The sequence below is a fragment of the Rhodococcus sp. ZPP genome (assembly GCF_017656075.1).
In the GTDB taxonomy this organism is placed as follows: domain Bacteria; phylum Actinomycetota; class Actinomycetes; order Mycobacteriales; family Mycobacteriaceae; genus Rhodococcus_F; species Rhodococcus_F oxybenzonivorans.
In genome coordinates this window covers 4,121,465-4,179,135 of record NZ_CP058638.1, presented here as the reverse complement: position 1 = coordinate 4,179,135, position 57,671 = coordinate 4,121,465, and the positions used below count along the sequence as shown (strand labels likewise).

Annotated in this window: 52 protein-coding genes (2 of these 52 running past the window's edge); 18 read left to right on the top strand and 34 right to left on the bottom strand. The window is 66.3% G+C overall.

Translation table 11 applies throughout. The features are described from left to right. The 4 genes in view from HYG77_RS19800 to HYG77_RS19785 are tightly spaced (at most 41 nt apart) and all read right to left on the bottom strand, a layout consistent with a single transcriptional unit that may run on beyond the window. Positions 1-232 carry the beginning of a CoA transferase gene (locus HYG77_RS19800; protein ID WP_208960322.1) on the bottom strand. The gene continues 1,004 nt to the left of window position 1, outside the view, so the window shows 232 of its 1,236 coding nt (coding positions 1-232); the start codon lies at positions 230-232; its stop codon lies off the left edge, out of view. Then, the gene (locus HYG77_RS19795) at positions 229-903 is read right to left on the bottom strand and encodes a PaaI family thioesterase (protein ID WP_244461372.1); all 675 of its coding nucleotides are present in this window, start codon (positions 901-903) and stop codon (positions 229-231) included. The genes HYG77_RS19800 and HYG77_RS19795 overlap by 4 nt, the downstream gene beginning before the upstream one ends. A gap of 41 nt (positions 904-944) precedes the next feature. Further along, positions 945-1,706, bottom strand: coding sequence for an enoyl-CoA hydratase/isomerase family protein (locus HYG77_RS19790; RefSeq protein ID WP_208960320.1), 762 nt, complete (start codon positions 1,704-1,706; stop codon positions 945-947). Continuing rightward, positions 1,703-2,884 (bottom strand): Rieske 2Fe-2S domain-containing protein, encoded by a 1,182-nt coding sequence (locus tag HYG77_RS19785; protein ID WP_208960319.1) that lies wholly within the window; start codon positions 2,882-2,884, stop codon positions 1,703-1,705. Before HYG77_RS19785 ends, HYG77_RS19790 begins: the two co-directional genes overlap by 4 nt. A gap of 71 nt (positions 2,885-2,955) precedes the next feature. Here HYG77_RS19785 and HYG77_RS19780 point away from each other — a divergent pair, with 71 nt between their 5' ends. Further along, the gene (locus HYG77_RS19780) at positions 2,956-3,558 is read left to right on the top strand and encodes a TetR/AcrR family transcriptional regulator (protein WP_109333647.1); all 603 of its coding nucleotides are present in this window, start codon (positions 2,956-2,958) and stop codon (positions 3,556-3,558) included. A 44-nt stretch (positions 3,559-3,602) separates the two neighbouring features. On the opposite strand, the gene HYG77_RS19775 is transcribed toward HYG77_RS19780, so the two are convergent. From HYG77_RS19775 to HYG77_RS19755, 5 genes are all read right to left on the bottom strand, one after another. Beyond that, a complete protein-coding gene (locus tag HYG77_RS19775; RefSeq protein WP_348273561.1) occupies positions 3,603-3,854 on the bottom strand; it encodes a hypothetical protein in 252 nt (83 codons plus the stop codon). A gap of 605 nt (positions 3,855-4,459) precedes the next feature. Further along, positions 4,460-5,062, bottom strand: a complete 603-nt coding sequence (locus HYG77_RS19770; RefSeq protein WP_109333665.1) for a TetR/AcrR family transcriptional regulator — start codon at positions 5,060-5,062, stop codon at positions 4,460-4,462. 171 nt (positions 5,063-5,233) lie between these two features. Further along, complete coding sequence (locus HYG77_RS19765) at positions 5,234-6,463, bottom strand: cytochrome P450 (RefSeq protein ID WP_109333667.1); 1,230 nt, start codon at positions 6,461-6,463, stop codon at positions 5,234-5,236. Between the two features lie 6 nt (positions 6,464-6,469). Further along, a complete protein-coding gene (locus tag HYG77_RS19760) occupies positions 6,470-6,703 on the bottom strand; it encodes a ferredoxin (protein WP_109335387.1) in 234 nt (77 codons plus the stop codon). A gap of 14 nt (positions 6,704-6,717) precedes the next feature. Continuing rightward, positions 6,718-7,590 carry an SDR family oxidoreductase gene (locus tag HYG77_RS19755; protein WP_208960318.1) on the bottom strand — a complete coding sequence of 291 codons (873 nt, stop codon included), beginning with the start codon at positions 7,588-7,590 and terminating at the stop codon, positions 6,718-6,720. Between the two features lie 624 nt (positions 7,591-8,214). On the opposite strand from HYG77_RS19755, the gene HYG77_RS19750 reads away from it, so the two are divergent. The 6 genes from HYG77_RS19750 to HYG77_RS19725 are packed head-to-tail and all read left to right on the top strand — an operon-like array spanning position 8,215 to position 14,179. Continuing rightward, positions 8,215-9,783, top strand: coding sequence for a long-chain-fatty-acid--CoA ligase (locus tag HYG77_RS19750; RefSeq protein ID WP_208960317.1), 1,569 nt, complete (start codon positions 8,215-8,217; stop codon positions 9,781-9,783). Continuing rightward, a complete protein-coding gene (locus HYG77_RS19745) occupies positions 9,780-10,835 on the top strand; it encodes an MBL fold metallo-hydrolase (protein ID WP_109333673.1) in 1,056 nt (351 codons plus the stop codon). The genes HYG77_RS19750 and HYG77_RS19745 overlap by 4 nt, the downstream gene beginning before the upstream one ends. A gap of 10 nt (positions 10,836-10,845) precedes the next feature. Then, positions 10,846-11,607, top strand: coding sequence for a crotonase/enoyl-CoA hydratase family protein (locus tag HYG77_RS19740; protein ID WP_208960316.1), 762 nt, complete (start codon positions 10,846-10,848; stop codon positions 11,605-11,607). Continuing rightward, on the top strand, positions 11,604-12,407 hold the full coding sequence (locus tag HYG77_RS19735) for an enoyl-CoA hydratase-related protein (RefSeq protein WP_208960315.1): 804 nt from the start codon (positions 11,604-11,606) through the stop codon (positions 12,405-12,407). Before HYG77_RS19740 ends, HYG77_RS19735 begins: the two co-directional genes overlap by 4 nt. A gap of 4 nt (positions 12,408-12,411) precedes the next feature. Continuing rightward, positions 12,412-13,287 carry a LysR family transcriptional regulator gene (locus tag HYG77_RS19730; RefSeq protein ID WP_109333677.1) on the top strand — a complete coding sequence of 292 codons (876 nt, stop codon included), beginning with the start codon at positions 12,412-12,414 and terminating at the stop codon, positions 13,285-13,287. Positions 13,288-13,291: 4 nt separating this feature from the next. After that, positions 13,292-14,179 (top strand): LysR family transcriptional regulator, encoded by an 888-nt coding sequence (locus tag HYG77_RS19725; protein ID WP_109333679.1) that lies wholly within the window; start codon positions 13,292-13,294, stop codon positions 14,177-14,179. A 3-nt stretch (positions 14,180-14,182) separates the two neighbouring features. Here the strand turns inward: HYG77_RS19725 and HYG77_RS19720 are convergent, their stop codons facing one another. Together HYG77_RS19720 and fabG are read right to left on the bottom strand one after the other, a co-directional pair. After that, the gene (locus HYG77_RS19720) at positions 14,183-15,394 is read right to left on the bottom strand and encodes an acetyl-CoA C-acetyltransferase (RefSeq protein WP_109333681.1); all 1,212 of its coding nucleotides are present in this window, start codon (positions 15,392-15,394) and stop codon (positions 14,183-14,185) included. A gap of 39 nt (positions 15,395-15,433) precedes the next feature. Continuing rightward, entirely contained in the window at positions 15,434-16,174 is a 741-nt protein-coding gene (gene fabG / locus HYG77_RS19715; protein ID WP_208960314.1) for a 3-oxoacyl-ACP reductase FabG, read from the bottom strand. 198 nt (positions 16,175-16,372) lie between these two features. Between fabG and HYG77_RS19710 the strand changes: the two genes are divergently transcribed. Next, positions 16,373-17,536, top strand: coding sequence for an acyl-CoA dehydrogenase family protein (locus HYG77_RS19710; RefSeq protein WP_109335389.1), 1,164 nt, complete (start codon positions 16,373-16,375; stop codon positions 17,534-17,536). Between the two features lie 60 nt (positions 17,537-17,596). Here HYG77_RS19710 and HYG77_RS19705 read toward each other — a convergent pair whose 3' ends face one another. Genes HYG77_RS19705 through HYG77_RS19690 form a run of 4 tightly spaced genes read right to left on the bottom strand, consistent with a single transcriptional unit; the run spans position 17,597 to position 22,507 of the window. Continuing rightward, positions 17,597-19,204 (bottom strand): AMP-binding protein, encoded by a 1,608-nt coding sequence (locus HYG77_RS19705; RefSeq protein ID WP_208963450.1) that lies wholly within the window; start codon positions 19,202-19,204, stop codon positions 17,597-17,599. A gap of 51 nt (positions 19,205-19,255) precedes the next feature. Further along, complete coding sequence (locus HYG77_RS19700; RefSeq protein ID WP_208960313.1) at positions 19,256-20,020, bottom strand: SDR family NAD(P)-dependent oxidoreductase; 765 nt, start codon at positions 20,018-20,020, stop codon at positions 19,256-19,258. Between the two features lie 31 nt (positions 20,021-20,051). Then, positions 20,052-21,185, bottom strand: coding sequence for a thiolase family protein (locus tag HYG77_RS19695; protein ID WP_109333687.1), 1,134 nt, complete (start codon positions 21,183-21,185; stop codon positions 20,052-20,054). Continuing rightward, a complete protein-coding gene (locus tag HYG77_RS19690) occupies positions 21,182-22,507 on the bottom strand; it encodes an MFS transporter (protein WP_208960312.1) in 1,326 nt (441 codons plus the stop codon). The genes HYG77_RS19695 and HYG77_RS19690 overlap by 4 nt, the downstream gene beginning before the upstream one ends. A 310-nt stretch (positions 22,508-22,817) precedes the next feature. Between HYG77_RS19690 and HYG77_RS19685 the strand changes: the two genes are divergently transcribed. Both HYG77_RS19685 and HYG77_RS19680 read left to right on the top strand, forming a co-directional pair. Next, positions 22,818-24,011 (top strand): acyl-CoA dehydrogenase family protein, encoded by a 1,194-nt coding sequence (locus HYG77_RS19685; RefSeq protein ID WP_208960311.1) that lies wholly within the window; start codon positions 22,818-22,820, stop codon positions 24,009-24,011. 16 nt (positions 24,012-24,027) lie between these two features. Continuing rightward, positions 24,028-25,185, top strand: coding sequence for an acyl-CoA dehydrogenase family protein (locus tag HYG77_RS19680; RefSeq protein ID WP_109333693.1), 1,158 nt, complete (start codon positions 24,028-24,030; stop codon positions 25,183-25,185). Between the two features lie 19 nt (positions 25,186-25,204). Here the strand turns inward: HYG77_RS19680 and HYG77_RS19675 are convergent, their stop codons facing one another. From HYG77_RS19675 to HYG77_RS19650, 6 genes are all read right to left on the bottom strand, one after another. Continuing rightward, positions 25,205-26,191: a TAXI family TRAP transporter solute-binding subunit gene (locus HYG77_RS19675; protein WP_208960310.1), complete on the bottom strand. Its 987-nt coding sequence runs from the start codon at positions 26,189-26,191 to the stop codon at positions 25,205-25,207. Further along, complete coding sequence (locus HYG77_RS19670; protein ID WP_208960309.1) at positions 26,188-27,606, bottom strand: HAMP domain-containing sensor histidine kinase; 1,419 nt, start codon at positions 27,604-27,606, stop codon at positions 26,188-26,190. The genes HYG77_RS19675 and HYG77_RS19670 overlap by 4 nt, the downstream gene beginning before the upstream one ends. A 1-nt stretch (position 27,607) precedes the next feature. Further along, entirely contained in the window at positions 27,608-28,267 is a 660-nt protein-coding gene (locus tag HYG77_RS19665; protein WP_208960308.1) for a response regulator transcription factor, read from the bottom strand. Between the two features lie 16 nt (positions 28,268-28,283). Beyond that, entirely contained in the window at positions 28,284-29,651 is a 1,368-nt protein-coding gene (locus tag HYG77_RS19660) for an MFS transporter (protein WP_109333700.1), read from the bottom strand. A gap of 137 nt (positions 29,652-29,788) precedes the next feature. Beyond that, the gene (locus tag HYG77_RS19655; protein ID WP_208960307.1) at positions 29,789-30,943 is read right to left on the bottom strand and encodes a CoA transferase; all 1,155 of its coding nucleotides are present in this window, start codon (positions 30,941-30,943) and stop codon (positions 29,789-29,791) included. Further along, positions 30,940-32,112 carry an acyl-CoA dehydrogenase family protein gene (locus HYG77_RS19650; protein ID WP_208960306.1) on the bottom strand — a complete coding sequence of 391 codons (1,173 nt, stop codon included), beginning with the start codon at positions 32,110-32,112 and terminating at the stop codon, positions 30,940-30,942. The genes HYG77_RS19655 and HYG77_RS19650 overlap by 4 nt, the downstream gene beginning before the upstream one ends. Before the next feature lie 150 nt (positions 32,113-32,262). On the opposite strand from HYG77_RS19650, the gene HYG77_RS19645 reads away from it, so the two are divergent. Beyond that, positions 32,263-33,297 carry a LacI family DNA-binding transcriptional regulator gene (locus HYG77_RS19645; protein ID WP_109333706.1) on the top strand — a complete coding sequence of 345 codons (1,035 nt, stop codon included), beginning with the start codon at positions 32,263-32,265 and terminating at the stop codon, positions 33,295-33,297. Here the strand turns inward: HYG77_RS19645 and HYG77_RS19640 are convergent, their stop codons facing one another. From HYG77_RS19640 to HYG77_RS19590, 11 genes are all read right to left on the bottom strand, one after another. Then, positions 33,298-34,821, bottom strand: coding sequence for an acyl-CoA synthetase (locus HYG77_RS19640; protein WP_109333708.1), 1,524 nt, complete (start codon positions 34,819-34,821; stop codon positions 33,298-33,300). It abuts the gene before it with no gap. Positions 34,822-34,877: 56 nt separating this feature from the next. Next, the gene (locus HYG77_RS19635) at positions 34,878-35,660 is read right to left on the bottom strand and encodes an enoyl-CoA hydratase (RefSeq protein WP_208960305.1); all 783 of its coding nucleotides are present in this window, start codon (positions 35,658-35,660) and stop codon (positions 34,878-34,880) included. 43 nt (positions 35,661-35,703) lie between these two features. Further along, positions 35,704-36,894, bottom strand: coding sequence for a fumarylacetoacetase (gene fahA, locus HYG77_RS19630; protein ID WP_208960304.1), 1,191 nt, complete (start codon positions 36,892-36,894; stop codon positions 35,704-35,706). Beyond that, positions 36,891-37,781, bottom strand: coding sequence for a hypothetical protein (locus HYG77_RS19625; RefSeq protein WP_208963449.1), 891 nt, complete (start codon positions 37,779-37,781; stop codon positions 36,891-36,893). The genes fahA and HYG77_RS19625 overlap by 4 nt, the downstream gene beginning before the upstream one ends. Next, complete coding sequence (locus tag HYG77_RS19620) at positions 37,748-38,947, bottom strand: homogentisate 1,2-dioxygenase domain-containing protein (RefSeq protein WP_208960303.1); 1,200 nt, start codon at positions 38,945-38,947, stop codon at positions 37,748-37,750. Before HYG77_RS19620 ends, HYG77_RS19625 begins: the two co-directional genes overlap by 34 nt. A gap of 95 nt (positions 38,948-39,042) precedes the next feature. Continuing rightward, positions 39,043-39,597, bottom strand: a complete 555-nt coding sequence (locus HYG77_RS19615; RefSeq protein ID WP_109333715.1) for a MarR family transcriptional regulator — start codon at positions 39,595-39,597, stop codon at positions 39,043-39,045. Between the two features lie 142 nt (positions 39,598-39,739). Beyond that, complete coding sequence (locus HYG77_RS19610) at positions 39,740-41,305, bottom strand: polyamine aminopropyltransferase (protein WP_208960302.1); 1,566 nt, start codon at positions 41,303-41,305, stop codon at positions 39,740-39,742. 4 nt (positions 41,306-41,309) lie between these two features. After that, entirely contained in the window at positions 41,310-41,780 is a 471-nt protein-coding gene (locus HYG77_RS19605; RefSeq protein ID WP_109333719.1) for a DUF350 domain-containing protein, read from the bottom strand. 28 nt (positions 41,781-41,808) lie between these two features. Then, a complete protein-coding gene (locus tag HYG77_RS19600) occupies positions 41,809-42,231 on the bottom strand; it encodes a DUF4247 domain-containing protein (protein ID WP_208960301.1) in 423 nt (140 codons plus the stop codon). Next, entirely contained in the window at positions 42,219-42,725 is a 507-nt protein-coding gene (locus HYG77_RS19595) for a DUF2617 family protein (protein ID WP_208960300.1), read from the bottom strand. The genes HYG77_RS19600 and HYG77_RS19595 overlap by 13 nt, the downstream gene beginning before the upstream one ends. Next, entirely contained in the window at positions 42,722-43,318 is a 597-nt protein-coding gene (locus HYG77_RS19590) for a DUF4178 domain-containing protein (RefSeq protein ID WP_208960299.1), read from the bottom strand. The genes HYG77_RS19595 and HYG77_RS19590 overlap by 4 nt, the downstream gene beginning before the upstream one ends. 197 nt (positions 43,319-43,515) lie before the next feature. Between HYG77_RS19590 and HYG77_RS19585 the strand changes: the two genes are divergently transcribed. Genes HYG77_RS19585 through HYG77_RS19575 form a run of 3 tightly spaced genes read left to right on the top strand, consistent with a single transcriptional unit; the run spans position 43,516 to position 52,341 of the window. Continuing rightward, positions 43,516-44,163, top strand: coding sequence for an isochorismatase family protein (locus HYG77_RS19585; protein WP_109333727.1), 648 nt, complete (start codon positions 43,516-43,518; stop codon positions 44,161-44,163). A gap of 58 nt (positions 44,164-44,221) precedes the next feature. After that, complete coding sequence (locus HYG77_RS19580; RefSeq protein WP_208960298.1) at positions 44,222-51,280, top strand: non-ribosomal peptide synthetase; 7,059 nt, start codon at positions 44,222-44,224, stop codon at positions 51,278-51,280. Then, positions 51,277-52,341, top strand: a complete 1,065-nt coding sequence (locus HYG77_RS19575) for an iron-siderophore ABC transporter substrate-binding protein (protein WP_208960297.1) — start codon at positions 51,277-51,279, stop codon at positions 52,339-52,341. Before HYG77_RS19580 ends, HYG77_RS19575 begins: the two co-directional genes overlap by 4 nt. Before the next feature lie 13 nt (positions 52,342-52,354). Here HYG77_RS19575 and entS read toward each other — a convergent pair whose 3' ends face one another. Then, positions 52,355-53,614, bottom strand: a complete 1,260-nt coding sequence (gene entS / locus HYG77_RS19570) for an enterobactin transporter EntS (protein ID WP_208963448.1) — start codon at positions 53,612-53,614, stop codon at positions 52,355-52,357. A 152-nt stretch (positions 53,615-53,766) separates the two neighbouring features. On the opposite strand from entS, the gene HYG77_RS19565 reads away from it, so the two are divergent. The 3 genes from HYG77_RS19565 (at position 53,767) to HYG77_RS19555 (ending at position 56,247) form a co-directional block, all read left to right on the top strand. Continuing rightward, a complete protein-coding gene (locus HYG77_RS19565) occupies positions 53,767-54,009 on the top strand; it encodes a phosphopantetheine-binding protein (RefSeq protein ID WP_109333732.1) in 243 nt (80 codons plus the stop codon). Then, positions 54,006-54,842 carry a siderophore-interacting protein gene (locus HYG77_RS19560; protein WP_109333734.1) on the top strand — a complete coding sequence of 279 codons (837 nt, stop codon included), beginning with the start codon at positions 54,006-54,008 and terminating at the stop codon, positions 54,840-54,842. Before HYG77_RS19565 ends, HYG77_RS19560 begins: the two co-directional genes overlap by 4 nt. A gap of 61 nt (positions 54,843-54,903) precedes the next feature. After that, entirely contained in the window at positions 54,904-56,247 is a 1,344-nt protein-coding gene (locus tag HYG77_RS19555; RefSeq protein WP_208960296.1) for a DUF3533 domain-containing protein, read from the top strand. A 1-nt stretch (position 56,248) separates the two neighbouring features. Here the strand turns inward: HYG77_RS19555 and HYG77_RS19550 are convergent, their stop codons facing one another. Then, positions 56,249-56,458: a hypothetical protein gene (locus HYG77_RS19550; RefSeq protein ID WP_109333738.1), complete on the bottom strand. Its 210-nt coding sequence runs from the start codon at positions 56,456-56,458 to the stop codon at positions 56,249-56,251. Between the two features lie 118 nt (positions 56,459-56,576). Between HYG77_RS19550 and HYG77_RS19545 the strand changes: the two genes are divergently transcribed. Next, on the top strand, positions 56,577-57,671 hold the 5' portion of the coding sequence (locus HYG77_RS19545) for a bifunctional 3'-5' exonuclease/DNA polymerase (RefSeq protein ID WP_244372952.1). 450 nt of this gene lie beyond the right edge of the window; only the first 1,095 of its 1,545 coding nucleotides appear in the window; it begins with the start codon at positions 56,577-56,579; its stop codon lies off the right edge, out of view.

The following is a 57,671-nucleotide window of genomic DNA, read 5'->3' as shown; positions in this document are numbered from 1 at the left end:
GATCGAGCGCGACGCTTCGCTTTCCGCGATTCCAGCGCAGGTGCATGAACGCCGGACCGTCCTCGCCTCCGACGGCACGGCTGCCACCGACGCGCACAGGGTCCCCGAGTGGGCCGGATTCGATCTTGATCACGTCGGCACCCAGATCGGCGAGATGCCCGCCGAGCGATGCCGGCGCCAGCTGCGCGACCTCGAGAATCCGAACGCCGTCCAACAGCGAGTAACCACTCATGAACTCTCCTCCGCTCCCCGACCGGCGGTCAGCGAGACATTGTGTGTCTGATCAGGTTTCAGCTCGATCCAGAGTCCGTCGACTTCGGCTACGAGGACGTCTCCGTGATACATCGCACCGCGCATGAAGCGCTTGCGGCCATCCTGGCCGGCGAACTCGGCCTCCACTCGCAATTCGACGCCGAGCGGGGCGGGAGCGCGGTAGTCGACGCGCAGGTACGCCGTGCGCGCCCACGGTCTGCCGGAACTATTGGCGAGGCGCGCGAGAATCTCGTCGAAGATCAGCGGCGTCACGCCACCGTTCATCGCATATCGCCCGGAATGGAATCTACCGACGGTGACGTGTCCACGCGCTCGCGTCTCGGTCACGTCGTCAATGTGGAGGGGTGGCGAGAGCGTGTGACCTCGCCCGGGAAGATCCCAGCGTCGGCCGGAGATCTGCTCGTCTTCATCGACCTCGAACTCCGCGAGCCGCGCCGCGAGGTCACGCAGCGTCCGCGCAGCGCGACCCGCGGCATCAGGGTTCGGCCGGCTGCGGGTGACAGCCTCCTGCACGGCTCGCAGGGCCTCGGTCAACTCCGCGAATTCGTCGTCGCTGTCGGTGGTCGGTTCGAACGGGTCGTCCCAGCTGGGATTCCCGATGTCGTCGCGCGCCGCGACGGTGGCGTCCATCCGGACCTCGCTTCCCGTGGAGAGGAATGGCGACCTGCGGGTCATCGGGCCCGACTTTCGAAGTACGAGCTGAACATCTCCTCGACCGGACGCGGTCGCAGCGTCGTGCGCGACACCGTGTTCTCCCGTTCGTACCGGCTCCGCAGACCCTGCCCCGGCCCCTCGAGCAGCAGCGACTTGATCTCGCGCATCGATTCCGGGGGCTGCGCCGCAATCTGTTCGGCCGCCTCGAGCGCGGCACCGAGGACGTCGCCGTCGGCCGCGTACCGGGAGACGAGCCCCATTCGGAAGGCCTCCTGGCCGGACACTGCTCGTGAGGTCATCAGCAGATCGCGGGTTTGTCCCGCGCCGATCAGCGTGTCGAGTACCCAGGTCAGATTGGCGCCGCCGTACTTCGCTGCGGTGACGGTGATGCGGGTGTCGGGGCCACCCACCCGCAGATCCGAACACACCGCCAGCAGGGTCCCCGCGCCGTAGGCCATTCCGTGGACAGCGGCGATGGTGGGTTTGGGGAACGTGAAGTACCTCCACAACAGCTCGTCCCGTTCGAGCATGCTCAGGGTGCCGGCGTCGGGAGTCATCGCCCGGAGTTCCTTCAGGTCGTATCCGGCGGAGAACGCCGCCGGACCCTCTCCCGCCAGCACCACGACCCGAACCGCCGGGTCGCCCGACGCCTCGGCGAGCGCGGCATCGAGTTCGCGTTGCAGCCCGAGCGAGATCGCGTTGTGCACGTCCGGGCGAGCGAGGTCGAGCTGCAGCACGCCGGGAGCCGGCGACGAACGACGCAGGTCGCCCGACGTCACCTCACACCGCCGACCGCCGCTTCCTCGCGAGCGACCTCCTCGGCATCCCGGGTGATCATCTTGTGGAAAACCTGACCGGGCAGCTCGTTCCGTCCGTAGATCAGCTCGTCGACCTGGCCGTGCGCCGCATTGGCCGTGATCGTCTTCGTGACGAACCAATCCTCGGCGTGCAGTGTCTCCATGAGGAGCTCCCAGTTCTTGTCGAGGATCCGCTTCTCGCGCGGGGTCTCGGGCTCCTTCGGCGAGAGGAGCCGAATGGTGCAGTACGACACGTTGGGATCTTCGGTGTCGGGCACGATCGTCCAGATCTCGAAGTGGTTGGGCTCCGTCACGAGCATCGTGCCGGGGTAGATCGTGTAGTTCGCCAATGAGTAGTCGCGGACGTCGAAGGAGTCCGGATCTGCACCCCGAACCTCGGTGATCGACTTGCGGGCCACGACGATTCGCCACGAGCGGTCGACAAGGTCGTATGCCGTGATGTTGCCCTCGAGGTAATTGCACACGGTCTTGGTGTGCAACTGGCAGAGGTGGTACGAGTCCTGGACCCCGTCGACGGCGATCTTCCAGTTCATGTCGAGTTTCCAGGTCTCCTTCCGCACCTGGAACGACTCGGCCATTCCGGTCGCCGTCACCTCCGCGTCGTGCTTGCCGCCGAGGATTCCGGCGATGTCGAGATCGGCGCCGACTGTCGGAACCACCCAGACCAGGCCGTGCCGCACCTCGCAGGGGAACTCGACGAGCCCGTACTGCGAGCGGTCCATGCCGTCGAAGCCTTCGGCGTGCGGCATTCCCCGCAGATCTCCGCCGCGGCCGTACGCCCAGTTGTGATACGGGCAGCTGAAGATGCGCTTACAACCCGATTCGTCGAACTCCACCTTCGAACCACGATGCCGGCAGACGTTGGAGAAGGCCTTGACGCTGCCGTCCGTCTGCTTCACCACCAGTAACGGTGTGCCGATCAGCTCGGTGGTGACGAAGTCGCCCGCCTTCTTCAGCTCGTCGACGTGGGCGACGATGTGCGGCAGGCGCCGGACCACCTTGCGTTCACGTTCGGCGAGCTCCGGGTCGGTGAACACCGAGAACGGCACTCGAAGCAGGTCGTCCGCGTAGTCGGTGCTGTTGTTGTCGACATGCGCGATCAGCCGCTCGGTGAGTGTGATCTTGTCTTCTCGCTCCATACACCGAGGGTGGCACATGAGACGTTCGTTGTCTAGCGTCTCACCCAGAATTGTGGCGGTACTGTTCCCTGGTGGCTGCAAGGACTGGAAACGACCCCGCGACCGACGTCCGCACGACAATCCTCACCGCGGCGGAGTCGTGCTTCGAACGCTTCGGAATAACGAAGACGACCATGGAGGACGTCGCGCGCGCGGCGGACATGTCCCGCGCGACCGTCTACCGGTATTTTTCGGACCGAGAAAGCCTGATCATCGAGTCGGTCGCGCGGCGTGCGCGCATGAATATGACGCCTGCTCGCGCCTTCATCGCCAAGTGGCCCACGATCGAGGAGCGACTCGTCGAGGGCATCTGTCAGAACGTGGAGAGCGGTCTGCGCGACCCCATGGTTCACCTTCTCGTCTCCCCGTCCGAAATGACCCTGGCGAACTCACTGCTGACCACGTCGGGCAAGGCCGTCGAACTGACGAGTGAACTGTGGGAGCCGATACTGCGTGAAGCGCAGGAGGCAGGCGACATCCGCGCCGACATCGACCTGACACTGCTCTGCGAATGGATCTCGGAACTCGAAATCATGTGTATCAGCCAACTCAACGGCGGTACCGGCTCATTGGAACGATTCCGCGAGAAGATCCGCACCTTCCTGATCCCCTCGCTTCTGCCTGCCGGCGACTGAGTACGCGATCTACGCCGCCGCCGGCAGTGGGCCCCGATGTCGGCCTACCGTGGCGCCTCGTCACCGTCGAGAGCCGTGCCGATTCCACTGATTTCGGTGATCTTCCACTCGTTTTCCCTGTCGATGGTCATCTTGTAGGTTGCCGTCGACTGGATCCCGTCGGGCGCCTGGCTGTTCTTCGTCAGGACGCTGACGAAGCAATCCACCGAATAGGTTCCGTCCGGTCTCGGTTCGGCCTTCGCCGAGATAGGTTGTGCGCTCGACGTCCATTGGAGCGGAGCAATGATCTGCTCCATCGAGGTCGCCGCCTGGGAAAGGCGATTCGACAGTTCCGGGGCGGTACCTGCCGTCAGCCGTGTTCGCCATGCTGGCAGGTCGCGGAAATCCATTTCGGCGGCCCCGGGATCAGTCCCTCGACGGCTACCTCAACACCCACCATTACCTCCGTGTATTCAGGCCTCAACGCCGGATCGGATATTGCAGAGCACATGCTGCTTCCGGCCAGACCATGCAGCCTGCCTCGCACACGCCAGAATCGCACGGCGTATCGGCAGATATATGATCAAATAAATTCGCGGACAGCCTTTTTCATCGCACAGCGGTCGGTCGCGCCGGGTTCACAACTTCACGTTGTGATACAAATTACGTTCCGCGTCATACGTTATACGCTCGCTGGCCGTCGAGGCAAGAGCGCGAACGAGAATAGTGAAATACGTTCCTGAGCAGGCGATATCACTCACTCGAGCTGCCTCCTGTCAGCATCTCATCGCAGAGCGAGGCTATGAACATTAGATTTACGAGGTAGAACGGTCTCCGCACGAACAGCGAAGCCGTGCCCCCTTCGGGGACACGGCTTCAACTTCGGCACGGACGGGCGTAAGCCAGGTTCGCGAACCGGGGATTACGGCAGGAAGGCGGGAAGGACGAATCTCCGCATCATCTGCCGGTGGGACGGATCGCTCGGGTCCGAATTGTCGAGCCTCGGCGCCAGCATCAGCTGCACGAGAGTGATCCATGAGCATGCCTCATCCGTGTCGATCTCCGCTCTCATCTCGCCGCTCTCTTTGGCCTGGTCGAAGATCGGACCCCACAGTTCCGTGGTCAGACTTGTGGCGAGCGGGATGGTCTCGAGCCAAGAGTCACCGCCGACGTGCTCCGGGCTGACGAGAATGCGCACAATCGGATCATTGATGCCGTCGTAGACCAGGTAGATGAGGCCTTCGATCAGCCGATCCTCGAACGTCGCACACTCCATCAGGAATTTCCGGCCACGCTCGAGTGTCTGACGCGAACGCCACCTGATCAACTCGGTGGTGAGTGTCTCGCGGTCCTGGAAATACCGGTAGACGGTCGGGCGGGATACCCCCGCCTCCTTGGCGATGTCTTCCATCGTGGTCTTCGAGATCCCGAAACGAAGAATCATCGTCTGGGCGGCTACGAGTATCTGAGATCGTGCGACATCGGCGTCCTGACTCAGCACCCCGGCGCTCTTCCTTCTTGCCATCCTCGCTCCAGACACCGTCATTTCCGACCGGCCACCCCGATCAGCCGCGATACAAATGACAATACACGTCAGATGTTCCATTGCCGGTGCCGACTGCGCCTGTTCATTACACCAAAGGAGTGGGCAGTTGTCCGTAGGCCCTCGTGACCACGGACAACTGCCTCTGTCGCCTCAGGACGAAGGGGTGAAGGTGATCGGAAGCCGGATGCAACCGCGAACCTGGGTCGCATGCAGGATCGGCGGGTCCTCCGGAACAAGGCGGTAGTCGGGCAGCCTCCTATGGATCTCCTCCATGGCCAGCTCGAGCTCGATTCGTGCCAGGTGCGAGCCGATGCACCGGTGCGGCCCGGCACCGAAGGACAGGTGCCGATTCGGTGAGCGGTCGATCCTCAGCTCGTCCGGATCCTCGAACTCGCCGCCGTCACGGTTCGCCGAGCAGAGCAGCACGATGAGCTGGTCCCCCTCCGCGATCGTGACTCCGCCGATCTCGACGTCGCGAGTTGCCCGCCTGCCGGCGATGACCGCGGCTTCGATTCTCAGGATCTCTTCGACCGCGCCCGGGATCGTGTCGGGATCGTCCACGATTTCCTGACGCTGGCCCGGATTGTTCGCCAGGTGGATGATGCCCCAGGCGAGTGACCCCTGGACAGTGTGCAGACCCGCGATGAGTAGGAGGAAGAACATGCGGTACAGCTCTTCGTCGGTGAGCAGCCGTACCCCGTCCTCCATCTCGATCGGGGTGTTGATGATCTGTGCGGTCAGGCTGTCCGAGGTGATCTCACCCGAACGCACGCCGGCCACGATGGCACCGAAGTATCCGAAAATCTGGTTGGCCGCATCCTCGCGGGCCTTCGCGGATTCAGCTTCCGTTCCACCGGGAATGCCCTGCAGAGCAACGTCTGTCGTCTTGGTGAACATCTCGGCGTCTTCGAGCGGCCAGCCCATGAGGGCGAGGAACACCCGAGTCGGTAATTCATGGGCGAACTCCGAGATGAACTCGGCCTCCCCGCGTGCCGCGAAGTCGTCGATGAGCTCATTGATGACGTCTCGGATCCGTGGCTCGAGTTCTTTCATCCGCTTGGGACTGAACAGCGGTTGCAGTGCCTGCCGGTAGTACGTGTGCTCCGGCGGGTCGAGCTCGATCGGAATGAACTTTCCCTGGCCCGCGTTCACCAGGTTGTTCGGGTAGCTCGAGAAGGTTTCGGGATCACGCAGGATCTGGTGGATTTCCTCATAGCGTGTCACGATCCAGTGCCCACCGTGCGCATTCGAGTACACGACCGGGCCGAGTGCCCTCAGCGCGGCGGCGCGTTCCTGGAACACATCCTCGGGCATGGCCAAGGACTGGTCGTAGACATCGAAGTCCACGATGAGCTGTTCGGGTAAATGGGTTGTGGTCACTGCTTCTCAGCCTTTCGAAGTCGGAAATTCGACGCTCAGCGCGCGTTCGGGGCACATCTCGACGAGGGCACCCAGTTGGTCTCGTAGCTCCTGTGGAACCGGTTCGGCAACGACGACGGGATAACCCTGGTCGTCACTGTCGACTAAGTCGGGCGCCGCTCCGTAGCAGAGGCCGTGGCCCGCACAGGCGGATCGGTCGACTTTCAACGACGGCGCACTCTTCTGCGCATGAATGGTCATGGTCTGACGCTCCATCAGGCGTCGGAGAGAGTCGGATTCGGGGCGTCCTCTTCGAACATCATTGCCACCCGGGACAGGGTTCCGCCGTCAGTCGCGGGCAGCGTCAGACCCGAAATGTAGGCGGAGTCGTCCGAGACGAGGAAGAGTGCGACCTTCGCGTTGTCGACGAGTGAGGGCGGACGCTGGAGCTTGAGAGGAATCGGCGAGACGCCGGAATCCCATGGCCCTGCGGTCTCTTCGTAGGACTGACCGATCACCGGAGCCCCCGGGCCCATGAGGAAGTTCGGAGACATCCCGTGTGTGGGGGCGAGGGCATTGACACGAATCCCGTAGCGTCCGAGATCAAGACTGAGCCCGCGAACCAAGCCGTTCACAACGGCTTTCGTCGCCGAATACATGGCGATACTGTGATAGGCGGCGAACGAAGCGGCCGACGACGTTGCCAGGATCGCGCCTCCGCCATTGGCTCGCATGGCCGGCACCGCGGCCTTGCAGGAGTACACGACGCCACTGAGGTTCACTCCGAGAACATGCTGCCAGTCGGCATCCGTGAGGTCCTGAAACTCGACGTGCTCACCCCCCGCCACCGACGGGACACCCCCACGGGAGATCACTCCGGCGTTGGCCCACATGATGTCGAGCTTGCCGAAGCGATCGACGGTCGTCTCGACACTGCGATAGACTGCGGCCTCGTCGCTCACGTCCGCGGTGATGGCGATCGCGGTTCCGCCCTGCTGCTCAACCAATTTCGCCGTCTGCTCAGCCCGGTCGCCGTCGATGTCGACGACCGCCACCTTCGCCCCTTCCGAGGCGAACAGCTGCGCTCCCTGGCGTCCGAGGCCGGATCCTCCTCCGGTGATGACGGCGACTTTGTCCTGAAGCTTCATGTGAACTCCTCTGTGATGGTTCGTCAGGATGCCGGAGACTCGCAGTGTGGGACATCGTCCGGCGACATCGGGAGACGAGACTGTCCCGACCCTCGACGGCGGGGCTGTCGCCGGTCGAGAGGATCGAGTGCGGCTGCATCTCCGATCCGCGTAAACCTTATACCGTTAGGCTGTGAGACGTCAATCACTTTTCTTCGGCGGTTGAAGGTCTGGACGGTGCCCCAACGCAGTGAAAACTGTTGTTTCCAAGGCATTTACACAGGCGAGCACTCCGGGTCAGGGCCGACTGCCTCGAGCCGGTTCCGCCCCAGCACGCCGATCGGACACGCGCCGAGACGCGACTCACATCGTTGCCGAATTGCGTTACTCAGGTGACCAACGTGAGCCCCTATCGCCTGAAGACCGGATCAGAGGAACGCGCACTGCGTTTAACAGTGATACAAATTACGTTAGATGTCAGCGTCGCTATGTGTCAAGCCTCACACCGGCTCGGACTTTCCGCATCCATAGGCGATCGCTAAGTGTCCGTACGGTCACGCGTCTTTGTCACCGGCTCGGCGGGATGGTCGACTGGCGGGACGTGGTACCGGGCGTCGGGTCCCCCCGTCTTCGAGGAGAGCATTTGTGAGTGGGCTGCATCTTCCCCAACGCATTCGGCACCATGCCGCCGAACGCCCCGACGCGCCGGCGGTGACGTGGGGAAACACCACCCTCACGTTCGCGGAGTTCGACCGGCGGACGACTCGTATCGCGTCAGCGCTGTCGTCGTTGGCATCCGGTTCCGGTGCACGTGTCGGGGCGTTGCTGCGGATGCGCCTCGAGGGTGCGGAGTGCTTCGTCGCCGCCGCCAAGTCCGGGCTCGTGTTCGTGCCGCTGAATTGGCGCCTGCCCGCCGCCGAGGCTGCGGCGATCGCCGTCGACGCGGCGCTCGAGGTGCTGATCGTCGAGGCCGAGTTCGCGAAGACGGCCGAAGCAGTACGCGAAGCGCTTGCCGGTCTGGTCGTCGTACTCGTCGACGACGTGTCGGAGGGAATCCTTCCGGGGGTGTGGACGTGGGATCGGCTCGCCGCTTCGGGCAGCGACACCGACCCGGGGCTGGGCGACGATCCGGACGCGGAGTTGCTTCAGCTGTATACGTCGGGCACCACCGGCGCACCCAAAGGTGTGGTCGCGACGCACCGCAATCTCCACAACGAGCCCGAGGCGCTGCGGATCTACCGGTGGCGCACCGACTCGGTGGCCCTCGACGCCCTGCCGTTGTTCCACATCGCCGGGGCAGGGTGGCTGAGCACCAGCCTGTCCGCGGGAGTGCACGTGGTTCTCCTCGACGCCTTCGACGCGGGCCACGTCGCCGAACTCGTCGAACGGCACCGCATCACCCATGCGTTCCTGGTTCCCTCGGCGATCCAGATGCTGCTGGACCTACCGGGGCTCGGCGAGCGCGACCTGTCCAGTCTCCAACTGATCGCCTATGGTTCGGCGCCGATCACTCCCACCCTGTTGCGCCGCGCCCTCGACCGGTTCGGCTGCGCCTTCGTGCAGCGGTACGGGATGACGGAGACGACGGGATCGGTCACGGCACTCACCGCCGAGGACCACGATCCGGCCGGTGACCGTGCCTACCTGCTGCGCTCCGCCGGCACGCCGATGCCGGGCGTAGAGCTGGCGATCCGGGACATCGCCACCGGCGCCGATCTCCCTGCCGGGGTGTCCGGCGAAATCGTCTGCCGCTCGCGCAACAACGTCACAGGTTATTGGCACCGACCGGACGAGACAGCGCGACTCTTCGCTCCCGACGGTTTCTTGCGCACCGGCGACATCGGGCATCTCGACGCCGACGGATATCTGTTCGTCACCGACCGGGTGAAAGACATGATCATCACCGGGGGTGAGAACGTGTATCCGATCGAGGTGGAGTCGGTGCTGGCCGAGCATCCCGCGGTGGCGGAGGTCGCCGTGATCGGTGTTCCCGACCGGACGTGGGGTGAAGCCGTCACCGCCGTGATCCGGGTGGCCGACGGCGCCGACCCGACCGTCGCCGAACTTCTCGACTTCAGCGCCGGGCGGCTCGCGTCGTACAAGAAACCGCGGCACATTCGATTCGTGACGGCGCTGCCACGCAACGCCGGCGGCAAGGTCCTCAAGCGCGCGTTACGCGAAAACCTCAGTGCGGCGGAGGGGGTGCCGTCGTGATCGTCACCGAAGAGGTCGGCACCGTTCAGCGCGAGGCGTGGGCCCGCGGGGTGCTGCCACCGGTCGAGAGCGTGCGCCCGGGGTTGTGGTCGATTCCGGTGCCGATGCCCCGAAACCCGTTGCGCTACGTGCTGATCTACGCACTGGCGCTCCCCGACGGACTCGCGCTGATCGACGTCGGCTGGGACTCCGAGGAGTCATGGCTGGCTCTCTGCGACGGTATCGCACAGACAGGGCACCACGTCACCGACGTCCGGTATGCCGCCGTCACCCATCTGCACCCCGATCACTTCGGTCTCGCACCGCGGCTGCGGGAGATGAGCGGCGCCGCCCTCGCGATGCACGCTGCGGACGCTACACTTCTCGGCCACCGCACCCCGGACGACGAGACCGCCGACGAACGGACGTGGGAAATACAGCTCGACCGGCTCGGTGCACCTGCCGGGGTTCGCGCCGCCGCCCGTGTCGATCTGGTCCGATTCGGCCCCGGCGAGTACATCGACGTGGTGCTCGACGACAGCGTTTCGCTGAACCTGCCCGGCTGGGATCTGCGGGCGGTCTGGACACCGGGCCACACTCCTGGCCATCTGACCTTCGTGGACGAACGCCACGGACTGCTGTTCAGTGGCGACCACATGCTGCCCCGCATCAGTCCCAACATCTCCACAATCCCCGGCGAGCTGGACAACCCGTTGCACCGTTACCTGCTCTCGCTGCACACCACCACCACCATGCCGGACGGACTGGTGCTACCCGCCCACGAGTACCGCTTCCGCGGCATCGCCGACCGGGCGCAGCAGCTGATGAGTCACCACGAGGAGCGGTTCACGGAAATTGTCGCCGCCCTCCGCGACCGCCCCGAGTCGACGGCGTGGGAGATCTCGACGAACGTGTCGTGGTCGCGCCCGTTCGATTCCATGTCCGACCGTCTCCTGCGTCTCGCGGTTCGCGAAACGCATGCCCACCTGCTGGTACTCGCCGGCCGCGGACACATCCGCTCGCTCGGCGGCCATCCGGAACGCTGGTCACTTCCCATCACCCCGACACCGTAGAAGGACACCCATGAACGTGGTTCTCACCGATTTCGCCGACGGCGTCGCTGTCATCACCCTCAACCGCCCGGAAGCGAAGAACGCCGTCGACCTCGAGGTCGCCAAGGCCCTCGCCGCCGCCGTCGACGAGTTCGAAGCGCGCCCCGACCTCACCATCGCCATTCTCACCGGCGCCGGCGGGACATTTTGCGCCGGAATGGATCTCAAGGCCTTCTCCCGCGGCGAACGCCCGTCACTGCCGGGGCGGGGCTTCGGCGGGCTCACCGAGGCCCCACCGACGAAGCCACTGATCGCCGCCGTGGAGGGTTGGGCTCTGGCCGGCGGGTGCGAGCTGGCGTTGTCGGCCGACATCATCGTCGCGGCGAGGGACGCCAAGTTCGGAATTCCCGAGGTGAAGCGCGGATTGGCCGCAGCCGCAGGCGGTTTGCTGCGGCTACCCAAGGTGCTGCCCTACCCGATCGCCATGGAGATGGCGATCACCGGCGACCCGCTCACAGCGGAAACGGCCCACGCGCACGGCCTCGTCAACCACCTCACCGAACCCGGCGAGGCACTTTCCACCGCACGCGCGCTCGCCGCGCGCGTCGCCGCCAACGGTCCCCTCGCGGTCCGGGCCACCAAGCAGGTCGTTGCGATGGCTGCCCGGTACACCGACCCCGACGCGTTTGCCGCGCAGCGGCAGTACCTCGACCCGGTGTTCGCATCCGAGGATGCGCAGGAAGGTGCGCGTGCATTCGCCGAGAAGCGCTCACCCGTGTGGTCCGGCCGATGAGCGGGGACACGGTATCGGTGACCCGCGACGGCGCTGTGGCCACCGTGACTCTGAATCGGCCCGCCCGCATGAACGCGCTGACCCTGGACGCGTTCGTCGAGTTCGAGGACGCTCTGCGTGTGCTCGAAGCGGAGCGTGACATCCGTGCGGTCATCGTCACCGGTGCCGGCGGCAACTTCTGCACGGGCGCCGACGTCGAACGACGGACTGGACAGCATCCTCTCGACCGGATGCGGACGATCAATTCCGTCGCCGCGACCCTTGCCGAATTTCCGAAGCCGGTGATCGCCCAGGTGGAGGGTTACGCCGTGGGTGCCGGGTGGAATCTCGCCCTGCTCTGCGACCTCGTGGTGGCCTCCACCACCGCGAAGTTCAGTCAGATCTTCGCGAAACGGGGACTGTCGGTCGACTTCGGCGGGTCGTGGGTGCTTCCCCGGCTCGTGGGGTTACACCAGGCCAAGCGCCTGGTGATGCTCGCCGACATGGTCGACGCCGCCGAGGCCCACGCTCTCGGACTGGTATCGGTGCTCGCCGAACCCTCCGAGCTGCGGACGGTGACGCAGGACCTCGCGCGCCGGCTCGCCGCCGGACCGCCCGTCGCGGTGACGCAATCGGCCCGGTTGCTCGAACAGGGGTCGTTCTCGTCGCTGCGCGAGGCGCTGGACAACGAGGCGCGAGCGCAGGCCGTCAACTTCGCAACCGATGCGCCGGACGCCTTCCGGGCGTTCGCCCTGAAACGCCCTCCCGCGTTCACCGGCGAATGGGTAGTGCCGGGCGCGACCACGGCTTCCGTACGATGACCGGGTGGACCTGCATCTCGTCACCTATTTCGTCGCGGTAGTCGATCACGGCGGGATCACCAGGGCGGCGCAGTCCCTGTACATCTCCCAACCGTCGCTGTCGCAGGCCATTCGCACTCTCGAACGTCGCCTCGGGGTAACCCTGTTCGATCGCACGGGCCGACGGCTCGAGCTGACCGAGGCGGGCCGGACACTGGACGTGGCGGCGCGGCGCATCCTCACCGATGTCGAACGGGCGAAGGCGAAGGTGGCGGCGGTCCGTGAACTCGAATCCGGCCGGGTCGACGTGGTCACGTACTCGGCGTTCTCGATCGACCCGATCGTCGGACTGGTCCGCCGATTCCGCCGGCAGTATCCGCGGATCACGGTCCGCATCATCGACAGCGACGGCCCTACCGGCGTCCTCGGGGCGTTGCGACGCGGTGAGGCGGAGCTCGGGGTGATCGACCTGTCCGTGGATCACAGTGCTCTGCTGTCGGTCCCGATCGGCGAGCAGGAGCTGGTGCTTGCCGTGCCCGACCAGCTCGCAGCCGCCCTTCCCGACCCCGTACCCCGCTCTGCCCTGCGTCAGGTCCCGTTGATTCAGGACCTGGGTGACAAGAGTGACGCGGCGCTGATCTTCGAACTCCTCGGGGAAAACACGGACAACGTCGTCATCGACTGCTCGCATCCGAGCGCCACCTGGGACCTGGTCCAGCGCGGGGCGGGAGCGACCGTCCTTCCCCGTGTCGTCGCCGAACAGGAACTGCGCGGTGTGACGATCCGGTCGTTGTCACCGCGGTTGACCCGGCCCGTCGGCCTGGTGCAGCGCTCCGGACCTAGTTCGCCGGCGGCCGCAGCGTTCGTCGCGAGCGCACACGACACGTCGACAAGGGGCTGAGCACATGGAGTTACGTCAGGTCGAGTACTTCCTCGCCGTCGTCGAGCACGAGGGCATAGGCGGTGCCGCCGCATCATTGGGCGTCGCCCAGCCGACCATCTCCCAGGCATTGCGGGGTCTCGAGCGGGAACTGGGCGTGCAACTGTTCCATCGCATCGGCCGGGGCATGGTTCTCAGCGCCGCCGGACGAAGCATGGTGGGCCCGAGCCGCCAGATCCTGCGCGACGTCACCGCCGTCGAGGATCTGCTCGCCACCGCCGACGGAGAACTCGCCGGCCGCCTCGACGTGATGGCGTTTCCCGCCCTGGTCCTCGGCCCGCTCGTCGACCTGGTCGCCGAGTTCCGGCAGGCCTACCCGAAAGTGGCGGTGCGGTTCGGTGAGCTGAAATCCGAAGCACAGGCCGCCTCCCTGATCGAGGACGGGCACTGCGAGTTCGTCGTCGCACACCTGCCCCTCGACGAAGACGGCCTCGACGTGGTGGAGCTGGGTGAGCAGGAGTACTGGCTCGTGTATCCCGCCGACACCGAGGTCCCGGACGGACCGGTCCCGCTGTCCGCACTTCCCAAAGTGCCCATGGTGTTCGTGCCCCGCGGTCACTCCCTCGCCGACGAAATCGAAGAGGCGATTCGCCACGCGGGGGCACGGCCGCCCCTGGCCGTGTTGTCCGATCACCGGGAGGCGCGACTTCCCCTGGTACTTGCCGGAATCGGCGGCACCCTGGTGGAGAGGTCGATTGCGGAGTCGGCCCGCGACCGCGCGATCGTGCGCGAAGTAGAGCCCAGATTCGCCCGGAGATTCGGGATCGCCTTCGATCCGGAAACGCTCTCCCCCGTGGGACGCGCGTTCGTGGAACTCATCCGCGCGCGTGGCACAGGCCCACAGGGGAATTAGCGTCTACGCCACTCGTTCGAACACTGCGGCCAGGCCCTGCCCACCACCGATGCACATCGTCTCGAGCCCGTACCGCGCGTCACGGCGATCCAGTTCCCGGGCCAGGCTTGCCAGCATCCGTACACCCGTCGCACCGACAGGATGACCGAGGGAGATTCCGGAACCGTGGACATTGGTGCGATCCAGATCCGCTGCGCCGAAATCCCATTCGCGCATCACGGCCAGCGCTTGCGCCGCGAACGCTTCGTTGAGTTCGATCAGGTCGATGTCGGAGAGGGCGAGCCCGGCCTTGCGCAGCGCGACCTCGGTGGCCGGGACCGGACCGATGCCCATGATCTTCGGTGCGACACCGGCCGCGCCCCAGGACACCATACGCACGAGCGGACGCAGACCGAGCCGTTCCGCGGTCTGCATCGTGGTGACGAAACACATTGCTGCAGCGTCATTCTGCCCGCTGGCGTTGCCGGCGGTCACAGTGGATTCCGGATCGGTCTTGCCCAGAATCGGTTTCAGGGCAGCCAGCGATTCGAGTGAGATGTCGGGACGAGGATGCTCGTCGGTGTCGATCACCTGCTCACCGGCGCGGCTGCGCACGGTCACCGGCACAATCTCTTCGGCGAGGATGCCGTTCTTCTGGGCCGTTACGGCCCTGGTGTGTGAAGACACCGCGAGCTCGTCCTGCTCGGTGCGTGAAATGCCGTATTCGCGGCGCAGGTTTTCCGCCGTCTCGATCATTCCCCCGGGAACCGGGTAGAAGCGGCCGCCCGCGGTGGACCGGGCGCGCACGAGGCTGTCGTGCATCTGCACACCGGATCGCGCTCCACCCCAACGCATATCGGTGGAATAGAAGGACGCGTTGCTCATCGACTCGGTGCCCCCGGCTACCACGAGGTCGTTGTCACCGGCCGCCACTTGCATCGCCGCCTGGATGACGGCCTGCAGACCGGATCCGCATCTGCGGTCGATGTGCATGCCGGGCACGGTGATCGGTAGCCCCGCATCCAGCGCTATTACACGGCCGATGGCAGGCGCCTCACTGTTCGCGTTGCAGTGGCCGAGGACGACGTCCTCGATGTCGGACGGCTCGACGCCTGTGCGGTCGAGCAGTCCTTTCAGAGCAGCGACACCGAGATCGACGGCGGTGAGGGACTGGAACATGCCGCCGTACCGTCCGATGGGAGTGCGGACGGGTTCGCAGATGACGACTTCACGCATGATGGCCTTTCGGGGAAATGTCGGGAGGGTGGGTGCGCGTCACATGAAGCGTCCACCTGTGACTTCGAGGACCGTGCCGGTCATGTACGACGAGAGGTCGGAGGCGAGGAACAGGGCAACGTTCGCTACCTCGCCGGCCTCGCCTGCACGCCCCATCGGGATTTCGCTCATCTTCTGGTCCCACGCCTTCTGCGGCATGGCCTCGGTCATGGCCGACCTGATGAGTCCCGGCGCGATCGCATTGACCCGGACGCCGTGATGGGCCAGCTCCTTGGCCGCAGCTTTGCTGAGCCCGACGATGCCCGCCTTGGCCGCCGAGTAGTTCGTCTGCCCCACCATGCCGACCTTGCCGGACAGCGAGGAGATGTTGACGATGGCGCCGCGCTTGGCCTCCCGCATGATGGCGGCCGCCTTGCGCGTCCCGTTCCAGGTACCCTTCAGGTGCACGTCGATGACCAGGTCGAAGTCGTTTTCGGTCATGGTGCGCATGGTCGCGTCGCGGGTGATGCCGGCGTTGTTGACCATCACGTCGAGCGAGCCGAAGCGTTGGACGGCTGCGCCCAGCATCTCGTCGACCTGCTCGGCGTGCACAACGTTGCATCGGACGGCGTGGGCGACGTCCGCGCCACCGAGCTTGTCGGCTGCTGCCGTGGCGGCGTCGAGGTCGAGGTCACCGATCACCACACGGGCGCCGGCCTCGACAAAGGTCCGGGCGATTTCGAAGCCGATACCCTGAGCGCCTCCGGTGACGACGGCGGTGCGGTTGGCGAGCAGTTCCATGGAAGTCCTTTCGACATGACGAGTGCCCTCCCGCCACTCGGGGGTTTCCGGCACCAGCCGAATATATCGGCGCAGAACCCTCCTGGACGGGTCGGAATCATCGGGATCTCCTATGGCGGCGTGGTCCGATTCGTATTGGACATGCGGCGACTACCATCCGACAGTGACTTCATGACAACTTTGCAGGCCGGTGATTCCATGACCACATCTCAGGTCGGCGACGACGATTTTCAGGACATCCTCGCCCAGACGCGCAGTTTCGTTCGCTCCGCTGTGGTTCCCCGCGAGCAGGAGATCATGGATGCCGACGCGATCCCCGACGACATCCGCGAGGCTGCCAAAGCGATGGGGCTGTTCGGGTACGCGATCCCGCAGGAGTGGGGCGGACTCGGCTTGGACCTGACGCAGGATGTGGAACTGGCGATGGAGCTCGGTTACACGTCGCTGTCCCTGCGCTCCATGTTCGGTACCAACAACGGCATCGCCGGGCAGGTGCTGGTGGCGTTCGGCACGGACGAGCAGAAAGAGACGTGGCTCGAGCGCATCGCGTCGGGCGAGGTAGTGGCGTCGTTCGCGCTCACCGAACCGGGCGCGGGGTCGGATCCCGCGGGACTGCGCACCAAGGCGACGCGGACCGGCGACGGCTGGATCATCAACGGCGAGAAGCGGTTCATCACCAATGCACCACTCGCGGACCTGTTCGTCGTGTTCGCCCGCACCCGCCCCGCAGACGCGGACGGCACCGGCATCGCCGTGTTCCTCGTCCCCGCCGACGCCGACGGAGTGCAGGTAGGCGCGAAGGACCGCAAGATGGGCCAGGAAGGGGCCTGGACCGCGGACGTGCATTTCACCGATGTGTGCGTGCCTGATTCCGCTCTCGTCGGGGGAAGCGAGGACGTTGGCTACCGTGCCGCGATGACGTCGCTGGCGCGCGGCCGGGTGCACATCGCCGCGCTGTCGGTGGGTGCGGCCCAGCGCGCACTCGACGAGTCGGTGGCGTACGCCGCCACCGCTACTCAGGGCGGCAGCGCGATCGGCGACTTTCAGCTGGTGCAGGCCATGATCGCCGATCAGCAGACCGGCGTGATGGCGGGGCGGGCACTCGTCCGGGACGCCGCCCGGGCGTGGGTGTCCGGTGAGGACCGGCGCATCGCGCCGTCGGTCGCCAAGCTTTTCTGCACGGAAATGGTGGGCAAGGTCGCCGACCTGGCGGTGCAGATCCACGGTGGCACCGGGTACATGCGGGACGTCCCCGTCGAACGCATCTACCGTGACGTCCGCCTCCTGCGCCTCTACGAGGGCACCAGCGAGATCCAGCGGCTCATCATCGGACGAGGCCTGGTCAAGCGCGCGCAACGCTGAACGAACAACGACGGCCCCCACCGCTGAGAGCGGTTGGGGGCCGATAACTTTCGCGGTCCTCTAGGTAGCCGCGACCTCGAGCAACTTCCGCAGAGTCGTTTTGAGGATCTTTCCCGCCGCCGACGTCGGCAACTGTTCGACCACCACCACGTCACGCACCTTCTTGTACGGCAGCACCCGCTCGGCCACGAACGCCGACACCGCATCCGGATCGACCGCCGCCCCCGGCATCGGGACGACGAACGCCACCGGCTCCTGACCGACGCTGCCGGCCTCTCTGCCGACGACGGCAGCGGAGGAGACGTCCGGGTGCGAGACCAAAATCTCCTCGAGCTCACGCGGATACACGTTGTAGCCCTTGTAGATCAGCATGTCCTTGGTGCGGTCGCAGATGAACAGGTAACCGTCCTCGTCGACGTACGCGATGTCACCGGTATCGAGCCAGCCGTCGACGTACTGCTGCGCGGTGATCTCGGGCTGATTCAGGTAGCCGTCGGTAACCTGCGGGCCGCGGACCCACAGCTTGCCGCGGGTGTGGGCGTCGAGTACGGCCCCGGAATCGTCGGCCGCGCGGATCTGCACTTCGGTGTCGAACACCGGCAGACCCACACTCCCGAGCTTGTATGCGTCGGCTCCGGTCAGCGGCGCGGACGCGATAAGACAGGTGCCTTCCGTCAACCCGTACCCTTCGACCACTGTCGCCGAGGGGAACGCGCGGCCGAGTGCCTCGAGTGTGACGTGGTCGATCGGGGCCGCACCGGAGGAGACGACGCGCACCGAATCGGTGTTCCGGGTCGCCGCGTCGGGATGAGTGGCGACCGCGTGCCACATTGCCGGGCTTCCCGTGATGTAGGTGGCACGGTGCTTCTCGATCAGTTCCAGCATCCTGCCGGGTTCGAAACGGCCGGCGAACACCTGAGTCGCCCCGCAGAGCAGCAGGAACGACATGTTGATGAGGGCGTGGGCATGGAACAGCGGCGACACGACGACCGTCGCCCCGACCCCGGGTTCCACACCGCGATCCCCCGGTTCCGCGAGAGGTCGCAACTCGATACCACCGTCAGCGCTGGCGAGCACCGCGTGTCCCGCTCGCCAGGCGACCATCTGGATCACGTTGGCGAGGACGTTGCGGTGCAGTACCCGAACACCTTTCGACAATCCGGTGGTGCCGCCCGTGTAGGCGAGGTGGGCCACGTCGTCTCCGATCACCTTCGAAGGGAACGGTGTGGCGACGTACCCGCGGACGAACTCGTCGAATCCGAACTGACCGCGACCTCGCCCGGCGGGCAGTCCCGCCACCACGATCGTGCGGACGGTGGTGCCGTCGGCAGCCGCGGTGAGGTTGTCCAGTTGCCCGGGCTGGGTCACGGCCGCGACCGCACCCGTGTCCACGATCTGTGTACGGAGTCCCGGCACGGGTTGCAGCGGGTTGACCAGCGTGACGGTCGCGCCGGCCCGCAGGGCGCCGTAGTACGCGACCACGAACTCGATGCAGTTGCCGAGGTGCAGGAGCACCACGTCACGCTCGGTCACACCTGCGTCCCGCAGCGCCGACGCGAATGCACCCGACCGCTGGTCGAGTTCACGGTAGGTGCACACCGTGTCGCCGTCGACCACCGCGGCCCGGTCTCTGTACAGGGCCGCCATGCTGGGCGGAAAGGCCGCCATGGTCAGTTCCGGGTAGTGCAATACCGGCTTGTTCACGTGGGTCCTCACTGGTCAGCGGGGTGCCATGCGGATGGCACCGTCGAGGCGGATGGTCTCACCGTTGAGGTAGCCGTTCTCGAGGATGGAGCAGGCGAGTTGCCCGAACTCACTGGGCTTGCCCAGCCGCGACGGGCTGGGTACGGATTTCTCGAGCGACGCCCGCACGTCTTCGCGCAGTCGCGCGAGGAGCGGGGTGTCCATGATTCCCGGGGCGATGGTGCACACCCGGATGTTTCGGCTGGCCAGATCCCGCGCCGCCGTCACGGTCATACCAACGATGCCCGCCTTCGACGCCGTGTAGTTGATCTGGCCGATCTGACCTTCGAATGCCGCGACGGAGGCGGTCAGCACGATCGCGCCGCGCTCGCCGTCGATCTCGTCGTGGCGGGCGATTCGTTCCGCTCCCAACCGCAGAGCGTTGAAGGAGCCGACGAGGTTGAGGCGAATCACGAACTCGAAATCCTCGAGTGAACCGGCCTTGCCGTCGTTGTCCAGGATCCGCATTCGTCGTCCCGCGCCGGCGCAGTGCACGATGCCGCGCAGTCCGCCTCGCTCGTCGGCGACATCGAGGGCCGCCGCGAACTGTTCGGGGTCGGTGATATCGGCCGCCGCGAACTGCGCTGCGCTGCCGAGTTCTTTCGCCGCCGCCGCACCCTCGGAGTGGGGAAGGTCGATGAGCGTCACCTGAGCCCCGGCGTCCGCCAGTCGGCGAGCGGTGGCGAGTCCGAGTCCCGACGCGCCGCCGGTCACCGCGGTGGAGATGCCTTTGAGTTCCATTGCCTGTGGGTCCCTTCGGAAAAGTGGTGATTCAGAGAAGTTCGAGAATGGTGGCGTTGGCGAGTCCGCCTGCCTCACACATGGTCTGGAGACCGTATCGGATGCCGTTGTCGCGCATATGATGGACCAGCCGGGTCATCAGGATCGCCCCCGATCCACCGAGCGGGTGCCCGACGGCGATGGCGCCGCCGACCGGGTTCAGCCGGTCCATGGCGGCACCGGTCTCCGCCTGCCAAGCCAGCGGAACCGGAGCGAAGGCCTCGTTGACCTCGAACGCGCCGATGTCCTCGATGGTCAGTCCTGCCCGCGAGAGGGCTTTGTCCGTGGCTGCGATGGGACCGGTGAGCATGATAACGGGGTCGTCACCCACCACCGCGCTGGTGTGTATCCGGGCCATCGGACGCAGTCCCAGCTGCGCAGCCTTGTCACTCGTGGTGATCAACAACGCCCCCGCGCCGTCGGAGATCTGCGACGAGTTGCCCGCGTGGATCACGCCGTCGTCCTTGAACACGGTCTTCAGTTTCGCGAGGGACTCGAGCGAACCACCGCGGCGGATTCCCTCATCACCCTCGAGTACGCCGGGTATCGGTGCGAGTTGCCCGTCGAAGGCGCCGCGGTCAGCGGCACGCGCCGCGAGTTCGTGAGAGCGGAGTGCGTATTCGTCGAGCACCCGCCGAGTCAATCCCCATTTCGCTGCCACCATTTCTGCGCCGGTGCCCTGGCTGAAGCCGTCGACGCCGTACCGGTCGAGAACGGTTGCGGGGAAGTGCTCGCCGTTCTTGCTGGCACTGCCCATCGGAACGCGGCTCATCGATTCGACACCGCCGGCGACGACGATGTCCTCGTGGCCGGCGATTACGGTCGCGGCGGCGAAGCTCACCGCCTGCTGACTCGATCCACACGCCCGGGTGAGCGTGGTGCCGGGTACCTTCTCGGGCCAGCCGGCGGCGAGCACCGCGGTCCGGGCGACGTTGCCCGCCTGCTCGCCTGCCTGGCTGACGCAGCCCCAGATGACGTCGCCGACCTCATCCGGGGAGAGACCGGTACGGGCAACGAGGGCTTCGAGCACGTGGGCCGACACATTGGCCGGATGAATATCCGAAAGGGACCCTCCGCGCCGGCCGATCGGTGTGCGGACTGCGTCGATAATTACTGCGTCATTCATCGTGTGCTCCCCACACTGTCGCCTCGAACCAGTTTCTTGTCGCGTTCCGGGTTGGCCAGGATCAACGCGAGGACGGCGCATACCGCTGCGACCAGACCGAGCGCTTGGAACGCGGTCGCGTAGCCCGCGGCGGGCGAACTGGCGGCGTCGACGATCAGGCCGGTCGCATACGGGGCGACGAGGCCGCCGACCGCCATGATCGCGAGGAACACCCCGAGCGTGCCGGCCGTCTGACGCGGCGGGCAGATCTCGGAGATCGCGGAGTTGAGCAGCGGGAACACCGAGGCGGCGAAACCGTACCCGACCGACACCACGAGCACGGCCAGGGCGGGGGTGTCGATGGACGGCAGGGCAAGCAGGATCGCGCCACAGATGAGCACCCCGACGGCCGGCACGATGATCCGCACGATCCGGGACGTCGAGCCGCGCACCAGGAGGCGGTCGCCGATCACGGAGGTGAGGAGCATCAGGATCAGTCCCGCGATGCTCGGGAAGGCGAACATCGATCCGGCCTGCAGGCGGCTGTACCCGAGGCCCACCTCGAAGTACGAGGGCAGCCAGGTGAGCACCACTGCGACCAGTGCATACACGCTCATGACGAGGAGGGCGCCGCTGATGAACGTGCGTGTCCTGAAGATTCGACTCCACGGTACGGCGGGCTCCTCGGCGTCACCGTCGGCATCGGTGGTCGCGCTCTTGCCACTGCGAATGTAGGGACCCTCGGACCACGCGGTCAGCCAGACTGCACACCACACGACCCCGATCACCGACAGCGCGATCAGGGCGTAGCGCCAGCCGAATGTGACGGTGACGAATGCGAGTGCCGGAGCAACGGCGATCTTCGCGATGGACGCCGCGCCGGCCAACAGTGCGCTGGGCAGTCCGCGTTTTGCGGGCGCGTGCCAGGAGTACGCCCCGGTGTGCAGCAGCGCCGAGCTCGGGCCCTCGGCGAGGCCGAGGAGTAGCCGGCTGCCGAGTAGCACCACGAAGCTTGCGGCGACGACGAGCGGCAGCATGGCCACCGACCAGGCCAGCGCGAGCAGCACGAGCGCCCACCGCAGGGACATCCATCGGTTGAGCACGCCTGCGAAGAATCCGCCGACCGTGAAGGTCAGGAAGAACAAGCTCCCGACCAGACCGATCTGGGAGGAGCTCAGTCCCAGCTCCTGGGCGAGGGGTTGAGCGATGATGCCGAGTACGGCCTTGTCGGCATAGTTGACGACGTAGAGCAACACGAGGAGGGCGGTCAAGCCCCACGCACGGCGGCGGGACTCGGAGCCGATGTCGACGGGTGCGTCGAGGGTGGCGGTGGAGTGGGTCACCTGGTGATCCCTTCGGAGAATGGGTGGTGCAGGTCACAGCGTCAAGCCCATTCAACGGATGCGGGCCCACCCGATCAATACGCACTCGGCGAACGCACCGGCTGCCACTACCTATGGGTCAGGGCCCCCGCAGGTCACAGGCAAATACGAGAAGCATTGGAGTGCGCTATCCGACCGATAGCCGAAGGCCTCTAGCCGCTCCACGGGAAGTCGGGCAAGCTGAAATCCGACCTCGCGGCTCCCGAGGCGCTCGTCCGCGCCCCGGTTCCGCACTCCCCTGCTCGGTACAACTCGTATTCGAAGGACCCCTATGAGCCGCCTCGCCCAGACTCTCGGCCTCACCGAGTTCCAGACCGAGATCATCGACACCGTGCGAACCTTCGTCGATCGCGACGTCATCCCCGTCGCACAGGAACTCGAGCATTCCGACACCTACCCGCAGGCCATCGTCGACAAGATGCGCGACATGGGCCTGTTCGGGCTGATGATCCCGGAGGAGTACGGCGGCCTCGGCGAATCCCTCCTCACCTATGCCCTGTGCGTCGAGGAACTCGCGCGGGGCTGGATGAGCGTCTCCGGGGTGATCAACACTCACTTCATCGTCGCCTACATGCTGCGTCAGCACGGCACCGATGCCCAGAAGGAGCACTACCTGCCCCGGATGGCCACGGGTGAGGTTCGCGGGGCCTTCTCGATGTCCGAGCCGGAACTCGGCTCCGACGTCGCCGCCATCCGCACCAAGGCCAAGCGCGGCGCCGACGGAAACTACGTCATCAACGGCCAGAAGATGTGGCTGACCAACGGTGGCAGCTCCACCCTCGTCGCCGCCCTGGTTCGTACCGAGGAAGGTGCCGCCAAGAAGCACGACAATCTCACCGCATTCCTCATCGAGAAGCCCGCCGGATTCGGTGAGGTGGTCCCGGGCATCACTATCCCCGGGAAGATCGACAAAATGGGGTACAAGGGCATCGACACCACCGAGCTCCTGTTCGACAACTACACCGCCGCGGCCGATGACATCCTCGGTGGCACGCCGGGTCGAGGCTTCTTCCAGATGATGGACGGGATCGAGGTCGGACGGGTCAACGTGTCCGCGCGCGCGTGCGGTGTGGCGATCCGCGCGTTCGAGCTGGCGGCCCGATATGCGCAGCAGCGCAGTACGTTCGGTAAGCCGATCGCGCAGCATCAGGCGATCGCGTTCAGCCTCGCCGAGATGGCGACGAAGGTCGAAGCGGCACATCTGATGATGGTCAATTCCGCACGACTGAAGGACTCCGGCGAACGCAACGACGTGGCCGCCGGCATGGCCAAGTACCTCACCAGCGAGTACTGCTCGGAGGTCACCCAGGCCAGCTTCCGTATCCACGGCGGTTACGGTTACTCGAAGGAGTACGAGATCGAGCGGCTCATGCGTGAGGCACCGTTCCTGCTCATCGGCGAAGGCACCAGCGAGATTCAGAAGACGATCATCAGCAAGGGCGTACTGCGTAGTTACGCACTGTAAATCGAAGGAGAGATCCGTGCAGCGTACGGTGTTCAACGAAGATCACGAGGCGTTCCGGAAGACGATCCGCGACTTCATCGCCAAGGAAGTGGCTCCCGTCCACCATGATTGGGAGGTGCAGGGACATCCCCCGCGTGATTTCTATCGTCGGCTCGGCGAGCTCGGTGTGCTGGGCATCCAGGTGCCTGAGGAGTACGGCGGGGGCGGCGAGAAGAGTTTCAAGTTCTCCGCGGTGGTCGGTGAGGAGACGGCGGCGGCCGGTGTCACGTTCGGCAGCTTCTCGGTGCACACCAATTTGATCCTGCCGTACCTGGTCGAATACGCGAACGATGAGCAGAAGCAGCGCTGGCTCCCGGGATTCGCTTCCGGCGACATCATGTTCGCCATCGCGATGACCGAACCCGGTACCGGTTCCGACCTCGCCAACATCGCGACTTCGGCGAAGCTGTCGGAGGACGGCAGCCATTACGTGTTGAACGGCGCCAAGACGTTCATCACCGGCGGCGCGCTCGCCGACCGCATTCTCGTGGTGTGCCGCACCGCTCCCAGCACGCAAGAGAACCGCCGGGCGGGGCTGTCTATTCTCGTCGTCGACACCACCGCCGAGGGTTTCGCGGTGGGCCGGAAGATCGAGAAGATCGGCCTCAAGGCGTCCGATACCGCCGAATTGTCGTTCACGGACGTCAAGGTTCCGGTCGAGGATCGGCTCGGTGAGGAGGGTGCCGGATTCAGCTACCTCACCCACAACCTGGCGCAGGAGCGGCTGACCATCGCGCTCGGCGCGTCGGCCACCGCCGCGGCCGCGTTGCAACACGCCCTCGCCTACGTCAAGGAACGCAACGTCTTCGGAAAACCGGTGGCAGCATTCCAGAACACCAAATTCGTGCTCGCCGAGTGCGCTACCGAGGTCGAAGCAATCCAGCTGATGGCCGATCGTGCACTCGAACTCCACGACGCCGGTGAACTGTCCGTGCCCGACGCGGCGAAGGTCAAACTTTTCTGCACCGAGGCCGCGGGCCGGGTGATCGACAAGTGCCTGCAGCTGCACGGCGGATACGGTTACGTCCTCGAGTACCCCATCGCACGCCTCTACGCCGACACCCGGGTGTCCCGCATCTACGGCGGCACCAGCGAAGTGATGAAGACGATCATCGCGAAGGATCTGGGGCTGTAACCAGGCGCCTTCGGCGCCCTCAGCCGTGGTGCCGCCGGTATGCCGCGGCGGCACCAGGGTGCAACGGCACTCCGGCGGTGACGATCAACGACTGCCGATCGAGGAACTGGCTGCCCGTCGCCTGTTCCGGCACCAGTTCCGAGGCATGGTCGATCAGCACTTCCACGAGTGCACCGGCAGCCTTGTCGGTCACCGTGCGGCCGGCGAGGAGAAGGTTGGCCAATCCGATTGTCGCGACAGGTGTCTGACTTCCGTACGTACCCGGCGGAATGAGCACGGACTCGTAGCGGGGGCCGAACCGCTGTCGCAGCAAGTCGAGTTCTGCGGACAGATCGAGGAGTCGCAGCGCGATACCCAGGTTTGCAAACGATGGTGTGGGCACTCCGCCCGCCCACAGGACGGCGTCGACGCTGCCTTCGCGCAGAGCGTGGCCTGCATCCGTCATCGACAGGTGCAGGCGTGTGACGTCGCCGGGGCGGCCGAGGCCCAGCACCTCGAGAATTCGTTCCGCGGTGAGTTCTGCGCCTGATCCTCGCGCTCCCAAACTTATTCGTGCTCCGGCAAGTCGGGACGTGTCCTTGATCTCGGAATCGGCGCGCACCGCCAGTTGCATGTAGTTTTCGTACACCTTGCCGATGGCGGTGAAGTCGGCGGCGGCATCTATGGCCGACACCGCGGCAGTGTCCATGGCCGTCAGGGCGGCAGTGTCCATGGCCGTCACCGCGGCGTCGGCGAGGCTCAGGGCGAGCTCTGCTTCCCCGGACGCCAGCGCCGCGAGGTTGTCGACGGACCCGGCAGTCCGCAGCGGGACGATCGTCACGCCCAGGTCGGCGCGCTCCGCGGCAGCAGCGGTCAGCTGTGCGAACTCCCAGAAGAATCCGCCTTCCTCACCGGCGGCGAGTCGCAGCTGTTCACGGGTGCCACCGGAACAGGCGGCGCCCGACCCGGCCGCCGTGGCCACTGCGGTGGCCGCGAGTCCGCGGAGAAGTTCGCGCCGGGAGATCACATCGCCTCCCCGGTGCAGTCGGGCGATTCCGGCAGCGTCACGGTTACCTCGAGACCGTGCGGCTGCGCGGCCGCCACCGTGAGGGAACCACCACCGTTGTCAGCGAGAGCGGTGGCGATGGACAACCCCAGACCGGTGCCCGGCCGGCCGGATCCGGACCCGCGAAAGAAGCGCGAGGACAACTTGTCGACCTCGTCTTCGGACACCCCGACGCCGTCATCGCTCACCCGGATACGGATGCCGGACTCCGTCTTCCGGGTGTCGATTCGCACCGTCGACCCGGAACCCGCATAGGTGTGCGCGTTGCTGAGCAGCACGTCGAGGATCTGAGCGAGCTGACTGGACCGGAAGTCGGCGAACAAGGGCTCGTCGGTGCCGTCCGAGGTCGCGGCCATCCCCGACTCCGCCAGCGCCTCCGCCCACGCGTCGAGCCGGTCGGCGACCACTGCACCGACGTCGCAGCCGCCGTGCGAGGTCTCGGCGGGTGCCTCGGCGACTGCCAATGCCAGCAGTCCGTCGAGGATTCCGCCGAGGCGGTCCACTTCCATACTCGTCCGGCGATAGGTTTCCGCCCCCGCCTCGCGGACGTGCGGGCCGAGAGAATCCAATCGAATATGTAAAGCCGCCAGCGGGTTCCGAAGTTGATGCGCGGTATCGGCGATGAGTCGGCGCTGTGCGTGGGCGGAAGCCTGAACGGCGCCCGCCATGGTGTCGAAGGCCCGCGCAAGTTCCTGCACCTCCGGCGGTCCGGTGTAGCGGTCCGCGGAGTTGCCGGCAGTGCGACGGGTCCACGGCTTCGGCGACGGGACGGCGTCCGCGAGGGCAGCGACGCGGGCAGTCAGTGCGCCGAGTGGACGAACGGTCCACCGGGACAGCGCGATGGCCACAGCTGTCACCGCCACCAGCGCCGCGAGCGCTCCGGCGGTGATCATCAGCCACGACGTCCGGATCGACTCGCGCGCCGCTCGGGTGGACACCTCGAGGACGACGGCGCCGTCGACCTGCGCCCCGGTGCCGACGGGGACGGCAGAGAGGACACGGTCCGCCGACCACGGTGTCAGCGAACCGCCGATGCCCTTCTTCTGATTTCGGAGTCCGGCCGTGATCGCCTCGCCCACGCCCGGGTCGGCCGGCGACAGTCCCGCTCCGGCGCGGACGCCGCCCCGAGCGTCCACGATGAGAACCCCCTCGCCGTACAACTCGTGGTAGCGCGCCACTTCCTCCCGCAATAACGCAGCGCTGCCGGGGGCCTGCGTATGCCCGGCGAGGCTGGCGAAATGTGTAGCATCCGCCTCCCGGCTCAAGCGGAGGGCCTGCGTTCTCCCGGCGCCGGTGGCCAGAGCGAGGGGAACCGCGAACGCCACCACCGCGAGGGCCGCGAACACCAGCAGGACGGCGAGCACCCGTCGCCGCACGTCAGGTACCCCAGCGGTAACCGTACCCGCGGATAGTCGAAATGAGGCCTGGCCGAGCCAGTTTCGCTCGCAGTCCGGTCATGTGCACGTCCAGGGTGCGTGAGATCGCCACATAGGCATCGCCCCACACTGCGTCCATCAGCTGCTGGCGGCTCACCGCGGCGCCGGGCCGGGTGACGAGGACCTCGAGAAGCTCGAACTCCTTGGTCGTCAGCGCGATCGGTTCGCCTGCGACCTCCACTTCGCGTGCCGCCAGGTCGACCATCACGTCGCCTTCGGTGATCTGCTGCGAGGCCGGCCGTTCGGCGGCTCGGCGGCGCTGGGTCACCACGTCGAGCCTGGCCAGCAACTCCGCGAGCCGCGCCGGTTTGACGAGGTAGTCGTCCGCCCCGCCGCGCAACCCGCGGACCACCGAACGCTCGTCGTCGCGGGCGGTGAGGATGACGACCGGAACGTCGCTGACGGCCCGCAGTTGCCGGAGCACATGCAGGCCGTCCGCATCGGGGAGACCGAGATCGAGAATCACCGCGTCCATACCGCGATGGCCGAGGAGGAGGTCGGAGCCGCGTCGCATGCGCACCGTGTCGTGGCCGTGGTTCGCCAGCGCCTCCACGAGTGCGTCGCCGACTCCGTCGTCGTCCTCGACCACCGCGATCTGCACTTTCCGTTCCCTTCGATCAGCTCCGCGAGTCGACCAGCTCGACATCGTCGTCCGGGCTGTCGGCCCGGCTGCTCGCCCGGTCGAGCGGCGAACCTTCCGACGTCTCCCGCATGAAGACGTAGACGACGAGCGAGATCGCGATGCATCCGGTCACATAGTAGAAGAAGAGCGATTCGTGACCGGCCCGTTTCAGGGCGAGGGCGACGGTTTCGACCGTGCCGCCGAAAATCGCCAGCGTGAGGGCGTACGGCAATCCGACTCCGAGCGCGCGGACCTTGGTCGGGAACAGCTCGGTCTTCACGATCGCGTTGACCGACGTGTATCCGGTGACGACGGTGAGGCCCAGCATCATCAGCCCGAAGGCAACCAGCGGATTCGACGTGCTACCCAGCACGGTCATGAGCGGGACCGTCAGCAGGGTTCCACCGACACCGAAGAAGATGAGCAGCTTGCGCCGGCCGATGCGGTCCGACAGGGCTCCGCCGAGCGGCTGCAACACGATGAAGACCAACAGAGCCGCAAAGTTGATCCACGCGACCGTGTCCTTGGAGATGCCGGAGGTGTTGATCATGAACTTCTGCATGTACGTGGTGTACGTGTAGAACGCCACACAGCCACCGAGTGTGAGGGCACACACCAGCAGGCACTCGCGTGGGTACTGCAGCAGCATCCGGAGCGAACCTTCCTTCGGCCCGTCGTCCGGGGTGTCTGTGTCACGCTTCGACTCCACCTCGTCGGTGAAAGCCTCGGACTCGTCCATCGTGCGACGCAGCCACATCACCGCGACGGCACCTGCCGCACCGATGACGAACGGAATTCGCCAGCCCCACGACTGCATGGCCTCGGCAGGCAACAGCAGTTGCAGGATAATCTGCACACCCAGCGCGAACAGCTGCCCGGCGACGAGGGTCACGTACTGGAAGCTCGAATAGAACCCGCGCCGACCCGGTGAGGCGACCTCGGCGAGGTACGTGGCGCTGGTGGCGTATTCACCGCCGACCGACAGTCCCTGGAGCATGCGGGCGAGCACGAGGAGCACCGGAGCCACCAGTCCGACGCTGTCGTACGACGGCGTGAGCGCGATGACGAGCGAGCCCGCCGCCATCACGGTCACCGACAAGGTGAGCGCCGAGCGGCGGCCGTGCCGGTCGGCGTACCGCCCCATGACCCAGCCGCCGATCGGCCGCATCAGGAACCCGACTGCGAAAACAGCTGCTGTCGAGAGCAACTGGGCCGTGGTGTCGCCCTCGGGGAAGAACTCCTTCGCGAAGTACACGCTGAACGCCGCGTAGACGTACCAGTCGTACCACTCGATCAGATTGCCGACCGAACCTTTCAAGACGTTGCCGATCACTCGGCGCTCACCAGTCTGTGCGGTGCTCACGTGGACTCCCTCCGATGTCCTGAATCTCTCCGTTCCCACCACAGTGGGGCAGGTCACAGACATTCGGAAGGGTCCGCGGGGGTTCCTAACACTCTCTTAGGAAAGTCCCCCTGTGAGTACTTCTTAACCGCGGGGGGTTAAGAAGTACTCACAGCTGGGGTGTCCTCGCCCAGGAGGGGCGGCGCGCTGCGGTACCTCGCCGGGGTGGCACTGAGCCGGATCGGGTTCGACACCTGCCGCACGGGCGAGTCCCGGCGTGGATCGTCGATCTCGACCACCGGATTCAAGCCGAGCCGCTCGGCCAGCGCGACGGCATCGGCGATGTCGTTGAGCGGCCCGCACGGGACACCCTGCGCGGTCAGCTTCTCGAACCACACGTCCGCGGTAGCCGATGCCAGCGCCTCGGTGAGGTCCCGGACCAATTGTTCGCGGTGCGCCACCCGTTGCGTGTTGGTGGCGTACCGATCGTCGCCGGCGAGGTGCGGAACCCCGAGAACCCGCACCAGAGAGTCGAATTGGCGGTTGTTGCCCACCGCCAGCACGAGCGGGCGGTCGCCGGTGTCGAAGACCTCGTACGGCGCGATGCTGGGATGCCGGTTGCCCATGGCCTGCGGAACGACACCCGCGCCCACATACCCGGACGTCTGGTTCACGAGGGCGGACAGCAACGACGACAGCAGGTTCACCTCGACCCGCTGTCCCTCGCCGGTCCGGTCACGGTGACGCAACGCAGCCAGGATCCCGACCGCGGCGTGCAGCCCGGTGATGACGTCGACGACGGCCACCCCGACCTTGGTCGGGACGCCGGGTTCGGGACCGGTGATGCTCATCAACCCGCCGACGGCCTGGATGAGCAGGTCGTAGCCGGGCAGGTTGTTGTGTCCACCGAACCCCGTCACCGAGCAGTAGACGACGTCGGGATTGGAATCCCGCACCGCGTCGTAGCCGAGACCGAGCCGGTCCATGGTGCCGGGCAGGAAGTTTTCCACCACGACATCCGCCCGGGCGACGAGTTCCCGCGCCTGCTGAAGGTCGGTGGGGCTGCGCAGGTCCCAGGCGACGGACTGTTTATTGCGGTTCACCGATTGGAAGTAGGTCGACTCCTCGCCCACCCACGGCGGTCCCCACTGCCGGGTGTCGTCCCCGACGCCGGCGCGCTCGACCTTCACCACCTCGGCGCCGAGATCGGCGAGGAGCATCGTGGCATACGGTCCGGCCAGCACCCGGCCGAAATCGGCGATCAGCAGACCGTCGAGCGAAGCACGCCGACCCGACTCGAGCGACCCGCTCACCTGAACGCGGCCTCGCCCGTCAACGCCTTGCCGATGGTGAGTTGGTGCACCTCGGACGTGCCCTCGTAAGTGAGTACGGACTCGAGGTTGTTGGCGTGCCGAATGACGGGGTACTCCAACGTGATTCCATTGGCACCGAGAATGGTACGGCATTCGCGGGCGATGGCGATGGCCTCGCGGACGTTGTTCAGCTTGCCGGTGCTCACCTGTTCGGGCCGGACCTCGCCGCGGTCCTTGAGACGTCCGAGATGGTAAGCGAGCAGGTGACCCTTGCCGACCTCGAGCGCCATGTCCGCGATCTTCACCTGAGTGATCTGATAGGCGGCCAACGACTTGTCGAACACCTGACGGTCCTGGGCGTACGAGATGGCGGTCTCGAGGCAGTCGCGGGCGGCACCCATCGCACCGAAGATGATGCCGAATCGGGCCTCGTTGAGGCAGCCGAGCGGACCGGACAGCCCCTTGGCCTCCGGCAGCATTGCGGAAGCGGGCAGCCGGACGTCCTCGAGCACGAGTTCCGAGGTGACGGACGCCCGCAGCGACATCTTGTGCTTGATCTCCGGCGCCGAGAAGCCGGGGGTATCGGTGGGCACGACGAATCCGCGAATGCCGTCGTCGGTGCGCACCCACACGACCGCGACGTCCGCGACGGACCCGTTGGTGATCCACATCTTCGTGCCATTGAGAATCCAGTCCTCACCGTCCCGCTTGGCATTGGTGCGCATCCCGGCGGGGTTGGAGCCGAAGTCGGGCTCGGTGAGGCCGAAGCAGCCGATCGCCTGGCCGGCGGCCATGCGGGGCAGCCACTCCTGCTTCTGGTCCTCGCTGCCGTAGCGGTGAATCGCGTACATCGCCAGCGAGCCCTGCACCGATACCAGGCTCCGGATTCCGGAGTCGACGGCCTCGAGTTCGAGGCAGGCCAGACCGTAGGCGGTGGCGCTCATACCGGCGCAGCCGTACCCCTCGAGGTGCATACCCAGCACACCGAGCTCACCGAGGCCTTCTGCCAGCTCGCGCACCGGCAGCGCCGCGGCCTCGAACCACTCCCCGATGTGGGGGCGGATGCGCTCGTCGGCGAAGCGGCGCACGGTGTCGCGGATCGCGATCTCCTCGGCGTCGAGGAGGGCGTCGAGAGCGAAGAGCTGGGACAGGGACTGTGGGTCGGACATGGTTCCTCCACGGGGCCGGTGGGGCTGGTGTGCAAACGTTCGCAAGAACGATTGCACGAACGATTTCGTCACGTAGACTAGGGCGCGTTTCCGATTGCCGTCAACCACGCGGCAGGCCGTACCCCCCACCCCCGAGCGCGAGGATTGCCTGTGAACTTGCCGGACCGCCCGACACGCACCTCCGGGCGTCCGCCGACCCTCCGAGAGATCGCGGAACGCGCCGGGGTCCACGTGTCGACGGCGTCTCGCGTGCTCAGGCAGCCCGAACCCGCGGACGGCTGGTCGGAGGCCGCGATACGGGTCCGCGAGGTGGCGGTCGAACTCGGCTACCAGCCGAATCTGTGGGCGGCCAGCCTGCGGACGCGCAAGACCACCACCCTCGGTGTCGTCATGCCGCGGCTCACCGACGGCGTGGTCGCGACCATGTTCCAGGGCATCGAGGAGACTGCCACGGCCGCAGGATATTCGGTCCTGTTGTCCAGCCCGCCGGACGATCTCGACGCCCAGCGCAAAGCCATCGAGTTCCTCGTCAGCAGGCAGGTGGACGGGCTGCTGCTCAGCAGCCTGCACAGCCCCGGACAGGAGTTCGTCGAATCACTGTCGGTGGGTGCGCTGCCGATGCTCCAACTCAACCGGCATGCCGACGTCGGCCTGCCGTTCGTGTCCGGTGACGACCACCGGGGCGGATACCTCGCCGGCCGGCACCTCCTCGATCGGGGTTTCACCGACGTCGCCGTCATCGCGGGGCCCGAGCACGCCAGCACCTCCCGCGGCCGGGTGGCCGGATTCCGCGACGCGCTGGCCGAAGACGGGATCGCACTGCCCCCGGACCGCCTCGTCCGCTCGGACTTCGACGTGTCGGGTGGCGTCGAAGCCGCCGGCATCCTGCTCGACCGCGACGCACGTCCCGACGCGATTTTCACTGTCAGCGACACCATCGCCATCGGTGTTCTGGGTGTCGCCCGCGACCTCGGTCTGCGCATACCGGACGACCTCGCACTGGTCGGCTACAACGACATTCCGGTGGTCGCCCAGCTACCGGTGCCGCTGACGACGGTGCGATCACCGGCCCGTCTCATCGGAGCGACAGGCGTGCGTCACCTGCTGTCGCTGATCGCCGGTCACGACGTGGAGTCGGTGCAACTTCCCGTCGAACTCGTCGAGAGGGCGTCGACCAGGCGGTGATCAGAGCGTCACTCTCAGTTCCCGTTTGAGCAACTTGCCGCTTTGATTGCGGGGCAGTTCGTCGACGAAGACCACCTGCTTCGGCACCTTGAACGGCGCGATGCGCTCCTTGACGTGCGCGATGAGCCCGTCGGGTGTCACTCCGGTCGCGTTCTCCCGCAGCACCACCACCGCGGTGATCGCCTCGATCCATTTGTCGTCCGGCGTCCCGATGACGGCCACCTCGGCGACGTCCGGATGCGTGTAGACGGCGTCCTCGACCTCCCGCGAGGCCACGAGAATGCCGCCGGTGTTGATGACGTCCTTGATACGGTCGACCACGGTGATATAACCGTCCGCGTCGCGCGTGACCAGGTCGCCCGAGTGAAACCAGCCGTCACGGAAGGCTTCTGCCGTGGCATCGGGGTTGTCCCAGTACCCCAGACACAGCTGGGGTGAACGGTAGAGGACCTCACCGGGGGTGCCGTCCGGGACGTCATTGCCGTCCGGATCCACCACCCGCGTCTCGACGAAGAACACTGCCTTGCCACACGACGACGGCCGATCCTCGTGCTCCTCCGGTTGCAGCACCGTGGCCAGCGGACCGATCTCGGACTGCCCGAAACAGTTGTAGAAACCGAGGTCGGGGTAGCGTTCACGCAGCCGGTTCAGCACCGTCACCGGCATGATCGACGCGCCGTACTGTGCCTTCTTCAGCGAGGACAGGTCGCGTGTCTCCAGATCCGGATGTCCGGCGAGCGGCACCCACACCGTCGGGGCGAGAAACAGCGATCCGATGCGATCGTCCTCTATTCGCCGCAGAATCTCCGGGATGTCCGGAGCCTGCATGAGATTTACCGAAGCTCCCACCGACAGGTAGGGCAACATGAAGACGTGCATGCCCGCCGAGTGATAGAGCGGCATGCAGATCAACGGGTTGTCGCCGTCGTTCAGCGCGAGCGCGATCACGGAAGACACGTACTCGCACACGAGACCACCATGAGTCATCATGGCGCCCTTCGGCTTCGATGTCGTGCCCGACGTGTACAGCAATTGGGCCAGGTCGGTAGAGGCGACCGGCTCCGCGAGGACGGGTACGTCACCGGAACTGCTGTGCGACAGCAGGGAACCCTCGGCGTCGCGCAGGGGTACGACATGGCGCAGGTCGAGCCCATCGCGAACGGAGTCGAGTGTTCCCGCCAGCGCCGGGTCCACGAGTGCCGCACTGCTGCCGGACTGCGACACCAGGTAGGTCAGCTCGTCACCCTTCAGTGCGTAGTTGACGGGTACGTGCACCAGACCGGCACGCGCACAGGCAAGGAACCCGATGACGTAGGCATCCGAATTGGTGCCGTACGCGGCGACGCGTTCCCCCGTCCGAAGCCCGAGGGACTGCAGGTACGCGGCGGCCCGGCTCACCGCGTCGTCGAGTTCGCGGTACGTCCACGTGCGCTCCTCGAAGAGCAGAGCCGTGCGGTCGGGGAACTTGGCTGCCGAGCGCCGGAGCACTCCGTCGACGGTATCGGTATGCGGATCCAGACTCATACCCGAAGGTTATAGGACGTCCAACTATGCCGCCTGAGGTTTCACCATGCCGACGCCTACTTCCCCCGCCACTGCGGGGCCCGCTTCTCGACGAACGCCTGCATGCCTTCCTGCGCGTCACACGTGACGGCGTTGGCCGCCATCGTGTCGGCCATGGCCTCGTACGCCTGGTTCTGCGGCAATTCGATCTGCCGATAGAAGGCCTGCTTGCCGATTTTCACCGTCAGTGGACTTGCCTTCGTGATCTTCCTGGCGAGGGCATTGGTCTCGTCCGCGAGCTTCGCCGCGGGGACAACTATATTGACCAGCCCCCAGTCCGCGGCCGTCGCCGCGTCGATCGTGTCGCCGGTGAGGAGCATCTGCAGCGCCCGCTTCCGCCCGATCGCGCGGCTGAGCGCCACCATCGGAGTCGAGCAGAACAGTCCGATCTTCACACCCGGAGTCCCGAATACTGCGTCCGACGACGCCACCACGAGGTCGCACGACGCGGCCAACTGACAGCCTGCCGCGACAGCGGCACCCTGCACCGACGCGATCACCGGCTGCGGGATGTCCTGAACCGTCTGCATCATTTCCACGCAGGTGTCGAAGATGGCCTGCTCGTCCTCGAGGGTGCGACCGATCATCTCCTTCAGGTCGTGTCCCGCGGAGAAAACCGGTCCTTCAGCCCTGATGACGACGACGCGGGTGGTGTCGTCGCCGCCCAGTTTCCGAAGCGCTGCGGCAACCTCCCGCATCGCCTCGGACGACAGCGGGTTGCGCTGTTCGGGCCGATTCAGGGTGAGGAACGCGACGCCGTTGTCCGGCTCGACGGTGGTGTCCACGAAGTTCTGGGTCATGCCTACTGCCTACCACCTGTGAGTACTTGTTAACCGTCCGCGGTTAAGAAGTACTCACAGGTGGTGTTGCCGGCAGAATACGACCGCGGACGTCACCGAAGCCGATGCGACTGCCGTTCGGGCCCGGCGCGGTGGCGGAGATGACGATATCGTCGCCGTCCTCGAGGAAGGTACGGGTCTCGTCGCCGACCTGGACCGGTTCCTTGCCACCCCAGGTGAGTTCGATGAAGGCACCGCGCTGATTCTTCTCGGGACCCGAGATGGTGCCCGACGCGAACAGGTCGCCGGTACTGGCGGTGGCACCGTTGACAGTGGTGTGTGCGAGCATCTGCGCAGGCGACCAGTACATCTGCGCGTACGGCGGCCGCGACACCACGTGCCCGTTCCACTCGACGGTCAGATCGATGTCGAGGCCCCACTTCTCCTCGCCCCGCAGGTACGGTAGCGGCTCCGGATCCTGGGTCGGGGTGTCGATGCGAGCGGCCTCGAGGGCGAGTAGCGGCACCACCCACGGCGAGATGGAGGTGGCGAAGCTCTTGCCGAGAAACGGGCCGAGCGGCACGTATTCCCACGCCTGGATGTCGCGGGCGGACCAGTCGTTGACGACCACGGCGCCGAACACGTGCTGCGCGAACTGGTCCGGTGTGATGGTTTCCCCCAGCTTCGTCGGGATGCCGACGAGGAAGCCCATCTCCGCCTCGATATCGAGGCGGAGGGACGGACCGAAGTCGGGGGCGTCCTGCGCCGGGGCCTTGCGCTGCCCACACGGCCGGATGACGTCGGTGCCCGACACGACGACGGTGCTCGACCGACCGTGGTACCCGACCGGCAGATGCTTCCAGTTGGGCATCAGCGGCTCGGAGTCGGGCCGGAACAGCCGTCCGAGATTCGTGGCATGGTTTTCGGACGCGTAGAAGTCGACGTAGTCCGCCACATCCACCGGCAGATGCATGGTGACCTCGTCGACCGCGAACACGGCAGCCGCGTCGACGTCTCCCTGCACCAGTTCGGTGATCTGCCGTCGGACCTCCACCCACCGGCCCCTGCCCTGCGCCATGAAGGCGTTGAGGGTCGGCTGCGCGAAGACGGCGTCGCCGAGTGCGACGGCGAGATCCACGACGGAATCCCCCACCCGCACTCCGACCCGTGGGGCCGAGTCCGCGGTCGAGAACACGCCGTACGGCAGGTTGTCGATCCCGAAAAGCGAATCGTCGGGGATGTCGAGCGTGGTCATGCGGAGGTTCCCTGTTCTGTGGAGAGGACGGACGACGGAACGAGCTGCAGCCCGACGAGGTCTTCGAGCGGCTCGAGGACGCTGCAGGTTCCGAAGGAACGGAACGAGGAGCGGACGGCTTCGACCACGTCGTCGGAGAGGTCACCGAGCTCCTGCGCGAGAAGTGCGCCGTCGCGTTCGGCGAGTGTCGCGGCGAGTTGGGTGACGGTGCCACCGCCGAGTGCGTGCCTGGTGGCGAGCAGCACGTTGAGGAAGCCGTGCTGCTCGAACCCGGTGTCCGGATCCGTGTTCCGCACGGCATGGTGGAGTCCGGCCGTCGCTTTGAAAGGGACCCCGGTCGCGACCACGGTGTGGATGGCGGCCGCGAGTTCACCTTCGTCCGGGTAGGCCTCCGCAACGACACCGCCTGTACGGAACTTTGCCGAGACCGACGTACCCACGAGTGCGGCCAGCACATCAGGACGCCTCTCGTCGCGTGGAATCTCGACGAACACATCGAGTCCGGCCGTCAAGGTCTCGAGGGCCTGCACTGCGGTCATGAAGTCCGCGGCCGACTGCTCCGCCGGAACCGCGATTTCGAGGGCAACCGGGGTGACTCCCTCCACCGCGGCAATGCGCGTGAGCGCGGCCTCGAGAGTGGCAGGGCCGCCCGGGAGAGTAAGACTCACGTCGAGCTCGGCCGGGGTGAGTTCGTTCACCCGGGACGCCGGAAAGACGAACGGTCCGACCAGGTCTGCGTACGACGACGTCCGGTGACGTGTGTGCGCGGGGATGGCATCGGGCAAGGGCGCATTGCCGGGGGGGAACAGGGCGGCGTCGTCGCACAGACCAGTGAAGAGCGCGGGAATTCCGATCACTGCGCCGGCCCCCGTCCCGCCCAGGTCCAGGCGTAGCCCGAGTCCTCGCACGCCAGCGCTCCTTCGCCGAGCTCGAGGGGCCGGAAGGTGTCGACCATGACCGCGAGTTCGTCGAAGAACTCGGCCCCGATGCTGCGTTCGTAAGCACCGGGTTGCGGACCGTGGGCATGCCCGCCGGGATGGACGGAGATGGAACCCGGTCCGATGCCGGAACCCTTGCGGGCCTCGTAGTCGCCGCCGCAGTAGAACATGATTTCGTCGGAGTCCACGTTGGAGTGGTAGTACGGCACCGGAATCGACAACGGGTGGTAGTCGACCTTGCGGGGCACGAAGTTACAGATGACGAAGTTGTTGCCCTCGAACGCCTGATGCGCCGGCGGCGGCTGGTGCACGCGCCCGGTGATGGGCTCGTAGTCGGAGATGTTGAAGGTATACGGGTAGAGGCATCCGTCCCACCCGATCACGTCGAATGGGTGGTTGGCGTACACCATCCGGGTGCCGACGATGCCGTGCGAGGTGCGGTGCTTGACGAGCACCTCGACGTCGGTGCCCTCGGCCTGCAATGTCTCGCCGGGACCGTGGAGGTCGCGTTCACAATATGGTGCGTGCTCGAGTAGCTGCCCGAACCGAGACAGGTAACGCTTCGGCGGGACGATGTGACTGTTGGCCTCGATTGCGTAGGCGCGCAACGGGTCCGGACCGGTCGAAATCCACCGATGGGTGGTCGACATCGGGATCAGGACGTAGTCGCCCTGCTTCGCCTCGAGCGCACCGAAAACGGTTTCCACTGTGGCCGCGCCGGATTCGACGTACACCATCTCGTCGCCGAGAGCGTTGCGGTAGAGCGGCGATTCCTTGCCGGCGACGACATACGAGATGCGCACGTCGCCGTTGCCGAGGATCAACCGACGTCCGGTTACGACGTCGGTTTCCGCCCATACCGACTCCGGGAAGAGGTCGTGAAGCTTCAGGTGCCTCGGCGAGAGCGGATGGTTGGGCGTCGTGGTCTGATCTGGCAGCTCCCACACCGTGGCGTCGACGATCGCCGAGGGAATGTGCCGGTGATACAGCAGCGACGAATCGGAGGAGAAGCCCTCCTCGCCCATCAACTCCTCGAAGTAGAGCTGACCGTCCTCGTCACGGTGCTGCGTGTGCCGCTTCGGCGGGATGTTGCCCGCCTGCCGATAGAACGCCATGACCGGCCTCCTCGATGTGTCGTCGCTTAGTAAACACATTAACTAGTTTGAGGGCGTGATGGCAAGCACAGGCCGATAACGACGCCAGGAAGGATCTAGTTGCGTCCGCGAACGTCGAACTGGCTACGGTTGGTGATCAACTTGTCGAGCAGCATGACGAGGATGCGCTGCTCAGGTTCGGTGAGCACGCTCGCCCACGCATGTTCGCGCTCATTCTGCTCACGATAGATCTCCCCGATCTCCCGGCGACCGCGCTCGGTGAGCGACAGCTGCACCGATCGGCCGTCCCGCTCATCGGGTGTTCGTTCCATCAGACCGGCGCCGACCAGCGACTTCGTGAGATTGGAGACCGCAGCCCGACTCATGCCGGTGAGCTCGGCCGCACTCTTCGCATCGATCGGCCCGGCCAGCCAGGTGACGAACATCAGCCGGAACGACGACCACGACAGCCCCCGCGGACGGTGGATCGACGACTCGAGGTCGTAGGTCACCACATTGGACGCCCGGTTCAGCGTGAGCAGAACCTGCGTCGCCAGTTGGTGCGTCGATCCGTACTCGGTGCTCAAACGCCGATTGGCCAGTTCGATGAACGACCAGAAGTCGAGGCGCTCGGGCACCTCGACAGGCACCGGCGCAGCGTCATCGCTCATGAGGAAACCCTATCGCGACCGGGTGGCGGGCCGACTGCCCGCCACTGTCGCTTTTAGTATATCTATGAACTAACTGCGCCCCGTGAGTACTTATTAACACTCGGTGGTTAAGAAGTACTCACAGGCGGCGGAGCCGCAGCGCTCAGCGCTGGTAACCCCTACGCATGTCATCGACGATGCGCGGCCTGTCAAGCGTGGAGGGCTCGAGTTCGCGCGGGGGTCGGTCGCGGGAAAAGACCGCGGACGCCGCGAGAGTGGGGCCGTCGAGGAATCGCAGCTCGGGCGCGTCCGACGGGAGGCGTAGCGACGGCGCCTCGGACTCCGGGGAGGCGAGGACGAACCCCCAGTCGCCGAAGCTGGGCACCAGTACGTGGTACGGCGTGACACTCAGGCCCGCCGACGCGACTGTGGAGGTGGTCCGCCAGAACGCGTCCGGTGTCGAATAGGGGCTTCCCGCTTGCACGACCATCAGGCCTCCGGGTTCGAGCGCCCGGGCCGCGAGCCCGTAGAACTCGGTGGAGTACAGGCGTCCGAGCGCCGGGGTGTCGGGATCCGGAAGATCGACGATGACGGCGTCGAAGCCGGTGACGGGTGGATCCCGCAGCCACCGGAAGGCGTCGTCGATCACCACGTGCACGCGAGGATCCTGCAGTGCACCCTCGTTGAGGTCGGCGAGGCGGGTGGTGGCGAGTTCGATCACGGCGGGGTCGAGTTCTACTTGCACGATCTCTCGCACGCCGTTCAGCCGCAGTACTTCCCGGGCGGCGAGACCGTCACCCCCGCCGAGGATCAGCACCCTTTCCGGGTTGCGGGCCATCGCCGGGTAGACCAGGGATTCGGTATAGCGGTGCTCGTCGGCACTCGAGAACTGGAGGTCGCCGTCGAGGAACAGACGCACGTCCCCGCCGCGTTCGGTGATGACGATTTCCTGGTACTGCGACCGTTCGGCGGCCACCACCGGGTCGGTGTACAGCCGTTGCCGTGATGTGGTTTCGATATTGTCGGCGCGCACCAGCAACACGGCGATACTTGTGGCCGCCACGAGCAGTGCGACCACCGCGAGCAGTCGGGTGCGCACGCTCAGCTGCCACCTCAACAGGATCAGCGCCACGACCGCAGCCGCCACGAGGTTGATGATCCCAGTGATGGCGGCGCCGCGAATCATGCCGGCGATCGGAAGTAGGACGAACGGCCACAGCAATCCCCCGACGAGTGCGCCCGCGTAGTCGGCAGCGTTCAGGTCGGCCAGCACCTTGCCCGTCGTTTCGGCGTCGTTGTCGCTCCGCCCCGACTGCAGCAGAGTCATCAGCAGGGGCACTTCGGCGCCCACCAGGACACCGATGAGCGCTGTGGCGAGGACGAGAACGACTGCGCTGGAACCGAAGAACGTGAACGTCACATACAGCGTGACTGCGCTGAATCCCCCGGCGAGGCCCAGCACGATCTCCACGGCGACGAACGACACGGCGGCATGGGAGAGCAGTGGTTTTGCTGCGAGAGCGCCCACACCCAGGGCGGCCACGAATCCGGCAACGATCAGGGAGGTCTGGGTGATGCCGCCGCCGGTGAGGCTGATCGAGAGGGTGAGCAATGCCAGTTCGTAGATCAAACCGCAGGCGGCGCAGGCGGCGACCGCCGCGAGCAGGAGGACGCGGGAACGTCCGTCGAGCGCCCGCTTCGCCTCGGACTGTGCCGCCACCGCTGTCATCGGTTCAGGTGAGCGCGGCGGCGTTGACGAGCCCGATGGCGAAGAGCGACGTTCCGACCGCCCACGCGGCACCACACATCTTCGGGTTGCCGACCAGTTCGACGAGCCGCCCCGGCAGTAGGCGGTTCATGAGACGCAACGCGATCAACTGCAGGAGCACTCCGAACAGACCGTAGACCGCGGAATCGGCGAGCCCCTGGGCGAACCCGTCGTCGCTCGTGAGGATGGCCGAGACGACGATGACGGCGAGAGCAAGGTGGTTGGACGCGAGCAGGATGGCCGCATTCGGGTTCTTGTCGATATACACCTGGTGCCGAAGGTTGCCGGGCGTGGCCAGGTCGAGAACCAGGAAGCCGACCCCGAGGACGGCGATCCCGACCACGAAGTACGCCAGGGTTCCGAGCATGCCGACGACGAGGAGCCCGGCGTCGACGGTGCCGATTTCGGTGGCTGCGGCCGTATAGGTGATGTTCACGCACTACTCCCGAGTTGTAGGTCGATGGTCATTTGGCATCGCCGGATCCGCCACTGCCGCCCGCGCCGCCGGCCGGTGAGCCGGGGTTGAATCCGGGCCCCAGGTAGGCGAATCCACCGCTTCGGTATCGGCCGTCGATGTCTTCGACGCGGATGAGGCTGCCACCGCCCGGAGCCCCGCTGACGGTGACGATGTCGTCGTCGTAGCGCAGGTACTCGCTGCCACCGTCGGCTTTGCGGGCGGCCGGGGCTTCTTCGCTGACGATTTTCGACACCGTGGTCCCGATGGGGTCCTTGGACGTGTATGTCCTGGCGTCGCCGGAGGTGTTCTGAAGCGCGTACGTGTCTCCGATGAAGTCGCGGATGTTGCCGCCGCAGGCGGTGAGCGCCAGCATCACGAGTAGGAGCGGGGCGATCAGCGCCCGCCTGGCGTTGCGTGTCATGGCTGCCACCTGCTTCGCGTCTCCACGATTACCCCGTCCTTCTCGCCCGGATACAGGTGCCAGGTCTGCCAGGCCCACCCGCCCGCGTGCCCGGACCGTGCGGTCAGGGCCGTCAACGCGGTGGGGTCGCCGGGGAACGATCCGCAGATCCACCCGTCCGCCTCGGTGGCCTGACGGCGCAGCCAGTCGGCGGTCTCTTCGAGGTGGACGCGGTCGACTGTCCGGGTGTCGGACGTGAAGTGGTATCCACTCGCCCTCTCGGACACGGGCAGCGGCTGCCCGCCGGCCCGCACCGCATCACACGACACCTGCTCGGTGATGTGGTGGCCGCCGAGAGAGGCTACGACCGCGTGTGACGCACCGAGCACACCGAGGACGACGGAGTCGTTGCCGTTCACGACGGTGAGTTGTGCCAGCGGAACCGGGATTTCGGCGTTCACGACGAGACCGAGTGCGCGGGCCGTCACATCCCGTGACTCGATGTCCAGGATGTGCAACGTCATTGCGGTGGACCCGAGTGGATAACGGTGAGCTCACTGCGGGTGACGGCTCGGCCTGTGGATACCTCCCACGACTGCGTCCGAGCCCAGCGCTCGAACGACAGCAGTCCGGTCTTGTCGGCGGTCTCGTAATCCGCGTAGTCGACGATGCCGCTGGGCGCCGTCCCGGTAGTGCCTTCCGCGGTGAACGAGGCAGTACCACGCTCGATCTGCCGGTGCACCCGGTCGTCGAGGATGACGTCACCGTTCGGCTCGAGTCCGGTGCCTTCACGCCGCATCCACAGCGTCATCTCGAGGTTGCCCTCGTCGTTCTCGACGGTCAGCCACCGCTGCCCGGTCGAGCCGTCGAGCAGGTGTTCGTGCCAGATGTATCCCTCTTCGTCGAGGGTGATCGTGCCGCGCACCACGTGGTCGATGCCTGCGTACGTGATGATGTCGCCGACACCGATCTTGTACGGGTCGTACACCTCGGGGTAGTCGGCGAGCGGATCGACGCGGACTGGGGGCGCAGACTTCTTGCCTGTCCGGCTCCGCAGAATCAGCACGATGCCGACGATCACGACAACGATCAGCAGCAACAACAGCAGCTTGGTCAACGGTCTCTCCTGGCTCGGCGGCTCCGGCACGTGAGGCCCGTGACCGGCCCCCACCGGTGTGTCACCTTACTGTGCGACGCCTCCTCCGGTCTTCCCCGAGCGCAGAACGTACCGATTGCACAAGCGATGCAACAAAGGTTAGCCTAACCGAATGTCCGAGGGGTTCTTCCAAGGCTCGACCGACAGTGAGGGAATACATGGCCATCCCGCCGATTGCGACGTACCCGATTCCGGATGTTTCCGAAGTACCCGAATCGAAAGTCTCCTGGCGTCTCGACCCTCGACGGTCCGCACTGCTCATCCACGACATGCAGAACTACTTCATCGACGCCTACGACGTGCACTCGGAGCCGATGTCGACCGCGCTCGCCAACATGATCCGGATCCGCGAAGCCTGCTCGCTCGCAGGGATTCCCGTCGTCTACACGATGCAACCGGGCGACCAGCACCCGTCACGACGTGGCATTCTCGCCGATTTCTGGGGACCCGGACTTTCGTCGGGCCGCGACACCGAGGTGATCGAACCGCTGGCACCACGCGCCGGCGACATCCAGGTGACGAAGTGGCGGTATTCGGCATTTCAGCGCACCGACCTCCGGCAGCTGCTGGGCCATCACGGTCGTGATCAGCTGATCGTCACCGGCGTCTACACGCACATGGGGTGCATGCTCAGCGCGGCCGAGGCTTTCATGTCGGATGTCCAACCCTTCCTCGTTTCCGACGCAACCGCGGATTTCAGTCGTGAAGAGCATCTAATGGCATTGACGTACGCGTCCAAGCGATGCGGCTCGGTGCTCACCACCGACGCCCTGGTATCCGCGCTCGCCCCCCTCGAAGTCGGCTGACCACCGCAGAGGTCGCAAGCCGGAAGCCCACGCCGACAAATACCAGGAGCACCGTCAGATGTCCCTCTCGATATCGTCGCCGTCCGCCGCGGAAACTGCGGAGGGCACTACAGCACTGTGTCTGACCGCTGCTCAATGTGAGTTGTGGGCCGGGCATCAGCTCGACGAGACCGGATCGGCCTACACCACAGCCGAGTACGTCGACATCGACGGAACCGTGGACATCGGGGCGCTGACGAAGGCCGTACGCACGCTGATCGACGAGGCCGAGGTGTTATCGGTTCGGTTCGACGCCGAGCCGGATGCCGAACCCGTCGACGTACTGCAACTGCACGATCGCAGTCCCGAGGTCGAGACCTTGGAGCTGAGCCGGGACGCCGCCCTCGAGTGGATGCGGGCGGATGTCCGCCGACCGCTCGACCTCCTCTCGGCCGGTCCGCTGGTGCGCACTGCCGTCATCCGCGTGGACACCGGTGCCCTCTGGTATCTGCGGGCCCCACACGTTCTTCTCGACGCGTACGGTTATTCACTTCTCACGCGCCGGGTGGCCGCCCTCTACACCGCTTTCCACCAGGGCACCGATCCACGGCCCGCCCGTTTTCCCACACTGCGGGATCACGTCGAGCAGGCCCGGCAAGTCGACTCCGCACTGCCCGAACCGGAGCCACGAGCAAGCACTTCCGTCACCTTCACCGACACCACCCGCCGCCCGACTGCGGATCCGCACCGCGTCGCACTCATACTCGGGCCGGACGTGTCGACCGGCTTGCGCGCCTCCGCCTCCGCGCACGGCGCCACGTGGGCGGACGCGGTCTATGCTGCGGCCGCCGGCTACCTCGCCGCCCATACCGGCGCCGACGAGGTGACTCTCCGGGTCCCGGTGCTCGCACGCACAGGCGTGGAACTCACCTCGCCGGTCACCGCGACGAACGTCGTGCCGCTCCGCCTCTCACTCGGCGGACACCCCACCTTCGGCGACGTGATCACCCGGACGACGGCCCAGCTGACGAAAGCGCGCCCGTTCCAGCGGGTCCGGAACACCCATCGGAGTGCAGGTGGCGGGCCGGTGGTCAACGTCAAACCCTTCGATGCGGCTCTACGTTTCGGTCCGTCGCGCGGTGTGATCCATCAGGTGGCCACCGGGCCGGTGGATGACGTGGTGATCTCGGTGACCGGCGCAGGTGACCACCTCACCCTCGAATGGGCCGGAAATCCAGTGGTGTACAGCGCAGACGAGATGCGGGTCCACCTGCACCGGTTCGCGCAGTACCTCGAGCGAATCTCGTCCGCGCCCGGACCGGTAGCGACCGTAGACCTCTGCGCCGACGACGAGTGGGCGCTGTGGCAGTCGTCGGCCGGACTGCACCGGACTCAGCAGCCCGATGCCGATGCCGATGCCGATGGCGAAACCATCGTCTCCTCCTTCCTTGCGCAGGCGGGCCGTCACGCGGATCGTCGGGCGGTGAACGAGCTGACCTACCGGGAACTCGCTTGCTGCAGTGGAATTCTCGCGCGTCGACTTCAGGACGCAGGCGCCGGCCGCGGCACCGTGGTGGCCGTCAGCCTGCCGAGGGGCAGCGACCTGATCGTCGCGATCCTCGCTGTCCTGCGGTGCGGTGCGACCTATCTCCCCATCGATCCCTCGTCACCGGCAGAACGCGTCCGCTTCATCCTCGAGGACGCCGAACCGACTCTGGCCGTCGGCTCCACCGCAGTGCTGGGCCACCTACCCCGCATCGACCACCACGTCGCCGGGACCGCACCGTCGGCCTCCCCGGACAGTACGGTTCGCGCCGACGACATCGCGTACATCATCTACACGTCCGGCTCCACCGGTGTGCCCAAGGGAGTTCCCATCCCGCACCGCAACGTGATGCGCCTGTTCGCGGCGTCCCGTGAGTGGTTCACCTTTACCGCCGACGACTGCTGGCCACTGCTGCACTCGTATGCCTTCGACTTCTCCGTGTGGGAGATGTGGGGAGCCCTGCTCTACGGCGGGCGTCTCGTCACCGTCCCGGAGGATGTCGTCACCTCGCCCGCGGACCTCGCGGCGCTGTTGGTCGACGAAGGTGTCACCGTGCTGAACCAGACACCGTCGGCCTTCGGCCATCTGGTCGACGCACTCGACGCCGAAGGTGCGCGGGAGCGACTTCGCCTGCGCTACGTCGTCTTCGGCGGGGAGGCACTCGATCCTGCCGTTCTGCGTTCCTGGTTCGCCGCGGGCTCGTCTGGTGACACCGAACTGATCAACATGTACGGAATCACCGAGACCACCGTGCATGTCACGGCAGCTCGGGTCGCCGCTCCCGATTCCGTCGACATCGGGGTCCCCCTCGGCGATCTGCGCACCTACGTCCTCGGACCGGGGCTGCGTCCGGTACCGCCGGGCATCACCGGAGAAATCTATGTGTCGGGGCCCGGTGTGTCACCGGGATATCTCGGCCGTCGCGGGCTGACCGCGAGCAGGTTCGTCGCCGACCCGTTCGTGCCGGGCGGGCAACAGATGTACCGCACAGGCGATCTCGCGCGTTACGACGCCACCGGTTCCCTCTACTACCGCGGCCGGATCGACGACCAGATCCAATTGCGTGGGTACCGCGTCGAACTCGGCGAGGTCACGGCCGCGATGACCGCGGTGTCCGGGGTGCGTGCCGCCGTCGCCACCGTGTATGCACCGAAGTCCGGGGACGACAGGATCGTCGGGTATGTCGTGCCCGAACCCGGGACCGATCCGGACGTCATCGAGGACGCGGTGCGGGGGCACCTGATACGCACGCTCCCCGGGTACATGACACCGTCCACGCTGATGCTTCTCGATCGGTTGCCGCTGACGTCCCACGGCAAGGTCGACAAGGCTGCACTGCCGGTTCCGCGCTGGCGTGGGGCATCCGCCGACGGGCCCCGCACGGACACCGAACACCGCATCCTTCCCCTGTTCACCGCTGTGCTCGGGGCCGAGCAGATCGGCATTCACGACGACTTCTTCACTCTGGGCGGCAACTCCCTGCTGGCGGCCGCCCTGGTGTCGTCGATCAGTGCGGAACTCGGTGTCGCGCTGCGTGTCGCGACAATCTTCGACAATCCCACCGTGGCCGCAGTGGCCGCGCGCGTCGACGAGACCGGGAGAACGGGCACCGCCTCCGGCCCCCGGTCCCGGAACATCCCCGAGGGCACGGCTGTGCCATTGTCTCCTGCCCAGGAACGGCTCTGGTTCCTCGACAGCGCCGCGGGCGGCGGAACCTACCTCCTCGGCCTGGCAGTGGACTTCGACGTCGCACCGGATCCCGACGCTCTCGCCCTTGCATTCACGGACGTCGTCACCAGGCATCAGTCGCTGCGTACGGTCTTTCCCCTCGTCGACTCCGTTCCGCAGCAGGTGGTGTTGCCCGCCGAGCAGTCGAAGGTCCGCCTCGAACGGGTCGGCAACATCGGCAACATCGAAGCCCACGTCTCGGCAATGACCACGGTGGGCCTCGGACTGGCCGAGCAACCCCCGCTGCGTGCAGTCCTGTACGAACCGCAGCACACCCTCGTCCTGTTGATTCATCACATCATCGGGGACGAGTGGTCGCAGTCGAAACTGCTCGGCGACCTGACCTTCGCCTACAACGCCCGCCGCGCCGGCCGCCCTCCGGTGTTCGAACCTCTCCCCCTGCAGTATCCGGATGTCGCGGTCTGGCAGCGCGAACGTGCCTCCGGCGGCCGGCTCGACTACTGGGAGAAGCAACTCGCAGGGCTCCCGCTGGAACTCGGCTGGCGCACGGACCGGCCACGCCCAGCGCTGCCGACCCATCGCGGTGCCAGCGTGCACCGCACCTTGCCGCCGTCGCTGCACTCCGCGATCGAAGCGCTCGCGGCGGAGCGGCGCGCCAGTTTCTTCATGATCGTCCACGCCGCAGTCGCGGTGCTGCTGGAGCGACTCGGTGCCGGTGAAGACATCGCACTGGGCGTCCCCGTAGCCGGCCGCAGCCACCCCGACCTCGACGGCATGGTGGGCTGCTTCGTCAACACCGTCGTCCTTCGCACCGATGTGTCGGGGGCTCCCACATTCGACGAGCTGCTCGACCGCGTGCGGAGGGTCGACCTCGAGGCGGTCGACCACTCCGACGTCCCCTTCAACCGCATCGTCGAACTGGTCAACCCACCACGGTCCAGCGCCCGCCATCCGCTGTTCCAGGTGATGCTGTCGCACTGGAAAGACGACGGTTCACTGCAGCGGTTCGACGGCGCGGAGTCGTCGGTGCGGATGCTCGACGCCACGTCCGCGAAATTCGACCTGTCACTTCGCTTCCAGGAACACGCCGGTCAGGGTGGGGTCGACGTGACCATCGAGTACTCCACCGAACTGTTCGACGAGGCGACCGTCGATTCGCTGGCCGATCGCCTCGCCGTGGTGATCGAGCGACTCGTTGCCGGTCATGGCGAATCCATCGCAAGACTCGACATCCTCACCGACGTCGAGCGTGCGCAGGTGCTCGGCACGTGGTCACACCGGGGCCACAGCATCGAGGCCCGCACGTTCGACGAGTACTTCTCCGCGCAGGTGGCCCGCACGCCGGACGCCGAGGCTCTCGCCGTGGGACGCGGTGTCCGGCCGGCGACGTCCCTTTCGTACGGCGAGCTCGACGCGCGTGCGAATATGCTTGCACAGCTGTTGATTGCGCGTGGTGCCGGACCGGGAGACGTGGTCGCCCTCGCGCTCGACCGATCAGCCGAGTTGATCGTCGCCGTTCTCGCCGTGCTGAAGAGCGGTGCCGCCTACCTACCGATCGACCCCACGTATCCGGCGGACCGGATCGCGCACATGCTCGCCGACGGCTCCCCGGTCGCCGTCGTCACCTCGTCCGTCGGGGTACCGGATCGCAGCGCGCTGGGCACCGGCGTTCCGCTGATCGACCTGGACGACCCCGAGGTTGGGACGCTTCTATCCGCGCACCCCGCCGTACCTGTCACGGACCGTGATCGCATCCGGCCACTGCGACTCGATGACGCGGCGTACCTGATCTATACGTCCGGTTCGACGGGTGTGCCGAAGGGCGTCGTGGTTCCGCATCGCGGTATCGCGGACCTGTTGTCGTTGCAGTCGGACGTGATCGGGATGGACTCCACGACCCGGGCACTGCACTTCTCCTCGATCAGTTTCGATCTCGCGTTCTGGCAGATCATGTGGGGACTGCTGTCGGGCGGAACCCTGGTGGTCGCCACGGACGCAGACCGTGTCCCGGGTGAACCGCTCGCGCGCGTCATCCGCGACCACCGCGTGAACTTCGTGGGTGTCCCCCCATCTTTCGCGGCCGCGTTCCCGCCCGAGCACTCGATCCCCGACGGAGTCGATCTCATGCTCGGTGCCGAGAAACTCCCTGCCCAGCTGATCGAGCGGTATGCGCCCGGCCGGCGGCTTTTCAACGCCTACGGTCCCACCGAGTGCACGGTCAATGCCACGCTGGCCCTGGTGCGGCCGGGACACGAGGGCCCGGTACCGATCGGCGTCATCGATCCGGGTAAGCATGCGTACGTATTGGATTCGGGATTGCGGCCGGTGCCACCCGGGGTCTCCGGTGAGCTGTACCTTGCCGGAGCCAGCGTCACCCAGGGCTATCGTCACCAGAGCACCAAGACCGCCGAACGATTCGTCGCCGACCCGTTCGGAGACCCCGGCACCCGCATGTACCGGACATCGGACGTGGTGTGGTGGGGCCGGGACGGGCAGATCTACTTCACCGGCCGCGCCGACACGCAGGTCAAGGTGCGGGGGTTCCGCATCGAACTCAACGAGATCGAGTCCGTGCTCGCCGGCGACCCGGACGTCGAGCACGTCGTGGTCGTGGTGCGTGAGGACCGGCCCGGTGATCAACGCCTGGTCGCGTATGCCACGTCCGTTCCCGGCGGCCGCATCGACCCCGACCAACTGCACCGCCGTGCCGCCAGCCGACTGCCCGACTACATGATTCCCGCGGCATTCACTGCGGTCGAGGAGTTTCCGACCCTCCCGAACGGCAAGCTCGACCAATCGTCGTTACCCGTCCCGCACCTGTCGTTGCAGGTGTCCGAACGCGGTCCGCGCACGGCACGCGAGGAAGTACTGTGCCAGTTGTTCGCCGAGGCGCTCGGCCTCGAGCGAGTCGGTATCGACGACAGCTTCTTCGACCTCGGTGGCCACTCGCTGATGGCCGCTGGGCTGATGAGCGAAGTCTCGAAGCGACTGTCCGTGACCGCGACGGTGGCGTCAATATTCGCCGCGCCGACCGTCGCGCAACTTGCAGGCCGCCTCGACGACGATTCCGACGCCGACGCGCTCGCCGTCCTGCTGCCGTTCCGCACCGAGGGCTCCCGGCCGCCCGTGTTCTGCTTCCACCCTGCAGGCGGGATCAGCTGGGGGTATTCGGGACTGCTGCGGCACATCGACTCCGACTACCCGCTGTACGGGGTGCAGGCGTCGAACCTGTCGACCTCATCCCGCCCACCCGAGTCCCTTCAGGACATGGCCGCCGAGTACCTCGAGCACATGCGCGCGGTGCAACCGACCGGGCCGTACCACCTCCTCGGCTGGTCGCTCGGCGGTGTGGTGGCACACGCCATCGCGGGCGCGCTCCAGGAGCAGGGTGACGAGCTGGGCATGCTGGTGATGCTCGACTCCTTCCCTTCCGACGCCTGGGCGTCCATGCCGACGGAGCAGGACGCGCTGGCCGCACTGCTGTACATGGTCGGGTACGACCCGGAACCGCTTCTCGCGGAGGGACTGACGAGGCAGCAGGTGATCGACATCCTCCGGGGCGAGGGCAGCGCTCTCGCCGGCATCAACGAGCACACCCCCGCTGCGATGATCGACAACTTCGCCAACGCCGTGCGCCTCGAGTCCGAGCCCTCGCAGATCGTCGTCGATTCCGACCTGCTCTTCTTCACGGCGGCACGCAATCCCGCCACTGCGGCCACGCACCGACTCTGGGAGCCCTTCGTGAACGGAACGATCGTCAATCACGACCTCGACTGTGAGCACAAGGACATGACCCAACCCCGCTGGATCGGGGAGGTCGGCACGGTGGTGAACGAGGCACTGGCCGCGTTCGGCTCACGCACCCCACACACCCATCAAGTAAGAGAACAGGGAGATCGATGACAACGTCCGGAAGATATTGGCACAGAGCCGGGATCGTGATGCTCGCGGCAACCGCTCTGCTGGCCGGTGCCTGCAGCGAGTCGACGTCCGACTCGAACGACTCGGCGGCTTCCGCCACCGGACAGGCCGATGCGTCGGCCTTCCCGGTGTCGATTTCGTCGGCACTGGGCACCGCCGAGATCACGGAAGCCCCCGAGCGTGTGATCACGCTCGGCTGGGGCAGCGAAGATGCCGCACTCTCGCTCGGCGTCGTTCCCGTCGCCGTCCAGAACATGAAGTCCGATACCGGAACCGATGACGGCCTCCTGCCGTGGTCACGCGCACGCCTCGAGGAACTCGACCCGAACGCCGAGCCCACCCTGCTGACGGCGTCGAGCAAGGAGATGCCGTACGAGCAGATTGCATCGCTAGATCCCGATGTCATCCTCGCCGTGCACTCGGGACTGAACCAGGAGCAGTTCGACAAGCTGTCGGCCATCGCGCCCACGGTGGCATATCCGGAACGACGCTGGGCGACCAGCTGGGAAGACCAGATCACCACCGTCGGAAAGGCTCTCGGACGGTCCGCGCAGGCCGAGGAACTGGTCACGAAGACGCAGGAGACGCTGGCCGAGCAGAAGTCGCAGCATCCCGAGTTCGCCGGCAAGACCGTGGCGTTCGGTAGCGGCACCGAGCCGGGCTCGTACAACTTCTATTTCGACACCGATCCGCGGCTGAAGATGCTCGTCAGTCTCGGGTTCACCGTCGACCCGCTCGCGCAGCAGCTTCGGGAGGACAACGATCAGACCAAGTTCGCAGCTCCGGTCAGCCTCGAACTGCTGCCCACGTACAACCCGGATGTTCTCCTCGCGTGGTATCTGTCGCCGGAACTGCAGAACGAGGTGCAGTCGAACCCGCTGTTCGCCGGTCTGAAGTCGGTGCGCACCAACTCCTACATCGGCCTGACCGACCCGCCGCTGGTGTTCGCGTCGAGCTCACCGAACGTCCTGAGCATGCCGTGGCTGCTCGACAAGCTGGTTCCGCAGCTCTCGCAGGCCGCGAACAACGTCTCGACCAGCTAGTTCCCCCACAGCGTCACTGTGCCGCCGCCGAGAGGTCTTCGGCGGCGGCACTGCTGTAGGTGCGCAGTCCCTTCAGGACGAGCGCCAGGACGGCGAGCACGGCGATGCCGCCGGCGCCGTAGAGCAGGAACGCTTCCCGCGGGCCGACTGCGGCACCGACGGCACCGGCGACGAGTGCTCCCGCTGCCGAACCGGTGGAGATCTGCGCCCCCCACACACCGGCGACGCGGCCCCGGTATTCCTCCGGCGTCTCGGTCTGGATCACGGCGTAGCGCAGGATGTCGCCGACTACCCGCCCGAATCCGTGTGCGGCCAGGCCGAGGAACGTGACGGCGAACATCGGCACGGCGCCCACGCCCACCAGGCCTCCCGCTGCGATCATCGCGGCCAAGAACACTACGAGTCCCCCTCGACGGGCTGTCCCGGTCCAGCCGCTGGTGAGCGATCCGGTGAGCGCGCCCACGGCGGGGGCGCTGTAGAGGAAGCCGGTTGCGGCGGGACCGGTGTGGAGCACCTCGCTCGCATAGGCGGGCAGCAGAACGTTCCATCCCGTCAGCATCATCGCGCAGAAGCCCACGAGCAGAGTGCCGCCCACCACGGAATCCTTGGCGGCGTAGGTGAACCCGCTGGCGATCGAACGCAGGGGGCCCTCGGTGTTCTTGACAGGTGGTGGCAGCGAAGGCAACCGGGCGATGCAGTAGGCCGTGATCGCCGAGGAGACAGCGGCGAGCACGTAATTGGTGCCCACCGACGTGGTCGCGATGATCACGCCGCCGATCGCCGGCGACGCGACGGTGCCGAGGTCGGCCATGACCGTCATCAGTGCCCCAGCGGCCGCCATCTTGTCCTTCGGCAGCAGCGACGGGATCACGGCCATCAGAGCCGTCGACGAGATCCCGCCTGACAGTCCCTCGATCACGCCACACAGGTAGATCACCCACAGCTGCGGCGTCGGCAGAAACGCGTTGACCGCCAGGATCGCGAAAGCGATACCCGCACTGGCTCGCGCGAGGGCGATCACGGGTCGCCGGTCGTACCTGTCCGCGATCACTCCACCGAACAACGTGCCGATGAACACCGACGACCCCACGACGATGCTGGCCGCGCCGACCGAGAGTGTGGAACCGGTCATGTCGTACACCTGGAGCGGCACCGCCACGAGCAGCAGGCCCAGGCCGAAGATCGAAATGGTACGGGCAACGAAGATGTACCGGAATTCGCGGCTCGTCCGTAGCGGTGTCAAGTCGATTGCATACCTCGAGAATCCAGCCATCGTCATCCATTCACACTCGGTCGCAGCAGTTCGCCATTCCCGCTCGCGGAAGCGACGAACTATGCTTAGGCTTCACTAACCCAGCAACCTACCCCATGTCGCCGAAGACGCTCAACGAGTCGAGTTCCGAGCGACGAACCGGAGGGAAACCCGTGAGCTCTGCCCCGAAGACCGCACTCAGCCGGAACCGGATTCGCGAGGACGTCGCCGACGTGCTCGGCGTTCCGGTGACCGAACTGGACGATTCGGCGAACCTCCTCGACGAGGGCATGGACTCGGTGCGCGTCATGGCGCTGGTGGAGCGGTGGCGGACGGCCGGCGCCTCCGTCGATCTCGTGGACCTCGTCGGCGAGCCGACCCTCGACGCCTGGTTCGACGTCACTGCGGCCCGATGAGCGCGCCCCGCCTCCCACTTGTTCTGCAGGTCGCCGACATTCGCCCGGTCACCCCACGGATGACGTGCGTCCGGTTCGCCGGGACGGAGGTACTCGACTACGCCGCGGGATCGTGTGTACCCAACATCAAGTTGTGCTTTCCGCATCCCGTGCACGGACTGCTACTCCCTGATCCCGACGTGAGCGGCCGCTACCAGTGGCCGGAGCCCGAGGGACGGCAACTGGTACGCACGTACACGGTGCGGCGGCTCAGCCGGGAGAACGCCGAACTGGACGTGCATTTCGTCGACCACGGCGATGACGGTGTCGCTGCAGAGTGGCTCCGGAGCGCCGCGCCCGGTGATCGGCTGGGTGTGCTCGGCGGCGGCGGTAAATCGATCCGTCCCGCGCAGTGGTACCTGCTGGCGGGCGACGAGTCGGCACTTCCCGCCATCGCAGCCATCCTCGAGGACCTGCCCGCCGATGCGTCGGGACGGGTGCTGATCGACGTCGCCGACGAGCACGAGCGCCAGGATCTACGTCATCCAGCCGGAGTCGAGGTGGAATGGCTGTACCGCCGCGGCGGTGCCAGTCGCCTCGCCGACACGGTCCGTGCCGCTGTCCTGCCCGCCGACCGGTCCACGGTGTTCGCGTGGGTGGGTGCCGAATCTGCTACGGTCCGCGAACTCCGCCGATACCTGCGCACCGAGGTCGGGCTCGATCGGTCCCAGGTGCTGCTCATCGGGTACTGGCACCGCGGCATGTCCGAATCGGCGTACAAGGCGGCCGCCGACAACGACCGTGACCCGGCCGAGTCCTCGAGTCGACCCGGCATTTCCCGGACGACCGCCTAGGCTTGACCCGGCTGGTCGGGTGCGGGTCGACCGGTGTCGACACGGGAGGACGCGAGGGGCAATGGCACACGAGACGAGCGGGTCCGGCAAGACGAGCGTGCTTCGGACACCACGCTTCTGGATCGCACCGCTGTTGCTGGTGTCGATCGTCATGTCGCTGTTGGCCGCGCTGTACATGGGCGGCATGCTCGACCCCACCAAGAATCTCGACCATTTCCCGATCGCGCTGGTCAACCAGGACGAGGGTGACACGCTGCCCGGCTCGACTCCGCCCCAGCAGCAGAATCTCGGCGACCAGATCGAGGCGGGGCTGATCGAGGGTGTCGACCCCGAGAAGGTGGAACTCCGGCGAATCGGAATCGCCGAGGCGCAGTCGAAACTCGACAACGGTGACCTCTACGGTGCCATCGTCATTCCGAGCGACTTCACGAAACGCACGTTCATCCTGGCTCAGGCGAGTGTGATTCCCGGTGACGTGGAGCTGCCCGTCATCACCATCTACACCAATCCGCGGGCAGGAACGATCAGCGCGAATCTGGTGTCGAACATCGGTCAGATGGCGATGGACAAAGCCAATCAGACGATGGGCGAGCAACTCACCGCCCAGGTGACACAGCAACTCGCGGCCACCGCACCCGATGCCCAGCTGTCGGGCGCCAGCCGGCTCGTCCTCACCGACCCCATCGACGTCCGGACCGTCGCCCACAACCCGCTGCCCGAAGGCACCGGATATGGTCTGGCGGCGTTCTACTACGCCCTGCTCCTCGTCCTTGCGGGATTCACCGGCGCCACCATCGCGAGCACTCTCGTCGACGGCATGCTGGGATTCACCCCCACGGAGGTCGGGCCGCTGTACCTGCACAACGAGGCAGTGCCGATTTCGCGTTTCAACACCTTGCTGGTCAAGTGGGCCCTCATGACACTGCTCGCGGGAATCGTTTCCGGGCTGTACTTGTGGATCAGCTCGGCACTGGGACTGCCGATCACGGACCCGCTGGCCCTGTGGGAGTACGGGGCTTTCGCCATCGCAGCCGTAGGTATCACGGCCATGTCGGTGATGGCCGCGTTCGGTAACCTCGGGCTGCTCATCAATCTGATGATCTTCGTCGTCCTCGCGCTGCCCTCCTCGGGAGGAACCATCCCACTCGAGGCTGCACCACGGTTGTACACCTGGCTCGGCGAATTCGAGCCGATGCACCAGATCTACATCGGGGTGCGCGCCATCCTGTTCTTCGGCGCGAAGGGCGACGCAGGACTCATCCATGCAGTGTGGATGACCGCCGGAGGTCTGCTCATCGGCCTGATCTTCGGGGCCGTCGTCACCCGTTTCTACGACCGTAAGGGACTGCATCGCCGGCACAAGGCACCGAACGCACCCGAAACGGTGGACGTGGCCGGAGCGTAGATCAGGCGGACGAACTCGACCAATACGTTCCGAACTGTTCGTACCAGGGATGCGGGGCCGGTGCGGCCGCCAGGATCCTTTCGACGAACTGATCGGGATCGCCGAGTTCGGACACTCTGACTCCCCGGGCCTTGTAGTCGGCGAATGTGGAGTGGAGTCCGGCGATCACCTTGTCGGTTACCGACCGCTCGAACTCCTCGATGGTTGCCATCGGATGCGCCTCCTTCCGGCGAGAAGCATCTTGCCCCAGTGTACTGCCCTACCTGCGGGTTTCCTCGCTGCCGACGGGGGCGTCCCGGCCTGTCGGAGGCGGGGAGCAGACTGAGCCCGTGAGAGTGGTGATGGTTCCGGACGCCGATGGTGGTGCGACGACGATCCGCACCGATCCGGCCGGAGTTCCGCTCGAGTCGCCACGACATCACTCCGACGCCGCGGGTGCGGTGCGCGACATCGAAGCCGCCGATCATCCCCGCTGGATCTGGACCGGCACCGCGGCCGTCTACCCTTCGTTGCTGCGGGCCGGAATACGGGTGGGGCGTTGTCACGACCTCGCCCTCACCCACGCGATCCTGAGCATGCGCGTCGGGGTTCCGGCGCCACCCGCCGAGGAACCGCTCACCGACGATCGTCTCGGCCTGTTCGACACCACACCGGTCGCCGATCCTCAACAGGTGGTCGCCGACTTCGCCGCACAACGGAAGACGATCGGCACCGATTCCCGGCTGGATCTTCTGGTGGCGGCGGAGTCGGCGGGCGCGCTCGCCGCCGCGGAAATGGGCTTCGACGGATTACCCTTCTCGGCTCCCGCCCACGAGGCGTTCCTCGAAGCCGCACTGGGACCACGCCCGGTGGGGTACGACCTTCCCCAGCGCATCCAGACAGTGTCCGCCGAGATCGGTGCGGCGTTCGGCCGCAGCATCAACCCGGCGTCCCATGTGGAGGTAGTCGACGCCTTCCGCCGCGAAGGCATCGAACTGGTGTCGACGCGCAAGCATCTGCTGCGCGAGATCGACCATCCCGCCGTGCCCCTTCTCCTGCATCACCGCGACCTGTCGAAGTTGTTCAGCACCAACGGCTGGCAGTGGCTCGACAGCTGGGTCCGCGACGACCGCTTCCGGCCGGTCTACGTGCCTGGTGGTGTGGTGTCCGGCCGCTGGGCGAGTCGTGGTGGCGGGGCGCTGCAGATTCCGAAGCCGCTCCGGTCGAGCGTGATCGCCGACCCGGGTCACACCTTCGTCATCGCCGACGCCGGTCAGCTGGAGCCCCGCATTCTGGCGGCCATGTCGGGAGACCCGCGCATGGTGGCTGCGGCGGGCGCGGATGACCTGTATGCCCCGGTAGCCGCAGAGACGTTCGACGGTGACCGCGCCAAGGCCAAGGTGGCGATCCTCGGTGTTCTGTACGGTGCCACGGCGGGTGAGGCC

Bases quoted from the DNA above. Each gene is read 5' to 3' on its own strand.
- HYG77_RS19755 (WP_208960318.1), bottom strand. From the start codon at position 7,590: ATGAAGCTTCAGGACAAAGTCGCCGTCATCACCGGAGGAGGATCCGGC.
- HYG77_RS19785 (WP_208960319.1), bottom strand. From the start codon at position 2,884: ATGGAGCGAGAAGACAAGATCACACTCACCGAGCGGCTGATCGCGCAT.
- HYG77_RS19555 (WP_208960296.1), top strand. From the start codon at position 54,904: ATGGCACACGAGACGAGCGGGTCCGGCAAGACGAGCGTGCTTCGGACA.
- HYG77_RS19710 (WP_109335389.1), top strand. From the start codon at position 16,373: ATGACCACATCTCAGGTCGGCGACGACGATTTTCAGGACATCCTCGCC.
- HYG77_RS19685 (WP_208960311.1), top strand. From the start codon at position 22,818: ATGAGCCGCCTCGCCCAGACTCTCGGCCTCACCGAGTTCCAGACCGAG.
- HYG77_RS19580 (WP_208960298.1), top strand. From the start codon at position 44,222: ATGTCCCTCTCGATATCGTCGCCGTCCGCCGCGGAAACTGCGGAGGGC.
- HYG77_RS19740 (WP_208960316.1), top strand. From the start codon at position 10,846: ATGAACGTGGTTCTCACCGATTTCGCCGACGGCGTCGCTGTCATCACC.
- HYG77_RS19775 (WP_348273561.1), bottom strand. From the start codon at position 3,854: ATGGAGCAGATCATTGCTCCGCTCCAATGGACGTCGAGCGCACAACCT.
- HYG77_RS19720 (WP_109333681.1), bottom strand. From the start codon at position 15,394: ATGCGTGAAGTCGTCATCTGCGAACCCGTCCGCACTCCCATCGGACGG.
- HYG77_RS19760 (WP_109335387.1), bottom strand. From the start codon at position 6,703: ATGACCATTCATGCGCAGAAGAGTGCGCCGTCGTTGAAAGTCGACCGA.
- HYG77_RS19770 (WP_109333665.1), bottom strand. From the start codon at position 5,062: ATGGCAAGAAGGAAGAGCGCCGGGGTGCTGAGTCAGGACGCCGATGTC.
- HYG77_RS19585 (WP_109333727.1), top strand. From the start codon at position 43,516: ATGGCCATCCCGCCGATTGCGACGTACCCGATTCCGGATGTTTCCGAA.
- HYG77_RS19795 (WP_244461372.1), bottom strand. From the start codon at position 903: ATGGACGCCACCGTCGCGGCGCGCGACGACATCGGGAATCCCAGCTGG.
- HYG77_RS19595 (WP_208960300.1), bottom strand. From the start codon at position 42,725: ATGACGTTGCACATCCTGGACATCGAGTCACGGGATGTGACGGCCCGC.
- HYG77_RS19640 (WP_109333708.1), bottom strand. From the start codon at position 34,821: ATGAGTCTGGATCCGCATACCGATACCGTCGACGGAGTGCTCCGGCGC.
- HYG77_RS19610 (WP_208960302.1), bottom strand. From the start codon at position 41,305: ATGACAGCGGTGGCGGCACAGTCCGAGGCGAAGCGGGCGCTCGACGGA.
- HYG77_RS19650 (WP_208960306.1), bottom strand. From the start codon at position 32,112: ATGTCCGACCCACAGTCCCTGTCCCAGCTCTTCGCTCTCGACGCCCTC.
- HYG77_RS19725 (WP_109333679.1), top strand. From the start codon at position 13,292: ATGGAGTTACGTCAGGTCGAGTACTTCCTCGCCGTCGTCGAGCACGAG.
- HYG77_RS19620 (WP_208960303.1), bottom strand. From the start codon at position 38,947: ATGGCGTTCTATCGGCAGGCGGGCAACATCCCGCCGAAGCGGCACACG.
- HYG77_RS19560 (WP_109333734.1), top strand. From the start codon at position 54,006: ATGAGCGCGCCCCGCCTCCCACTTGTTCTGCAGGTCGCCGACATTCGC.
- HYG77_RS19735 (WP_208960315.1), top strand. From the start codon at position 11,604: ATGAGCGGGGACACGGTATCGGTGACCCGCGACGGCGCTGTGGCCACC.
- HYG77_RS19635 (WP_208960305.1), bottom strand. From the start codon at position 35,660: ATGACCCAGAACTTCGTGGACACCACCGTCGAGCCGGACAACGGCGTC.
- HYG77_RS19700 (WP_208960313.1), bottom strand. From the start codon at position 20,020: ATGGAACTCAAAGGCATCTCCACCGCGGTGACCGGCGGCGCGTCGGGA.
- fahA (WP_208960304.1), bottom strand. From the start codon at position 36,894: ATGACCACGCTCGACATCCCCGACGATTCGCTTTTCGGGATCGACAAC.
- fabG (WP_208960314.1), bottom strand. From the start codon at position 16,174: ATGGAACTGCTCGCCAACCGCACCGCCGTCGTCACCGGAGGCGCTCAG.
- HYG77_RS19615 (WP_109333715.1), bottom strand. From the start codon at position 39,597: ATGAGCGATGACGCTGCGCCGGTGCCTGTCGAGGTGCCCGAGCGCCTC.
- HYG77_RS19550 (WP_109333738.1), bottom strand. From the start codon at position 56,458: ATGGCAACCATCGAGGAGTTCGAGCGGTCGGTAACCGACAAGGTGATC.
- entS (WP_208963448.1), bottom strand. From the start codon at position 53,614: ATGGCTGGATTCTCGAGGTATGCAATCGACTTGACACCGCTACGGACG.
- HYG77_RS19575 (WP_208960297.1), top strand. From the start codon at position 51,277: ATGACAACGTCCGGAAGATATTGGCACAGAGCCGGGATCGTGATGCTC.
- HYG77_RS19705 (WP_208963450.1), bottom strand. From the start codon at position 19,204: ATGGCGGCCTTTCCGCCCAGCATGGCGGCCCTGTACAGAGACCGGGCC.
- HYG77_RS19695 (WP_109333687.1), bottom strand. From the start codon at position 21,185: ATGAATGACGCAGTAATTATCGACGCAGTCCGCACACCGATCGGCCGG.